Here is a 56,163-nt window from a genome sequence, read left to right as displayed (position 1 = left end):
CCGCACAAACTGAAGTCGGCGGTGTCCGGGTGCGCCCGCGAGTGCGCCGAGGCCCAGTCGAAGGACTTCGGTGTGATCGCCACGGCCAACGGCTGGAACCTGTACGTGGGAGGCAACGGCGGCGCGACGCCGCGCCACGCGGACCTGCTCGCCCAGGACCTGTCGGACGCCGAACTGGTCCGGCTGATCGACCGGTTCCTGATGTTCTACATCCGCACGGCCGACCGTCTGGAGCGCACCTCCACATGGCTGGAGCGGATCGCCGGCGGCCTCGACCACGTGCGCGACGTGGTGGTCCACGACTCCCTCGGCATCTGCGAGGAACTGGAGTCCCTGATGGCCGCGCACGTCGCCGCCTACCGCGACGAGTGGTCCGAGACGATCAACGACCCCGAGAAGCTGTCGCGCTTCGTGTCCTTCGTGAACGCGCCGGACACTCCCGACCCCGTCGTCGGGTTCGTCCCCGAGCGCGACCAGATCAAGCCCGACCTGCCGCTGCTGGCCATCGGCACGCGCCCCCGCGCCCTCGGTTCCGCCCCGATGGGCGGGACCCCCCTCCTGGAAGGAAGCGCCCAGCGATGACCATCGCACCAGAGACGACGGCCCTGAAGCTCCAACTCCGGCTCGACGACGACTGGTTCACGGTCTGCGACCCGACCGTGCTGACGCCGGGGCGCGGGGTGGCGGCCCTGCTGCCCGACGGGCGCCAGGCGGCGCTGTTCCTGGACCGCGCGGGGCGCATGTACGCGATCGACAACTGCGACCCGTTCTCCGGTGCCGCCGTGCTGTCCCGCGGGCTGACCGGCACCCACCGGGGCCGCCCGTTCGTCGCCTCGCCGCTCCTGAAGCAGCGCTTCGATCTGGAGTCCGGGCAGTGCCTGGACGACGAGACGGTGGCGGTGGCGACGTACGAGGTGCGTACGCGCTGAGGGTCAGGCGGTCCCCGCGGGACCGCGACCGGAACGCGCGGCGGGCCACCCGCCCGGGGTGGGTGCCCGGCGGGCCGCTCCTCATAGGGTGGGGGCCCACCCGACGCCGAGGGAGCCAGGGCCATGACCCGCTGGAAAGCGCACGACATCCCCGACCAGAGCGGCCGCACGGCCGTCGTCACCGGGGCGAACAGCGGGATCGGGTACGTCACAGCCCGCGAGCTGGCCCGGCGGGGCGCCCGGGTGGTGCTGGCCTGCCGCAGCGAGGCGCGCGGGACGGAGGCGGTGGCCCGGCTGACCGCCGAAGTGCCGGGCGCGGACGCCGGGTTCCGGCGGCTGGACCTCGGAGACCTGTCCTCGGTACGGGAGTTCGCTTCCGCCCAGGCGCGCGAGCACGACCGGCTGGACCTGCTCGTCAACAACGCGGGCGTGATGGCGCTGCCGCCGGGGCGGACCGCCGACGGCTTCGAGACGCAGTTCGGGGTCAACCACCTCGGGCACTTCGCCCTCACCGGACTCCTGCTGCCGGCCCTGCTCGGCACCCCCGGCGCCCGGGTCGTGAGCCTTTCGAGCGCGATGCACGCGGTGTCGAACATCGACCTCGACGACCTCGACTGCGAGCGCTCGTACGGGCGTTGGACGGCGTACGGGCGCTCGAAGACCGCGAACCTGCTCTTCGTGCACGAGCTGGCGCGCCGCCTCGCCGCGGCCGGCTCGGACGTCGTGGCGGCGGCCGCGCACCCCGGCTACGCGTCCACCAACCTCCAGGCGGCGGGTCCGCGGATGGAGGGCCGCACGGGGGCCGAGCGGCTCTTCCGGATCGGCAACCGCGTCGTCGCCCAGTCCGCCGACGCGGGCGCCCTGCCCACGCTGTACGCGGCGACCGCCCCCGGTGTGCGGCCGGACTCGTTCACCGGCCCCGCGATCCTCGGCTGGCGCGGCTCGCCGGCCCGCTCGTGGCGGGCCCGCTGGACGCTCGACGACACGGCGGGACGGCTGCTCTGGGAGGCGTCGGAGCGGTTGACGGGAGTCGCGTACGACGGCTCGCGGGCCTGACGCCCGGGCGGGCGGTCCGACCACACTAGTGGCGCGTACACGTCACCCTGCGTCCATGGCGCGTCCACCCCGCGCTTCTAGGCTCCGGCGGTGCGCGACCCCGTCGCCGACCGGCGGACGGGGCGGTCACTGCACCCCCTTGGAGCGACAGTGGAACGTCGTACCCTCCTGCGCGCGGCCGTCCTCGGCGGTTCGTCCGCCGCCTTCGGCGGAACCCTGTGGCGCGGCGCCGCGTACGCCGCGCCGGCCCAGCCCGGCAGCGGCCCGTACGGGGCGCTCGGCGCGGCCGACGCGAACGGCCTCGCGCTGCCCGGCGGCTTCACCGGCCGGGTGGTGGCCCGATCGGGCCGGGCCGTGCCCGGCACCTCGTACACCTGGCACAACGCTCCCGACGGCGGGGCCTGTTACGCGGACGGCACCGGCTGGATCTACGTCTCCAACTCGGAGGTCGACCCGTCGGGCGGCGCGAGCGCGCTGAGGTTCTCGTCGGCGGGCACGGTCACCGGCGCGTACCGCATCCTGTCCGGCACGCGGCAGAACTGCGCGGGCGGGCGGACGCCGTGGAACACCTGGCTGTCCTGCGAGGAGGTGTCCCTCGGGTACGTCTACGAGACCGACCCCTGGGGCGTCGCCGCGGCGGTGCGCCGGACCGCCATGGGCCGGTTCAAGCACGAGGCGGCGGCCGCCGATCCGGTCCGCCGGGTGGTCTACCTGACCGAGGACGAGACGAACGGCCGCTTCTACCGCTTCGTGTCGGCGGCCTGGGGCGACCTGTCCGCCGGCACCCTCCAGGTGATGGTCGCGGGCACCGCCACGTCCGGCTCGTTCACCTGGGCGGACGTCCCGGACCCTGACGGCTCCCCGACGAGCACGCGCACCCAGGTCCCGGGGTCGAAGTCCTTCAACGGCGGCGAGGGGTGCCACTACGCCGACGACAGGGTCTGGTTCACGACCAAGGGCGACAACCGGGTCTGGCAGCTGGACCTGGCGGCCGGTACGTACGAACTCGCCTACGACGACTCGCTGGTGACCTCGGGGTCGGCCCCGCTGACCGGTGTCGACAACATCACCGGGTCGTCCTCCGGAGACCTGTTCGTCGCCGAGGACGGCGGCACCATGGAGATCTGCGTGATCACGCCGGGCGGCGTGGTCGCCCCGTTCCTGCGCGTCGAGGGCCAGTCCGGCTCGGAGATCACGGGGCCCGCCTTCTCCCCCGACGGCACCCGCCTCTACTTCTCCAGCCAGCGCGGCACCAGCGGCAGTTCCTCGGGCGGCATCACGTACGAGGTCAGGGGGCCGTTCCGCGCGTAGCGGCTCCGCGGGGGCGGTGGACCGTGAGCGGAGAGCTACCGTCCGGTCACGTCACGTTCGCATCACGGGTCCGCCAATCCGCCCCCGCACCAGCCGTCCCCCCATACTTTCGTCACCTCGCATCCGACTGGTCGCACTGCGTGATCATGCGTACGGATATCGACCGAAACCTGGGGGCCCCTCCGTGAACCTGTTCAGCAAGCCCGCCGCCGTGGCCGTGACCGCACTCGCGCTGGCCGCCCTGCCGGCCGCCGCCGTGGCCCACGACGGCAGCCACCCCTTCGCGAACTGCACCGAGGCGTACGACAACGGGTACGCCAACATCCGCCTGGGCGACGCGCACTACGCCGAGCGGCTCGACCGCGACAAGGACGGCATCGGCTGCGACAAGCCGCCCGCCGACTTCGTCCCCGCACAGTCGGGCGCGGACTCGGGCGCGGACGGGGACGGGGAGGGGGCCGAGGACTCGGGCGCCGAGGACACCGCCGCGGGCACCTCGGACGGGCAGGACACGGACCTGGCGGAGACAGGCGGCAGCGACGTCACCCCGTACCTGGCGGCCGGCAGCGCGGTCGCCCTGCTCGCCGGAGGCGCCGTACTGATCACGGCCCGCCGCCGCGAGCACCGGGACACCCCCTGAGCCCACGGCGACGAGACGGCCCCGTGCGGCTCGCGAGCCGCACGGGGCCGCTCGGGGACGGCCCTCCGGGGAGGTCACCCGAATGGCGTACTCGGCAAAATCCCGAAGCGGCTACGACCTGCGCACCGAGACCCACGCGATGGGTTCGGACCACTACGACCACACCCCCACCCTCCTGCCCTGGCACCGGGAGTTCCTCCGGACCTTCGAGGCGGCCCTGCCGACCGAGCCCGGCGGGCAGACGCTCACGATTCCGTACACGGGGGCTTCGATCTCGCCGCGTGCCTCGATCACATCCTGTACGCGCAGGGCGTGCCGATCACCGGTCGGCGCCCCGAGGAGATCCTTCTGCAGTGAAGCGTGTCAGGGCAGCCCGCCCGGCCGGCGGCCCTGCTCGACGGTCGCCCGGCCACGCCGAAGGGGCGGCACCCCCGCACAGGGTGCCGCCCCTTCTTCCTCGCGCGCCGGGGCCGTTCGCCCGCCGGTGAGGGTCGGGTGGCGGGCGGGGCTCCGGGGTCGGTGGCCTACCGGTGGTCGCTGCCCTGCGAGGTGGACGCCGCGCGGCCGGCCTCGAGGCGTGCCACCGGGATCCGGAACGGGGAGCAGGACACGTAGTCGAGTCCGACCTCGTGGAAGAAGTGCACGGACTCCGGGTCGCCGCCGTGCTCGCCGCAGACTCCGAGCTTCAGGTCGGGGCGGGTCGCGCGGCCGGCCTCCACCGCGGACTTCACCAGGGAGCCGACGCCGTCCTTGTCGATGGTCTCGAAGGGGCTGACGCCGAAGATGCCCTTCTCCAGGTACGCCGTGAAGAAGGAGGCCTCCACGTCGTCGCGGCTGAAGCCCCACACCGTCTGGGTGAGGTCGTTGGTGCCGAAGGAGAAGAACTCGGCGGCCTCGGCGATCTGACCGGCCGTCAGCGCGGCGCGCGGCAGTTCGATCATCGTGCCGATCGCCAGCTTCAGGTGGACGCCGGTGGCGGCCTCGACCTCGGCGATGACCTGGTCGGCCTCCTCGCGGACGATCTCCAGCTCCTGGACCGTGCCCACGAGCGGGATCATGATCTCCGCGCGCGGGTCGCCCTTGGCGTTCCTGCGCTCGGCGGCGGCCTCCGCGATGGCCCGTACCTGCATGGTGAACAGGCCGGGGATGACCAGGCCGAGGCGGACGCCGCGCAGGCCCAGCATCGGGTTCGACTCGTGCAGCCGGTGCACCGCCTGGAGCAGGCGCAGGTCGTTCTCGTTGGCGTCCTTGCGGGACTCGGCGAGCGCGACCCGCACCGACAGCTCGGTGATGTCGGGGAGGAACTCGTGCAGCGGCGGGTCCAGGAGACGGACCGTGACCGGGAGGCCGTCCATCGCCGAGAACAGCTCGACGAAGTCCTTCTTCTGCAGCGGCAGGAGCGCCTTCAGGGACGCCTCGCGCTCGGCGTCGGTGTCCGCGAGGATCAGACGCTCGACCAGCTCGCGGCGGTCGCCGAGGAACATGTGCTCGGTGCGGCACAGGCCGATGCCCTGGGCGCCGAAACGGCGGGCGCGCAGAGCGTCCTCGGCGTTGTCGGCGTTGGCGCGTACGCGCAGGCTGCGCTTGCGGTCGGCGAAGGCCATGATCCGGTGGACGGCCTCGACCAGCTCGTCGGCGTCGTCGGCGCCGGCGTGCATCCGGCCCTCGAAGTACTCGACGACCGGGGACGGGACGACGGGGACCTCGCCCAGGTAGACCTTGCCGCTCGACCCGTCGATCGAGATGAGGTCGCCCTCCTCGACGACGTGCCCGCCGGGCACCGTCATCCGGCGGCGCTTGGTGTCGACCTCCAGCTCCTCTGCGCCGCAGACACAGGTCTTGCCCATGCCGCGCGCGACGACGGCCGCGTGGGAGGTCTTGCCGCCGCGCGAGGTCAGGATGCCCTCGGCCGCGATCATGCCGTCCAGGTCGTCGGGGTTCGTCTCGCGGCGGACCAGGATGACCTTCTCGCCGGAACGGGACCACTTCACCGCGGTGTACGAGTCGAAGACCGCCTTGCCGACCGCGGCGCCCGGCGACGCGGCGATGCCCCGGCCGACCTGCCGGACCTTCGCGTCCTCGTCGAAGCGGGGGAACATCAGCTGGGCGAGCTGGGCGCCCGTCACCCGCTGGAGCGCCTCGGCCTCGTCGATGAGCCCCTGGTCGACGAGCTGGGTCGCGATACGGAAGGCGGCACCGGCCGTGCGCTTGCCGACCCGCGTCTGGAGCATCCACAACTGTCCGCGCTCGATGGTGAACTCGATGTCGCAGAGGTCCTTGTAGTGGTTCTCCAGCGTCTCCATGATCTGCATGAGCTGGTCGTACGACTTCTTGTCGATCTGCTCCAGCTCGGCGAGCGGGACGGTGTTGCGGATACCCGCGACCACGTCCTCGCCCTGCGCGTTCTGCAGGTAGTCGCCGTACACGCCCTGGTGGCCGGAGGCCGGGTCGCGGGTGAACGCGACGCCTGTGCCCGAGTCGGGGCCGAGGTTGCCGAAGACCATGGAACAGACGTTGACGGCCGTGCCGAGGTCGTGCGGGATGCGCTCCTGGCGGCGGTAGAGCTTGGCGCGCTCGGTGTTCCAGGAGTCGAAGACCGCGTGGATTGCGAGGTCCATCTGCTCGCGCGGGTCCTGCGGGAAGTCCCGGCCGGCCTCGGTCTTGACGATCTTCTTGAACTTGGTGACGAGCCGCTTGAGGTCGGCCGCCTCCAGGTCGGTGTCGACCGTGACCTTCTTGGCGGTCTTGGCCGCCTCCAGGGCGTCCTCGAACAGTTCGCCGTCGACGCCGAGGACCGTCTTGCCGAACATCTGGATGAGGCGGCGGTACGAGTCCCACGCGAAGCGGTCGTCGCCGGCCTGCTTCGCCAGGCCCTGCACGGACCTGTCGGAGAGCCCGATGTTGAGGACGGTGTCCATCATGCCGGGCATGGAGAACTTCGCCCCGGAGCGGACCGACACGAGGAGGGGGTCGTCGGCCTGGCCGAGCCGCTTGGCCATCCTGGCCTCGAGCGCGTCGAGGTGCGCACTCACCTCGTCACGCAGTGCCGCCGGCTCCTCGCCGCTGTCGAGGTAGGTCTTGCAGGCCTCGGTGGTGATGGTGAAGCCGGGCGGGACGGGAAGGCCCAGGTTGGTCATCTCGGCGAGGTTGGCACCCTTGCCGCCGAGAAGGTCCTTGAGGTCCTTGTTGCCCTCCGTGAAGTCGTAAACGAACTTCGTTCCGCCGACACCACTGTCGCCGCTCTCGGCTACGTGGGGATCTTTGTTTTCCGACACGGGTCTCGACTCCTCGAGGACGCGGTGGCTGCCCTGACGGGCAGGAACATACCCAGATCGAAGGCACCTGGGTACGTCCACTTGTGCGTCATACGGCTGTAACCACCCGTCCGCCAGCAGATCGAAAGTCAACAATTGGTAAGCCGTCCGGGCTCAATGCGTTCACCTCTTGAACGAGTCAACGCACGTAGATCCTGCATTTCGCTCACATGAGCGATGCTTCACACGCCTGAGTTCAGGTCATAAACGATCAAGGGGTGGCACTGAGTGCCACCCCTTGGAGAAGTGCAGCCGCCCAAGATCCGCTCATCTGAGCGAAACATCTATCAGGCGTGGCGAGAATCACGCCGCGTCGGCCGACCGGATTTCAGCATCCGGACCGCCCTCCCCCGCCGGAAACACGGACGTCACACGCCCATCGCGAGCAGCCGCTCCTCGGCCCGCCCGGGCGCGTAGAGGTGCTCCACCACGAGCGCGCCCGCTCCCACCAGGGCCGCCCGCTCGCCGAGCCGTGAGGTGACCACGTCCAGTCCTGCGGTGGAACGCGGCAGCGCCCGCTGGTAGAGCAGCTCGCGCACCCCCGTGACGAACGGCGTTCCGGCCAGGTCCCCGGCGATCATCAGGACCCCGGGGTTCAGCAGGGTCACCACCGTCGCCAGCACGTCCCCGACCTGCCGTCCGGCCTCCCGGGCGAACGCGGCCGCGCCCGGATGCCCGGAGGCCAGCAGGTCGCGCACGTCCGAGCCGGACGCCGCCGGGACCCCCGTCCCGGCCAGCCTGCGCGCGACCGCGCCTCCGCTGGCGACGGCGGCGAGACAGCCGTACGAGCCGCAGCGGCACAGCGCGTCGGCGCCCTCCGGGACCCGGATGTGCCCGATGTCCCCGGCGCCCCCGTCGATGCCGCGGTAGATCGCGCCCCCGACGACGACACCCGCGCCGATACCGGTGGAGACCTTCACCAGAACGAAGGCCGAGCAGTCGGGGTGGGCCGTGCGCTGCTCCCCGTACGCCATCAGGTTGGCGTCGTTGTCGACGAGGACCGGGACGGCCGGGGCGCCCGTGTGCTCCGTGAGGGCGCGGGTGAGGCGGCCCCTGATGTCGTAGCCGTCCCAGCCCGGCATGATCGGCGGCTGCACGACCCGTCCGGTGTCGGTGTCGACGGGACCGGGCACGGCCAGTCCGATGCCGCACACCTCGTGCGCCCCGTGCCCCGCCTTCTCCAGCAGTTCGCCGAACCAGCGGCCCAGTTCGCCGAGCACGGCGTCCGGTCCGTCCTCGACGCGCAGCGGGCCCGCGTGCTCGGCCAGCAGTTCGCCCGCCAGGGACAGCACGGCCGCGCGCGCGTGGCGGGTGTCGAGGTCGGCGGCGAGGACGACCGCGTGGGCGTCGTCGAATTCCAGGCGGACCGAGGGCCGGCCGCCGAGCGGCGAGTCCACCGGGCCCGCGGCCCCCTCACGCAGCCAGCCGGCGCGGAAGAGCCGGTCGAGGCGCTGGCCGACCGTGGCCCGGGACAGCCCGGTGACCTGCTGCAGGGCGCCCCGGGTGGTGGCCCGGCCGCTGCGCACCAGCTCCAGCAGGTCGCCGGAGCTCGCCTGGCTCCCGGTCCTCCCGGTCCTTGTGGCCATTCCGCTCCTTCCGACGGTTCCGGTCGTGCGAACCCCTTGCGTTCACCAACTCTGCATTACATATTGAGTTTTGCGTGTTAAATAGACGTAACTCTACGGTAGCCACTGCCGAACCGGCCGGCCGCATGTCTTCGGGGAGACCTGAGTGGACCGCACGACGCAGCTCACCGCTCGCCGCACCGAGCGCCCGGATCCCGTACTCATCGCGTCGTCACCGCCCGCCACCCGCCGGGACGAACCCGGGCCGGCGAAGGCTGCCGTACGCGAAACGGCACGGCCCGCAGGATCGCTGCACCTCAGGGCGGCCGAGGTGCTGGAGGGCAACTGGACCGGAACGTCCACCGTGCCCTCCCGCGGCCTGTACCCCCACCAGTGGTCCTGGGACTCGGCGTTCATCGCGATCGGCCTGCGCCACCTGTCGCCCCTGCGGGCGCAGACGGAACTGGAGACGCTGCTCGGCGCGCAGTGGGGCGACGGCCGTGTCCCGCACATCGTGTTCAACCCCTCGGTGCCACTCGACGCGTACTTCCCCAGCCCGGACTTCTGGCGGTCCTCGACCGCGGGACGCTCCGCGGGCGCCCCGCGCACCGTACAGACCTCGGGCATCGTGCAGCCACCGGTGCACGCGCTCGCGGCCTGGCTGGTGCACGTCGCCGACCCGGGCCTGTCGCGCGCGCGGTCCTTCCTGCCCAGGATCTACCCCCGGCTGGCGGCCTGGCACCGCTATCTGCTGCACCGCCGGGACCTGGGCGGCGGGGGCCTCGCCTCGGTCGTCCACCCGTGGGAGCAGGGCATGGACAACGCGCCGAGCTGGGACGCGCCTCTGGCCAGGGTCGCACCCGCGCCGGCCCGCTCCTTCCGCCGCGCGGACCTGGACCACGGCGCGGCCGAGGACCGGCCCACCGACCTCGACTACGGGCGGTACGTGCGGCTCGCGGCGGACTACCGGGACGGGGGATACGCGGATCACCCGACGGGCGCGACCGGCTCCGGCGGCCGGCGGGCCGACGGGTTCGCCGTGGAGGACCCGGCGTTCAACGCCCTGCTGATCGCCTCCGAGCACGCGCTGGCGCGGATCGCCCGGGAACTGGGGGCGACGGGCACCGCCCGGCACGCCCGCGCGGAACGGCTGACGGCCGCGCTGGTGGACCGGCTGTGGGACCCGGCGGAGGGCATGTTCTTCTGCCGCGACCTGCGCGCCGACGGACTGATCCCCGAGCGCGGGGTCTCCGGACTGGTCCCGCTGCTGCTGCCGGCGCTGCCCCGCGGGACCGCGGACACGCTCGTCGCGACGCTGCACGGACCGCACTTCGGACTGGCCGGCGCGACCCGGCTCGTACCGAGCTACGACCTGGCCGGGCACGCCTTCGACCCGCACCGGTACTGGCGGGGTCCGGCCTGGTTCAACACCAACTGGCTGCTGGAACGGGGGCTCAGGGTGCACGGCGAGCACGCGCGGGCGCAGGGGCTGCGCGGCGCCCTGCTGGAGACCGCGGACACGTCCGGGTTCGCCGAGTACGTGGACCCGTACACCGGCGAGGCGTGCGGAGCGCTCGGCTTCAGCTGGACCGCGGCGCTGACGCTGGACCTGCTGCACGAGGCGCCCGACGGGGCGCGCGGCACGACGCGAGAGATCGGCGAGGGCACCGAGGGAGGGGACCTGCGATGACGGAGCGGCATCATCTGCTCGTGCACGGCGGGACGTTCGCGGCCGTGGGCGACGGCGGAGACATCAGCGGAGTGCGCGGCGGCGGTTCGCACTCCGCTCCCGACGGGCTGTTCGTGCGCGACGCCCGGCATCTGAGCCGCTGGCAGCTCACCGTCGACGGCGCCGTGCCCGAGGCGCTGTCACCGGTCGCCGACGGCGACACCGCGCGCTGCGTGCTCGTCCCGCGCGGCGGCCGGCAGGAGCCGCCCGCGTACACGCTCTTCCGTGAACAAGCCGTCACCGAGGGCGCGTTCGTCGAGTCGCTGCGCGTCACCAGCAATCGTCCGGTGGCCACCGCGGTACGCATCGCGGTGACCGCCGACGCGGACTTCACGGACCAGTTCGAACTGCGCTCCGACCACCGCACCTACACGAAGGCCGGCGCCGTCCGCTCCCGCAAGGTCCTCGACGACGGCGTGGAGTTCGGCTACCGGCGCGGGGAGTGGAGCTCCTGCACGACCGTCACGTCCGAACCGGCGCCGGACGGTGTCGAGGAGACCGGCACCGGCGCGCGGCGCCTGGTGTGGACCCTCGATCTCGCGCCGCACGGTTCGGCGGAGCTGGCCCTCCGGGTCGCGGCCCGCCCGCACGGTATGCCGCGCCCGGAGGTGCCCTCGACACCGGCCGCCGCGAACGGCCGACTGCTCGCGCTGGAGGGCGAGTTCGCGCGGGGTGTGCCCTTCCCGAAGGGCTGGCCCGAACTGGCGGCGGCCTGCGCCCGCGGCCTGTCCGACCTGGCCGTGCTCCAGGTTCCCGCGACCGGTCCCGACGGGGAGGAACTGCGCGTCCCGGCCGCCGGGGTGCCCTGGTTCCTGACGCTCCTGGGCCGGGACGCCCTCCTCACCTCGCTGTTCGCGCTGCCCTACCGCCCGCAGCTCGCCGCCGCCACCCTGCCCGCGCTCGCCGCGGCGCAGGCGACGGAGGTCGGGGTGGGAGCGGTGGCCCAGCCGGGCAAGATCGTGCACGAGGTGCGGCACGGCGAGCTGGCGCACTTCGGGCAGGTGCCCTACGGGCGCTACTACGGCTCGGTCGACGCGACTCCGCTGTTCCTCGTGCTGCTGGGCTCGTACGTCGAGCAGACGGGTGATGTCGTGCTCGCCCGCCGGCTGGAGGCCAACGCCCGCGCGGCGATCGGCTGGATGCTCGACCACGGCGGCCTGACCTCGCGCGGCTATCTCGTCTACCGCGCGGACGAGGGCGGTCTCGCCAACCAGAACTGGAAGGACTCCCCCGGCGCCATCTGCTCGGGCGACGGCAGCCGTCCCTCCGGCCCGGTGATGGCCGCGGGTGCGCAGGGGTACGCGTACGACGCGCTGCGCCGCACCGCGCACCTGGCGCGGACGGTCTGGGACGACGAGGTCTACGCGGCACTGCTCGAACAGGCCGCGGGCGACCTCCGGGACAGGTTCCAGCGGGACTTCTGGATGGCGGACCACGCGTTTCCGGCGCTCGCCCTGGACGGCGGGGGGAAGCACGTCGACGCGCTCGCGTCCGACGCCGGGCACCTGCTGTGGTCGGGGCTGCTGGACAAGGAGTACGGGGAACTGGTGGGGCGGCGGCTGCTGGAACCGGACTTCTTCTCCGGGTGGGGCGTGCGGACGGTGGCCGCCGGGCAGGCCGCCTACCATCCGCTGTCGTACCACCGGGGGTCCGTGTGGCCGCACGACAACGCGCTGATCGCGTTGGGGCTGGCGCGGTACGGGCTGCACGACGAGGCCCGTACGGTCGCCCATGCGCTGGTGGACGCGGCCACCGCGGCGGGGCATCGGTTGCCGGAGGTGCTTGCGGGGTACGCGCGTGGGGCTCATGCCGAGCCCGTGCCCTGTCCGCATGCCTGTGTGCGGGAGTCCCGGTCCGCCGCGGCTCCGTTGGCGCTGCTGACTGCCGTCGGAGGGGCGTGACGTCGTCGCCTCCGGCTGGGGTTGGGGGGTTGGGGGGTTGGGGGGTTGGGGGGCTTTCTGTGAGCCCGGGCTGTGGGTGGGTGCCGTGTCCTTGGGTGTCGCGCAGTTCCCCGCGCCCCCTGCGGGGCCCTTGGCCCGGCAGTCCTGTGCCGGTTGAGTGTGGTTGCTCGCGCAGTTCCCCGCGCCCCCTGCGGGGCCCTTGGCCCGGCAGTCCTGTGCCGGTTGAGTGTGGTTGCTCGCGCAGTTCCCCGCGCCCCTGAACCGGGCTCCCGGCCCGGTTCGTCGGGTGCCGGTCGGTCGTGGTTGCTCGCGGCGTTCCCCGCGCCCCCTGCGGGGCCTCCGGCCCAGTCGTCCGGTGCCGGTTGGGTGTGGCCCGGCGCGGCGTTCCCCGCGCCCCTGAACGGGGCGGGGGGTGGCGTCAGCCTCCTGAGGTGGCCAGTTCCGCTTCGTCGCTGATGCCGGCGCAGTCGTAGGGGTCCTTGAGCCAGCCGTCCGGCAGGACGACCCTGTTGTTCCCCGACGTCCGGCCGCGCGGGCCGTCCGCCCCCGTGGGCCACGGCTGGTCGAGGTCCAGCTCCTCCAGGCCCTCGGAGAGCTCGGCGAGCGACGAGGTGATCGCGAGGCGCTTGCGCATCTCCGAGCCGACCGCGAAGCCCTTCAGGTACCAGGCGACGTGCTTGCGGAAGTCGATGACCCCGCGGGCCTCGTCGCCGATCCACTCGCCCAGCAGGGTCGCGTGCCGCACCATGACGGACGCCACCTCGCGCAGGGTCGGACGGGCGTAGTCGTCGCGGCCCTCGAAGGCGGCGACCAGGTCGCCGAAGAGCCACGGCCTGCCCAGGCAGCCGCGGCCGACCACGACGCCGTCGCACCCGGTCTCCCGCACCATCCGCAGCGCGTCCTCCGCCGACCAGATGTCGCCGTTGCCGAGGACGGGGATCTCCGGGACGTGCTCCTTGAGCCGGGCGATGGCGTCCCAGTCGGCCGTTCCGCCGTAGTGCTGCGCGGCCGTGCGGCCGTGCAGCGCGATCGCCGTCACGCCCTCCTCGACCGCGATCCGGCCTGCGTCGAGGAAGGTGATGTGGTCGTCGTCGATGCCCTTGCGCATCTTCATCGTGACGGGGAGGTCGCCCGCCCCGGCGACCGCCTCGCGGAGGATCGCCCGCAGCAGGTTCCGCTTGTACGGCAGCGCGGACCCGCCGCCCTTGCGGGTCACCTTCGGGACGGGGCAGCCGAAGTTCAGGTCGATGTGGTCGGCGAGGCCCTCCTCCGCGATCATGCGGACGGCCTTGCCGACGGTGGCGGGGTCGACGCCGTAGAGCTGGATCGAGCGCGGGGTCTCGGACGCGTCGAAGTGGATCAGCTGCATCGTCTTCTCGTTGCGCTCGACCAGCGCCCGAGTGGTGATCATCTCGCTGACGAACAGGCCCTTGCCCCCGCTGAACTCCCGGCACAGCGTGCGGAACGGCGCGTTCGTGATCCCGGCCATGGGAGCGAGCACGACGGGCGGCCGGACGGTGTGCGGGCCGATCTGCAGAGCGGAGTTCACCGCGGACGTGGACGTGGGCATTCCCCCATTGTCGCGCACGCGCGAGGGTGCCCCGGATGGGCTACTAGTTAGTTAGGCACACTACCGAAATCGGCGTACTCTGGTGGTCATGTCCGAGCCCAGCCACCGCCGACGCATGCTCGTCCTCGCCATCTGCTGCATGAGCCTGCTGATCGTGAGCATCGACAACACCGTCCTCAATGTCGCCCTGCCCTCCATGCAGAAGGACCTGGACGCGAGCCTCGCGGGCCTCCAGTGGACGATCGACGCGTACACGCTCGTACTCGCCGGCCTGCTGATGCTCGCCGGGTCGACGGCCGACCGCATCGGCCGCCGGAAGGTGTTCATGGCGGGCCTGGTCGTCTTCACCATCGGTTCGGTGCTGTGCTCCCTCGCCCCCAGCCTCGAACTGCTCGTCGCCTTCCGGATGGTCCAGGCCGTGGGCGGCTCGATGCTCAACCCGGTGGCGATGTCGATCATCACCAACACGTTCACCGACCCGCGCGAGCGCGCCCGCGCGATCGGCGTCTGGGGCGGGGTGATCGGCATCTCGATGGCCGCGGGGCCGCTGGTCGGCGGGCTCCTGGTGGACTCGGTCGGCTGGCGGTCGATCTTCTGGATCAACCTGCCGGTGGGTCTCGCCGCGCTCCTGCTCACCTTCCGGTACGTCCCCGAGTCGCGCGCGCCCCGGGCCCGCCGCCCCGACCCGGTCGGGCAGCTGCTGGTGATCGCCCTGCTCGGCTCCCTGACGTACGCGATCATCGAGGCGCCCGACTCCGGCGCCACCGAACTCCTCGTCCTCGCGGGCATCGCGCTGGCCGCGCTGGCCGCGCTGCTCCGCTACGAGCCCCGGCGCGACGAACCCCTCATCGACCTGCGCTTCTTCCGGTCGGCCCCGTTCAGCGGGGCCACGGTGGTGGCGGTCAGCGCGTTCGCGGCGCTGGGCGGCTTCCTGTTCCTGTCCACGCTCCACCTCCAGAACGTACGGGGTCTCGACGCCCTGCACGCGGGCCTGTGGATGCTCCCCATGGCGGCCATGACCCTCGTCTGCGGACCGCTGTCGGGCCGGCTCGTCGGCAGCCGCGGTCCCCGCCTCTCCCTGCTGGTCGCCGGCACGGCGATGACCGCGAGCGGGGTGCTCTTCGCCGCGTTCGACGCGGAGAGCGCGAACACGGCCCTCGTCGTCGGCTACCTCCTCTTCGGCCTCGGCTTCGGCTTCGTGAACGCCCCCATCACCAACACGGCCGTCTCCGGGATGCCGCGCGCCCAGGCGGGCGTCGCCGCGGCCGTCGCCTCCACCAGCAGGCAGATCGGCCAGACGCTCGGGGTGGCCGTGGTCGGGGCGGTACTGGCCTCGGGCGTCGGGGCCTCGCCCTACCGTGACGCGTTCGCGTCGGCCGCCCGACCCGCCTGGTGGATCATCACCGGCTGCGGCGTCGTGGTCCTGGTCGTCGGCGCCGTCACCAGCGGACCCTGGGCGCGGCGGACCGCGGAACGCACCGCGCGGCGGCTGGAGAAGCAGGAGGCCAGGACGGCGGCGGAGGTACGGGCCTGACACCGCCCCCCCCCGGACGACGAGGACCCGCATCGCCGCGGGGCGCGGGATTCGCACACAACTCACCACACAAGTGCCACTGTTGATGTTGTTCTTGCTGCACACTCCTTAGCGCGCGCAAGCGGAGCGCGACGACCAGGAGGCGACATGCTGCAGATCAGCACCAGCAAGGTGAGCCGCTGGGACCAGCACGGCCGTGAGCACATAGTCCGCGTCCAGCGCGCGGGCATGCAGCGGACGATCAGATGCGACACGTGCGGCTGGCGCAAGAGCGCGCAGTTCCTGCCGTGGCTGAAGGCCGAGGAGCACCTCGCGGAGGCGCACCAGGCGACGGTCGACCCGACGGAGGCGCAGGGCACGGCGGGCTGACGGTCCCGGGCGGTTCCCGGGGCCGACGGGAACCGCCCGGGTGGTCCGTCCGGATCGGGTGGTCAGGCCCGCAGCCCTCGCAGCACGAGGTCCACGACCGCGCCGAACTCGCCCTCGATCCCAGGCTGTTCCCACTCGTGGGCGTAGTGCGGGTCGTGGAAGCGGCCCGTGGCGTCGAACACGGCGCGGGCCGTCGCCGCGGGGTCCACCGGGGCGAACGTGCCGCGCCGGACCCCGTCCCCGACGATCCCGGCGAGCTGGCCCGTCAGGTCGGCGATGTGGCGCTCCACGACCGCGCTGTTCTCGCCGATGAGCACCTGGTAGGTGGCGAAGAGCTGCGGGTCGTCCCCCGCCTTGTGGCGCTTGGCGGTGAACAGCGCCGTGAACCAGTCGCGCAGGCGCGCCCCGGCGTCGCGGTCCTCGGTCACCAGGCCGGCGAGCGACTGCGACGTGCGGTCCAGCCAGCGCTCGGTCACCGCCTCCCGCAGCGCGGCCTTCGTACGGAAGTGCCGGTACACCGTGCCGTGGCTGACACCGAGCGCGCGGGCCACGTCCACCACGGTGGCCTTCGCCGGGCCGTGGCGGCGCAGCACCTCCTCGGTCGCCGCGAGGATGCGCTCGGCGGTCAGGGTCTCGGTGGTCGCCATGCCGATGACGGTACCCGCAGGCGGGGTCAGCGCTCGCTGTCGAGGTGTGCCATCTGCGCGGCCGGGTAGCGGTCGCCCGCGGCGGCCCCGGCCGGGACGGCCTCCTCGATCGCGGCCAGGTCGGCGGCGTCGAGGGTGACGTCGAGCGCGCCGAGCGCCTCGGTGAGCCGGTCGCGGCGGCGCGCGCCCACCAGCGGCACGATGTCCTCGCCGCGCGACAGCACCCAGGCGATCGCGCACTGGGCCACCGTGACGCCCTTGTTCCGGGCGGTGGCGCGCAGCGCCTCGACGAGGTCGAGGTTGTGCCGGAGGTTGTCCCCCTGGAAGCGGGGGCTCATGGCGCGGAAGTCGTTCGCGGCGAGCGTGCGGTCCCGTGCGAAGTGGCCGGAGATCAGCCCGCGGGACAGTACGCCGTACGCGGTGACGCCGATGCCCAGCTCCCGCACGGCCGGCAGGATCTCGTCCTCGATGCCGCGCGAGATGAGCGAGTACTCGATCTGGAGGTCCGCGATCGGCGCGGTGGCGGCGGCCCTGCGCACGGTCTCCGCGCCGACCTCGCTGAGGCCGATGTGCCGTACGTGGCCCTTCTCGACCAGTTCGGCGATGGCGCCGACGGTCTCCTCGATCGGGACGTCCGGGTCGACCCGGGCGACGCGGTAGACGTCGATGTGGTCGACCCCGAGCCGCTGCAGCGAGTACGCCGCGAAGTTGCGCACCGCGGCGGGCCGCCCGTCGTATCCGGACCAGCTTCCGTCCGGGCCGCGCAGGGCACCGAACTTCACGCTGGTGAGGGCGCGTTCGCGGCGCGCGGCCGGGGCGCTGCGCAGCGCCTCGCCGATGAGCATCTCGTTGTGGCCCATGCCGTAGAAGTCACCGGTGTCGAGGAGCGTGACGCCCGCTTCGAGCGCGGCGTGGATCGTGGCGACGGACTCGGCCCGGTCGGCGTCGCCGTACAGCGCGGACATGCCCATGCAGCCGAGGCCGAGAGCGGAGACGCGGGGGCCTGTGGTGCCGAGGGATCGGGTCTCCATGAGAGCTCCTCCTGGGTCGCTTCGAAAGGTCGCACTCCACCCTCGCATGACAGATGACAGATTTCAATATCTGTCATCTGTCATCTGTCATGCGTCGCCACCTCGCACCTCCGGCCCACGGCGGGCTTCGACCGGACGGCACAGGTGTCGGCGGCGGAGGCCTGGACGTACGGCGACAACGTCAAGGCACTCCAGGGCGTTGAGCGACGCGGGCCGCACGGCCCGGCCGGCCCCGCGCCCGCCTACCGCGGGGTGAGCGCGAGCTTCGCGCCCAGGGCGAGGAACGACCCGGCGAAGGCCCGCCGCAGCCATGCCGTCGCACCGGGCCGTGCGGCGACTTGGCTGCGGAAGGCGCCCGCGAGGACTCCGTACAGGCTGAACACCACCAGGGTCGTCAGCATGAACACCCCGCTGAGCAGCAGCATGCGTGGCACGGACCCGGGCTCCCCGGGGGACACGAACTGCGGCAGGAACGCGAGGAAGAAGACGGTCAGCTTCGGGTTGAGGAGGTTGACCAGCACGCCCCGGACGATGTCCTGCCGCGCGGACCGCGGCGCGGAGTCCTCGTCCACCGCGAGCGCCTCCCGGTCGCGCAGCGTGGCCCGGGCCATGTACAGGAGGTAGCCGACGCCGGCGTACTTGAGGATCTGGAACGCCGTGCCGCTGGTGTGCAGCAGTGCCGCCGCGCCGGTGACGGTGGCCAGCAGGTGCGGCAGGCAGCCCAGGGTGCAGCCGACGGCCGCGACGACACCGGCCCGCCGGCCCCGGGAGAGGCCGGCGGACAGGGTGTGGACGACGCCCGTGCCGGGCGTGGCCACCACCACGAGGGTGGTCAGCAGGAACGCGATGCTCATGGGCCCACCCTGGCGACCCGGCACCCCCCGCCGACAGGTCCAATCGCCGGGCGGCATGGGGGACCAATCGCACGGGCGGCCCGCCGGCCCGGTGTAGGACCCGGCCGGTGGGCGTCCCCCGCGCGGGGTCGGGGCGGCGCGCACCCGGGGGCACTGGTCGCCGCCTCCAGGCGCGTGCCCCGGAGCACGGGCCCCCCGGAACGCGAAAACCCCGGTTCCCTCGCGTCCGTGGCGGACGCGGGGGAACCGGGGTGTGTCACCGGAGCCCGGGCGCGGACCCGGGCCCGACCTCCGGGGAGGCGGTCAGCAGCCGGTAAGGCGCGCGGCCAGGAAGCCCTCGATCTGGTCGAGGGAGACGCGCTCCTGCTTCATCGAGTCGCGCTCGCGCACGGTGACCGCGTTGTCGTCGAGCGTGTCGAAGTCCACGGTCACGCAGAACGGCGTACCGATCTCGTCCTGGCGGCGGTAGCGGCGGCCGATGGCGCCCGCGTCGTCGAACTCGATGTTCCAGTTCTGGCGCAGCGCGGCGGCGAGCCCCTTGGCCTTCGGGGACAGCTCCGGGTTGCGGGACAGCGGCAGGACCGCGACCTTCACCGGGGACAGGCGCGGGTCGAGGCGCAGCACCGTGCGCTTCTCCATCTTGCCCTTGGCGTTGGGGGCCTCGTCCTCGATGTAGGCGTCCAGGAGGAAGGCGAGCATGGCGCGGCCGACACCGGCGGCGGGCTCGATGACGTAGGGGGTCCAGCGCTCGCCGGCCTCCTGGTCGAAGTACGAGAGGTCCTGGCCGGACGCCTTGGAGTGGGCCGACAGGTCGTAGTCGGTGCGGTTGGCGACGCCCTCCAGCTCGCCCCACTCGTTGCCGCCGAACTGGAAGCGGTACTCGATGTCGGCGGTGCGCTTGGAGTAGTGGGAGAGCTTCTCGGCCGGGTGGTCGTACCAGCGCATGTTCTCCTCGCGCATGCCGAGGCCCGTGTACCAGTTCCAGCGCTCCTGCATCCAGTACTCCTGCCACTTCTCGTCCTCGCCCGGCTTGACGAAGAACTCCATCTCCATCTGCTCGAACTCGCGGGTCCGGAAGATGAAGTTGCCGGGCGTGATCTCGTTGCGGAAGGACTTGCCCATCTGCGCGATGCCGAACGGCGGCTTGCGGCGCGAGGTCTGCTGGACCTGGGCGAAGTTGGTGAAGATGCCCTGCGCGGTCTCGGGCCGCAGGTAGGCGACGGAGCCGCTGTCCTGGGTCGGGCCGAGGTGCGTCGAGAGCAGGCCGGAGAACTGCTTGGGCTCCGTGAAGGTGCCCTTGTTGCCGCAGTTGGGGCAGTTGAGGTCCGTGAGCCCGTTCTCCGGGGCGTGGCCCTTCTTCTCCTCGTACGCCTCCTCCAGGTGGTCCGCGCGGTAGCGCTTGTGGCACGAGGTGCACTCGGTGAGCGGGTCGGAGAAGGTGGCGACGTGACCGGAGGCCACCCACACCTCGGGGGCCAGGATCACGGACGAGTCGAGACCGACGACGTCCTCGCGCGCGGTGACCATGTACCGCCACCACTGGCGCTTCAGGTTCTCCTTGAGCTCGACGCCCAGCGGTCCGTAGTCCCAGGCGGCCTTCGTGCCGCCGTAGATCTCACTGCTGGGGAATACGAAGCCACGGCGCTTGCTCAGGCTGACGATGGTGTCGATCTTGTCGGCGGCCACGGTGCTCTCTTCATTACGACGACGGCGACGAAGCGATTGCTTCAGAGCGAATGCTTCAGATTACCGGCGGCCCCGCCCCCCGGATCAAATCGGTTGGGGGTCTCGGCCCGGACCCGGCTCACCTCCCCGCCCATACCGGGATGAAGCCCAGATCACAGCACCGGTTATTGACAATCGTTTCCAGCTTCATTGAAAATGACTGTCATGAACGTACGACGACGCCTCATATCCGGTACCGCCGTCACGGCGGCCACCGTGCTCGGTCTCGGCACCCTCTCCGCCTGCTCCGACTCGACAGCGGCCGACGGCGCGGGAGGCGGAAGGCTCGACGTCGTGTCGTCGTTCTACCCGATGCAGTACCTCGCCGAGCAGATAGGCGGGGACCACGTCGCCGTCCACAGCCTGACCGAGCCGGGCCAGGAGCCGCACGACCTGGAGATCAGCGCCAGGCAGACCGCGCAGCTCCAGGAGGCGGACGTCGTCCTCTACCTCAAGAACCTCCAGCCCGCGGTCGACGACGCGGTGGCGCAGTCCGGGACCAGGACCAAGATCGACGCAGCCTCGCTGACCTCCCTGGAGGAGCACGGCACCGAGGTCGGCGGCCACGCGGCAGGCCACGACGAGCACGAGGACGAGCACGACGACGGGCACGGCCACGAGGAGTCCGGCAAGGACCCGCACATCTGGCTCGACCCCGTGAAGTACGCCGAGGTCGCCGAGGGTGTGGGCAAGGCCCTGGCGAAGGCGGACCCGGACCACGCCGCCGACTACCGGAAGAACACCGCGGACCTGGTGAAGAGGCTCGGCGACCTCGACACCCGCTTCGAGGACGGGCTGCGGAACACGTCGACGAAGGTCTTCATCACCACGCACGCGGCGTTCGGCTACCTCGCCGAGCGCTACGGCCTCACCGAGGAGGCCATCAACGGCCTGGACCCGGAGAGCGAGCCGAGCGCCAAGCGCGTCAAGGACCTCGCCGGGACGGCCGAGGCCGACGGCGTCTCCACGATCTTCTACGAGACGCTCGTGAGCGACAGGACCGCGAAGACCCTCGCGAAGGACTCCGGTCTGCGGACGGACGTGCTCGACCCGATCGAGGGCATCACCGACAAGTCCCGCGGCGACGACTACATCCAGGTCATGGACGCCAATCTCAAGGCACTGCAGACGGCGCTGGGCGCCAAGTGACGAGCCCCCGGAGGACGGCGGCATGAACGACGAGCACGTCATATCCCTGCGCGGCGTGACGGCCGAGCTCGGCTCGCGCCCCGTCCTGCGCGGCATCGACCTCGGTGTGCGCCGGGGCGAGGTCGTCGCGCTGCTCGGCGCCAACGGCTCCGGCAAGTCGACGGCCGTGCGCACGATCATCGGCCAGGTGCCGGTCACGGGCGGCGAGATCGAGCTGTTCGGCACCCCGCGCCGCCGGTTCCGCGACTGGGCGCGGGTGGGCTACGTACCGCAGCGCACGACCGCCGCCGGCGGAGTGCCCGCGACGGTCACCGAGGTGGTGTCGTCCGGGCGGCTGTCCCGCACCCGGCTCGGCATGCTGCGCAGGGCCGACCGCGAGGCCGTCCGGCACGCCCTGGACCTGGTCGGCATGGGCGACCGCGCCAAGGACTCCGTGGACGCCCTCTCCGGCGGCCAGCACCAGCGGGTCCTGATCGCCCGCGCGCTCGCCTCCGCGCCCGAACTGCTGATCATGGACGAGCCGATGGCGGGCGTGGACCTGGCCAGCCAGGAAGTGCTCGCGGCGACCCTGCGGGAGCAGGTCGCCGCGGGCGTCTCCGTCCTGCTCGTCCTGCACGAACTGGGCCCGCTGGAGCCGCTGATCGACCGCGCCGTCGTCCTGCGCGACGGCTGCGTGCTGCACGACGGTCCGCCGCCCCGGGCCCTGGGCCAGCACGCGCTGCCCGGCCACGACCACGTACACCCGCACGCGGCCCACGACGCCGAACCGATCCGGACGGGACTGCTGAGCTGACCGCCATGAACCTCGAAATCCTCGACTACGCCTTCATGCAGCGGGCCCTGCTCGCCGCCGTCCTCGTCGGCATCACCGCGCCCGCGGTCGGCATCTACCTCGTGCAGCGCCGTCAGGCCCTGATGGGCGACGGCATCGGCCATGTCGCGATGACCGGTGTCGGCCTGGGCTTCCTGCTGTCCTGGTCCCCCGTGTGGATGGCCACGGCAGTCTCCGTGGCGGGCGCCGTGCTGATGGAGCTGATCCGCTGGTACGGCAGGACGCGCGGCGACATCGCGCTGGCGATGCTCTTCTACGGGGGCATGGCGGGCGGCGTGATGCTGATCAACCTCGCGCCGGGCGGCACCAACGCCAACCTCATCTCGTACCTCTTCGGCTCGCTGTCGACCGTCTCCGAGTCGGACGTCACGGCGATCTGCCTGCTGGCGGCCTTCGTCGTCGCGGTCACCCTCGGTCTGCGCAGGCAGTTGTTCGCGGTCAGCCAGGACGAGGAGTTCGCGCGGGTGACCGGACTGCCGGTACGCGCCCTGAACCTGCTCGTCGCCGTGACCGCCGCGGTCACCGTGACCGTCGCGATGCGGGTCGTGGGCCTGCTGCTGGTCTCCGCGCTGATGGTGGTCCCGGTGGCCGCCGCGCAGCAGCTCACCCGCAGCTTCGCCGCCACCTTCGCGATCGCCGTGGCCATCGGGATCGGCGTGACCATCGGCGGCACGGCGACCTCGTACTACCAGGACGTGCCTCCGGGCGCGACCATCGTCCTGCTCGCCATCGGCGCGTTCGTCCTGCTCACGGCACTCGCCACCCCGCTGGCGCGGAGAAGGGCCCGGGCTCTCGCCAGGTCCCGTGCCGGGGAGACCGGAGACCCCGCGGAGTGCGCGATTCCCGCCACCCGCGCCCCGGCCGGGAAGGCCGGCGTCTGACCGCGCCCGGCTCGGGCTGGCACAATGGCCCGGCAAGCCGCAGACGTTTTGGAGGCAACGGTGACGACCGCTGGACCGCCCGTTCGGGGCCGTTCCACCCGGCAGCGTGCCGCCGTGGCGGCGGCGCTCGACGAGGTCGACGAGTTCCGCAGTGCGCAGGACTTGCACGACATGCTCAAGCACAAGGGCGACTCCGTCGGACTGACCACGGTGTACCGCACCCTGCAGTCCCTCGCCGACGCGGGCGAGGTCGACGTCCTGCGGACGTCCGACGGGGAGTCCGTCTACCGCCGCTGTTCGAGCGGCGACCACCACCACCACCTCGTGTGCCGGGTCTGCGGCAAGGCGGTCGAGGTGGAGGGACCGGCCGTGGAGAAGTGGGCCGAGGCGATCGCGGCGGAGCACGGCTATGTGAACGTGGCCCACACCGTGGAGATCTTCGGGACCTGCGCGGAGTGCGCGGAGCGCGCGGGGAGCTAGGCCCGGCAGTTCACTCACGGGTGCGGCCCGGCGGGACTCGTTCCCGCCGGGCCGCACCCGTGAGCGCTCCGCTCAGACCCCTTCGGGGCGCCCCCGCATGCCCTCCTCCATCGCGAGGAGGTCCTCGTTCGGGACGGCGCCGCCGAAGCGGCGGTCCCTGGAGGCGTACTCGACGCAGGCGCGCCACAGGTCGCGGCGGTCGAAGTCGGGCCACAGGACGTCCTGGAAGACCATCTCGGCGTAGCTCGACTGCCAGATCAGGTAGTTCGAGGTCCGCTGCTCACCGCTGGGGCGCAGGAAGAGGTCCACGTCCGGCATGTCCGGGTAGTACAGGTACTTCTGGATCGTCTTCTCGGTGACCTTGTCCGGGTCGAGCCGGCCGGCGGCCACGTCGACGGCCATCGCCTTCGCCGCGTCGGCCAGCTCCGCCCGCCCGCCGTAGTTGACGCAGAAGTACAGGGTCATCGCGTCGTTGTCCTGCGTCTGCTCCTGTGCGACCTGGAGCTCCTGGACGACGGACTTCCACAGCTTGGGCATCCGCCCGACCCAGCGGATCCGGATGCCGAGGTCGTTCATCTCGTCGCGCCTGCGCCGGATGACGTCCTTGTTGAAGTTCATGAGGAAGCGGACCTCCTCGGGCGACCGCTTCCAGTTCTCCGTCGAGAAGGCGTACAGGGACAGGTTCTTGACACCCAGCTCCAGGCAGCCCTTGAGGACGTCCATGACGACGCCCTCGCCGACCCGGTGCCCCTCGGTGCGCGGCAGGCCGCGCTCCTTGGCCCACCGCCCGTTCCCGTCCATCACGCACGCCACGTGGTTCGGGACCAGCTCGCCCGGGAGCTTGGGTACGCGGGCACCGGACGGGTGCGGCTCCGGCGTCTTGTACTCGCGGCGCTGGCGCCCCAGGATCCCGCGTACCACCATGTGCTTCTCGTCTCCCTCTGGATCTCCGTGCGGCTTACTTCTCTACGTAACGCAGCGAGCGCAGTCCGCGCTCCAGGTGCCAGTGCAGATAGGCCGACACCAGGCCGCTGCCCTCCCTGACGTGCCGCGGTTCGCACGCGTCCGCGGTCGCCCAGTCCCCGGTCAGCAGCGCGCCGAGCAGTTCGAGGGCCTGCGCCGAGGGTACGACGCTGCCGGGCACCCGGCAGTCCACGCAGACGGAACCTCCCGCTGCGACCGAGAAGAACCGGTTCGGCCCGGGCATTCCGCACTTCGCGCAGTCGCTGAAGCTCGGCGCGTAGCCGTTCACGGCGAGTGAGCGGAGCAGGAAGGCGTCGAGGACGAGGTGCGGCTCGTGCTCGCCCCTGGCGAGCGTGCGCAGCGCGCCGACCAGCAGCAGGTACTGCTGCACGGCGGGCTCCCCCTCGTGGTCCGTGAACCGCTCGGCGGTCTCCAGCATCGCCGTGCCCGCGGTGTACCGCGTGTAGTCGGCCACGATGCCGCCACCGTACGGAGCGATGGTCTCGCTCTGTGTGCACAGCGGCAGCCCGCGCCCGACCAGTTCGCTCCCCCGCGCGAAGAACTGCACGTCCACGTGGGAGAAGGGTTCGAGCCGGGCCCCGAACTTGGACTTGGTCCGCCGGACCCCGCGGGCCACCGCGCGCACGCGTCCGTGGTTGCGGGTGAGCAGGGTGATGATGCGGTCGGCCTCACCGAGTTTCTGCGTCCGCAGGACGACGCCGTCGTCACGGAACAGGCTCATCGCCCGCCACCCGGCTTCCGGGTGCGCGGGACGACGCCGTCGTCACGGAACAGGCTCATGGCACCCATTCTCGCCTACGCCCCCGGGGCTCCGTGCGGCTGTGCCGCTTCCCGCCCGCCGCCGCCCGCGCGGCCTGCTTCAAGGGACCTCGCCGCGACTGCGCGCGTTCGCGTACGCCGTCGCGGCGCTGAGGCGCTCCGCCGGGGTGGCCGCGCGGACGGCGTCCGGCTCGCAGTCCCACTCCCGCCCGCCACCGAACGGCCTGAGCTGTACGTACGGCCCCTCGTGCCCCATCACCACGCCGATCCTCTCCGTCCTCGTGTCCACGGCACAGGTGCCGACCGTCGGCCTCATCCGGTCACCGCGGCCGCGCGGGCGGCCGTCTCCGCGGCATGCGGGCCGGAGCCGGGACGGGGACACGGCCCGCTCGTCGCCGGGACCGCCGGAGCGACCGGGACCGCCCGCCTCGTACGCGATGCCGGCAACGAAATTCCGGTGTTCGCCGACACCTCGCGCAATTCCTTCACGGTTTTCCTCCGCTTGTTCGACTTGTACGCCCCGGCCACCGGCGTTCCGGACCGGCGGCCGGACTTCACCACATTCCCCTTTCCCTTTGGATTTCACTCTTCCGCTCTCCACGATGCCGCCCTCCGCTTAGACTCCGGAAGACCTCTACGCCCAACAACGGTGATGCAGTACGGGGGGATCGACCATGGTCAGCGGTGCGCGGCAGGCGGCTTGGGAGTTCTTCGGAACGGAGCTGAAGAGGCGGCGCGAGGAAGCCGGATTCACGCAGGCGGAGCTGGGTTCTCGCGTTTTCGTGTCGGGCGGCTATATTGGGCAATTCGAACAGGCCATTCGGAAACCGCAGTTGGATGCGGCACGCAGGATCGACGGGACACTGCAAACCGATGGCTTTTTCGAGCGCACGTGGAGAAAGCTGATTGACGACCGGCGGTACGCCGGATATTTCGCGGAGGTCGTCGAGCTGGAGCGGACGGCGACGAAGATCTCCGCGTTCGCCCCCACGCTCGTGCCCGGCCTGCTGCAGACGGCTCCCTACACCCGTGCAGTGATGCTCGCGGGCAACCCCTTCATCAGCGACGACTACGTCGAGGAGAAGACCGCAGCGCGCCGGGAGCGGGCCCGGATCCTGGACGGCACCGGGCGGCCCGTGTACTGGGCGATCCTGCACGAGCACGTGCTGAGGATCCCGGTCGGCACCGCACAGGCGATGGCCGAGCAGCTCGACCACATCGTGCGGCTGGTCGGGCAGCGGCGGGTGCTGGCACAGGTGCTGCCGTACTCGGTGGGCGCCTATCCGCTCATGGGCCGGATGGTGCAGCTCATGGAGTTCGCGGACGCCCCGCCAACTGCCTATACAGAAGCCGTGTATTCGGGAAACCTGCTGGACGATCCCGCCCTGGTCAAGCGGGTACAGGACACCTACGATCTGCTCAGGGCCGCCGCGTTGGCTCCGGAGGCGTCCCTGGCACTGATCGAGTCGGCGGCGGAGGACCACAGACGATGCGGGAGCACGACCTGAGCGCCGCCCGTTGGCGCAGGAGCAGTTACAGCGACGACAACGGCGGCGAGTGCGTCGAGATCGCCGACGGAGTCCCCGGTGTCCTCCCCGTCAGGGACAGCAAGTGCCCCGACGGCCCCGTGCTCGTGCTGGGCGAACGGGCCTGGTCCGAGTTCGTCGGGGGCCTGTGAAACGGACCTGTTACGCTCGCGGAGCGTCCCTCGGGGGAAGTCCGGTGAGAGTCCGGCGCTGACCCGCAACGGTAAGCACGGCAGGCCCCGTCGGCCCGCCGCGTGAGCCCGATCACCCGTGGGGTGCTGTGACCCGATGACGCTCGCCGTGGACTGCGAGAGGGAATCCCAGGACCGTGCGGTTCGGCCGTGCGGGCTGCCTCCCCGATTGCTGTGCGCCAGGCGGCCCGAGCCCTAGGACCCGCCGATCGTGCGCCGAATACCCGTCGTGCCGCTGGCCGTGGCGCTGGTGCTGCTGCTGTGCCTCTCCCTGCTGTGCGGAGTGGGGCTCGGCGCGTCCGGAATCGGCCCGGGGCAGGTGGTCCGGTTCCTGTGGGACGGGGTCACCGGGGGCACGATCCCCGCCGGGGACGTCGCCGCGTACACCATCGTCTGGGAGATCCGGCTGCCGCGCGTCGTGCTGGCCGCCGTGGTCGGGGGCGGGCTCGCCGCGGTCGGGGTGGCCGTGCAGGCGATGGTCCGCAACGCGCTGGCCGATCCGTTCGTCCTCGGCATCTCGTCCGGGGCGGCCGTCGGCGCCAACGCCGTCATCCTGCTCGGCGCCTTCGCCGGACTCGGCGTGTGGGCGCTGTCCGTCTCCGCCTTCGTGTCCGCGCTCGCGGCGATGGCGCTCGTGTACGCCGTGGCCAGGTCGTCCCACGGGCTCACCCCGCTGCGGCTCGTCCTGACCGGGACCGCGCTGGCGTACGGCTTCGAGGCGCTCACCACCGTCATGGTGTTCGGGGCGGCCCGGGGCGAGGCGGCGCGCTCCGCGATGATGTGGCTGCTGGGGAGTCTGGGCGGCGCGACCTGGGCGCAGGTGCCCCTGGCCGCCGTGGTGGTCCTGGCGGGCTGGGTGTGGCTGGCCCGGCGCGCGGAGGCGCTGGACGCGCTCGCCATGGGGGACGAGACGTCCGCGGCGCTCGGGGTGCGGCCGGAGCGGCTGCGCCGCGAGCTGTTCCTCGTGACGGCCGCCGTGACCGGGACCGTGGTCGCGGTGAGCGGTGCCATCGGGTTCGTCGGGCTCATGGTGCCGCACGTCGTACGGATGCTCGTCGGGGCCGGCCACCGGCGGGTGCTCGCGGTGGCGCCGCTCGCCGGGGCCGTGCTCCTCGTGTGGGCGGACGTCCTGTCGCGGCTGATGCCGGCGCCGGCCGAGCTGCCGGTCGGGGTGATCACCGCCGTGCTCGGGGTGCCCGCGTTCCTGGTGCTGATGCGCCGCGGCGGCTACGCCTTCGGGGGGCGCTGATGCGGCTCGACGTGGACGGGGTGACGGTCGACGCCGGCGCCGTGCGGCTGGTCGAGGACATCCGGCTCACCGTGGACTCCGGGACGGTCGTCGGCCTGGTCGGGCCCAACGGCAGCGGCAAGTCGACCCTCCTGCGCTGTGTGTACCGGGCGCTGCGTCCGGCGGGCGGGGTGGTACGGCTCGACGGGCAGGACGTACGCGCCATGGACGCGAGGACCGCCGCGCGGGCGGTCGCGGCGCTGCCGCAGGAGTCGTCGTCGGAGTTCGACTTCACCGTCGCCGAGGTCGTCGGGATGGGGCGGCTGCCGCACCTGGACCGCACCGCCGCGGGCGACCGCGCGGTCTGCGCCGCGGCCATGGAGCGCACGGGTGTCGCGCATCTCGCCGGACGGGGCTTCCTCGCGCTGTCCGGCGGTGAACGGCAGCGCGTCCTGATCGCCCGGGCGCTGGCCCAGCAGCCGCGTGTCCTCGTACTCGACGAGCCGACCAACCACCTCGACATCGCGCACCAGTTGGACGTGCTGTCGCTGGTCCGCGACAGCGGCCTGACCGTGCTGACGGCCCTGCACGACCTCAACCTGGCCGCCGCGCACTGCGACCGGCTGCATGTGATCGCGGAGGGCCGGGTGGTCGCCTCCGGGCCGCCGCACGAGGTGCTCCGCCCCGATCTGCTGGCCGAGGTGTTCGGCGTCCGCGCCCATCCCGTGCGGCATCCGGAGACCGGTGCCGTGCAGCTGCTGTTCGACCTTCTTCCGCCCGCCCCCTAGCGCACCCGAGGAACTCCGCCCATGCGCAAGCCCGTTGCCGCCGCCCTGCTGTGCCTCGCCGTGCTCGCCGCGGGCTGCGGCGCCGAGGTCGAGCCGTCGAGCGGCCCCGAGGCGGCCGCCGGCCGCACACTCGCCAACTGCGGCCGTGAAGTGACGTACGACAAGGTCCCGGAGCGCGTCGTGACGAACGACGTGGGGATCACCGAGCTGATGTTCGCGCTCGGGCTGGAGGACCGGATGGCCGGGTTCGCCATGCCCGACGACAAGGGCGATCTGACGGACGTCCCGTGGAAGGACGGCTACGACAAGGTGCCGTGGCTGTCCAAGCAGCAGCTCACCAGGGAGAACGTGCTCGACGCCCGCGCCGACCTGGTCATCGCCGGCTGGAACTACGGCTTCCGCGAGGACAGCGGCTTCACCCCGGCCGAGTTGGAGAAGCTCGGCATCCCCTCGTACGTCCTGACCGAGTCGTGCCGCAACGGCCGTACGAAGACCTCGCGCGGCATCATGCCGCCGCTGGACGCCCTGTACGCCGACCTCACCAATCTGGGCGAGCTGTTCGGCGTCGAGGAGCGGGCGGCCTCGCTGATCGCCCGGTTCCGGAAGGAGGTCGCGGCCGTCGAGGCCCGGGCGCCCGAGAAGAGGCCCAAGGTCTTCCTCTACGACAGCGGCCAGGACCAGCCCTTCACCTCCGGCCGCTTCGCCGCGCCCGAGGAGATCATCACCAGGGCGGGCGGGGTGAACGTCATGCACGACCTCGCGGACTCCTGGACGACGGTCGGCTGGGAGACCGTGGTGGAACGCGACCCGGACGTCATCGTGATCTGCGACTACGGCGATGTGGGCGCCGAGGAGAAGCGCGAGTTCCTGCTGTCCTACGGCCCGCTGAGGAACGTCTCGGCGATCCGCGACAAGCGCGTCTTCGTCCTCGACTACGCCGACCTGGTCGAGAGCCCCCGCAACCCCTCGGCGATCGCCCGCCTGGGCGCGTATCTGCGCTCGGGCAAGGAGAACTGACACCGGGCCCTTCGTCGGAGGCGCCCTCAGGCACCCCGTCGGCGGGCCGTCCGGGGCGGGCCGTCCGGGGCGGGCCGTCCGGGGCGGGCCGCGCGCGTCACGCGCGCCCCGGACGGCGGCGGATCACCCCGGGAACCGGCTGACGTAGCGCCGCTGCCAGGGCGTCTCCACCGCGTGGCGGTCGTAGCCCTCCCGTACGAACCGGACGGCCTCGTCGGGCCGCACCCCGTCCAGCACGGCGAGGCACGCGAGCGCCGTGCCCGTCCGCCCCCGGCCGCCCAGGCAGGCGACCTCGACGCGCTCGGCCGGGTCGCCCGCCCGCTCCCACACCTCCGCCAGGACGCGCCGCGCCCGCGCCCGGTCGCGGGGCAGCCGGAAGTCCGGCCACGCCAGCCACTCCGTCTCCCAGGAGGCCTCGGGCGGCGGGGCGCCCAGCAGGTACACGCCGTACGTCGGCAGGGGCGCCGACGGGTCGAGCGCGTGCCTCAGCCCCCGCCCCCGCACCGCCCGCCCGGACGGCAGCAGCAGGACGCCCGGCGTGCCCGCGGGCCAGGTGCCCGCGCGCCCGCCCGCCTGGTCCGCCCCCGCCGTCCCGTCGTCCCGGGTCCCGTTCATCCGGCTCCTCTCCCACTCCCGTTCCGGCTCCCGGCCCCCGGGTGCCGTCCTGCGGCTCGCGGCACGCGTTCCGCGCGACCCGACGCCGCCGGACGCGTCACAGCAGCGCCGTTGCAGTGCGTCATTCCGCCAGTCCTGGTGTCACGAGCCCCGACTCGTACGCCACGACGACCAGTTGGGCCCGGTCCCGTGCGCCCAGTTTGCCCATGATCCGGCTGACGTGGGTCTTGGCGGTCAGCGGACTGAGCCCCAACGCCTCCGCGATCTCCGTGTTGTTGAGTCCGCGCGCGACCAGGGCGAGCACCTGCCGCTCCCGTTCCGACAGCCCGCCGGGGCCGGCGTCCGGCGACGCGACGGCACGCGGCGCGCGCAGGAACCTGGCGATGAGCCGTGAGGTCGGACCGGGCGACAGCAGGGACTCCCCCGCGGCCACCGTCCTGATGGCGTCGAGGAGTTCGGCGGGCCGGGTGTCCTTCACCAGGAACCCCGAGGCTCCCGCGCGCAGCGCGTCGACGATGTGCTCGTCGGTGTCGTACGTCGTCAGGACGAGGACGCGCACCCCGGCGAGGTCCTCGTCGGCGGCGATCAGCCTCGTCGCCTCGATCCCGTCGAGGTCGGGCATCCGGATGTCCATCACGACGAGGTCTGCCCGGGTGGACCGGGCGAGTTCCACGGCCCGGCGACCGGTGCCGGCCTCCCCGACGACCTCCATGTCCCCGGCCGACGCCACCAGCATCGCGAACGCGGCCCGCACGAGGGTCTGGTCGTCGGCGAGCAGGACGCGGATCGTCATCGGGCCTCCCCTGGCAGCGGCAGCGCGGCGGTCACCGCGAAGCCCGCCCCGGCGCCCGGCCCGGCGTCCAGGGTGCCGCCCACGCTGCGGGCCCGCTCCCGCATGCCGAGGAGCCCGAACCCCGGCTCGGCGGCCGGCTCGCCCGACCCGTCGTCCGTGACGCTCACGCGCAGCGCCCCGCCCTCGGTCCACAGGCCCACCCTGACGGTGAGGTCGTCCCGGCCGCCGTGGCGCACGGCGTTGGTGAGCGCCTCCTGCACGATGCGGTAGGCGGCGGCGCCCACCGAGGGCGGCACGTCGTCCGTGCCGACGGACAGCTCGACCTCGGCCCCGGCGGCGCGGGCCGCCTCGGCGAGGGCGGGCAGTCCGTCGAGTCCGGGCAGCGGGCCGCGGCTGTCGTGGGGCCGGACGCCCGGCGGTCCCGGCTCCGCCCCCGGGCCGTCCTCCCGCAGCACCTCCAGTGTCGTGCGCAGCTCGCCGCGCGCCGTCCGGCAGGTGCCCGCGATGTCGTCCAGCGCCTTGGCGACGGCCGCGCGGTCCAGCCGCCCGGGGTCGGCCTCGAGGACGTGGGCCGCCACGGACGTCTGCACCCCGATGAGCGTGATGCTGTGCGCGAGCAGGTCGTGCAGGTCCCGTGCGATGCGCAGGCGTTCCTCGGCGACGCGGCGCCGCGCCTCCTCCTCGCGGGTGCGTTCGGCACGCTCGGCCCGTTCGACGATCGAGGCGACGTACTGGCGGTAGAAGCGGATGTCGACGCCGAGGAAGAGCACGGCGACGACCCAGCCGGAGATCTCCAGCAGTTGCAGCGCCTCCTTCGCGCTGACGGTGAGCATCACGCCCACGGACACGGCGAGGACGCCGACGCCGACGAGCACGGTCCGCAGCGGCCGTCCGGTGGCGGCGACGGTGTAGAGGGCGCAGTACGCGACGGGGGTCGGCGCCGCGTGGTTGAAGTCGAGGCCGTGGTACGGCGCGACGAACGCGACCACGAGCGCCATGACGAGGACCGGCCGCGAGCGCCGCCACACCAGGGGAACGTGCGCGCCGAGGAGCAGCGCCCAGCCGAGCGGGTCGAGCGGGCGTCCGTCGTCGACGAGCAGGCCGAGGCCTACGGCGAGCAGGGCCGCGCCGAGGGCCACGAACGCGTCGTTGCGGGTGCGGTGCGGCGCGGTCAGCGGGTCGCGGTTGACGGCGGCCATGACGCGCTCGGCGGCGCGGGGCCGGCCTGCTCCGGCCCGTCCCGCGCGCACCGCCGTGGTCGTCGTTCCCCGTTCCCGCACGGGTCCATCCTGCGCCACCGGGGCGCCCCTCCGGCAGGAGGGGCGCCCGGAACGGTCCGCCGGTTCAGGGAGCACCGACGGCTTCCGGCCGACGGGGCGGTTCGCTGGACTCGCCCGTCCCTGCGGGTCCGGCGGGCCGGGACAGGACGCCCGGCCACCACACCCTCCGGCCGAGCGCGACGCTCGCGCTGGTCACCAGGTAGGTCCGCACGAGGAAGGTGTCGAGCAGCACCCCGAGGGCGATCACGAAGCCGAGTTCGACCAGGGGCACCAGGCCCATGTTCGTGAGCACGGCGAACGTCGCGGCGAGGACGAGTCCGGCCGAGGCGATGACGCCGCCGGTGGTGCGCAGGGCGGTGAGCGCGGCGGCCGACGGCTCGGCGCCCGCGAGGGACTCCTCGCGCATCCGGTGCATGAGGAAGATGCCGTAGTCGACGCCGAGCGCGACGAGGAACACGAAGGACAGCAGCGGGAGTCCGGGGTCGGTGCCCTCGAAGCCGAGGAGGGGTTCGAAGACCAGTCCGCCGATGCCGAGGGCGGCGCCCCATACGGCGACCACGGCGGCCACCAGGATCAGCGGGGCGACCAGGCTGCGCAGCAGCGCGACCAGGATGATCAGCACCGAGACGAGGACGAGCGGCACGACGATTCCCGTGTCACGGCGGCTGGTGTCCTCCAGGTCGATCTGCTGTGCGCTGGCCCCGCCGACGTAGGAGCCGTCCAGCGCTTCGCGCAGGGACTCGATGGTGGCGGTCTCCGCGGCGGACTGGGGCGCGTCCTGCGCCATGACGGTGATCTCGGTCCAGCCGCCGCCGGTACGGCCCCGCTCGGCGCCGGCGACCCCCGGGGCGGCCCGTACGGCGGCGAGGGTCTCGTCCGCGCGGTCCCGCGGGGTGAGCACGTCGATGGGCTGTGTGCCCTGCTCGGGGTAGGCCTGGGCCAGGGTCCGCATGGCGGTGACGGCCTGCGGGGTGTCGACGAACGAGTCCTCCTGCTTGAGGGCTCCCGGCAGTCCGAGCGTGCCGAGGGAGAGCGCTCCGAGCAGCACGGCGCCGGTCGCGAGGACGGTCAGCGGACGCCGGCCGGCCGATGTGCCCATGGCCGCGAACAGACCGCGCCGTTGTACGGGTTCGCTGCCGAACGCGGGCACCAGCGGCCAGAACACCCTTCGGCCCAGCAGGACGAGGAGGGCCGGCAGCAGGGTGAGCATCGCGACGAGCGCGCAGAGCACTCCGACGGTGCCCAGCGGTCCCATCCCCCGGCTGCTGTTGAGGTCGGCGGCGAGCAGGCACAGCAGTCCGGCGGCGACCGTGCCGGAGGAGGCGAGCACGGCCGGTCCGCAGCCGCGCAGGGCGGCGCGCATGGCCTCGTACGGGCGCTCGAAGCGCCGCAGCTCCTCCCGGTAGCGGGCCACGATCAGCAGCGCGTAGTCGGTCCCCGCGCCGAACACGAGGATCGTCATCACGCCCGAACTCTGCCCGGAGACGGTGGTCCCGAAGGCCTGGTTGAGCCCGTAGGCGACGCCCATCGACAGGAAGTCCGCGACCCCGGCGACGACGAGCGGCACGAGCCACAGCACCGGGCTCCGGTAGATCAGGACGAGCAGTACGGCGACGACGGCGACGGTGGTGTAGAGCAGGGGGCCGCCGAGCGAGTCGTAGACCTTGCCCGCGTCGGTGGCGAGCGCTCCGGTGCCGCCGACCTCGACGCTCAGTCCGCCGCCGCCCGCGGCCCTCTCGCGGACGTCCTCGACGAGCGCGTCCCGCAGGGCCTCGTCGGTGCCCGGTTCGTTGGTGGCGACCGGGTACATCAGGGTCGTGCCGTCCTCGGAGGGGATGCCCCGCGGGGCGCCGCCGATCAGCTCGTGCGCGCCCGCGATGTCCGACAGCTGGCCGGCGGCGGTCCTCCGGTCGGCGGCGGTGAGCCCGCCGTCGCGGTGGTAGACGAGCACCAGCTCGGTGCTCTCCCCGCCGGGCAGCCGCTCCTGGATCTCGGCCGCCCGGGTCGAGTCCGCGCTCGCCGGCAGGTAGTCGGTGACGCGGTCGTGCTGCACGTCCGCGAGCTTCGCGGCGAACGGCCCCACCAGCGCGAGCACGGCCACCCACAGCCCGAGCAGCGCCCAGGGGACGGCCCGTGCCCTGCTCGTTCCCGACATGGTCGTCCTTCCGGCCCCCATGAACCTTCTCCTCCCGACGGCGCCAGTTCCGGTCCCCAGACTTCCGCCGGAGGGCCGGGCTTTCGTCGGACGAGGGGGCGAGGTCGGGCGTACTGCCACGGGTGGCCGCGGGGCCGGACTACTCCCCCGGGAGTACGGATCGCCCGCCGCCGGGCCCCGGCGGAGCCTCCGGGGGCGTGCCAGGACGCCTCAGAACGCTTCAGGAGGGCCGCTGGACCGCTCGGGCGGCCGGGGCGACTTCGGGGTGCGGCGGGGCGGCAGGACGCCGACCGAGGGGCCTCGGCGGGCGTACGGGAGACGGGCGGCCGGGCGGCGTGCCGGGCGCGGGCGGCGACGGGGCGACGCTCAGGACGGTGTGCGGGCCGCCGTCAGCAGGCGGGTCACGTCGTCCGTGCGGATCGTCAGGGCCGCTCCCACGGTCGCGAGGGTCTCGCGTTCGGCGGGGGTGTAGGGCCCGTCGGCGAGGGCGATGCGGGCGCCCTGGAGGAGTACGGCCTCACGGCCCGCGGGAGCGAGGTGGGGAGCCAGCGGGTCCAGCGCCTCGTGGAGCTCTATGGCGAGACCGGGCCCGCAGGGTTCGCCGAAGAGGCGGCCCGTGTCGGCGGCGAGCGCCTCGACGAGCGCGGCGAGCTGGTCCTCGGTGCAGTCGTCGAACCCGGCCGAGCGGACGGCCGAGGCAGCGGTCTCCAGCGCCGTACGGGCACCGGTGCCGCCCGCGGCCAGCACGGCCAGGGCGACGGTGTGGACGGCGTCCCGGAGCATCGCCGAGAAGCGGGTGGTGGTCGGGTGGTCGAGGACGTCGGCAGCGTAGTGGCGGCCGCAGGCGGCGCATTCGACGACGGGCCCGGTCTCGCCGCGCGGGACGACCGGGACGCCGAGGCAGGTGAAGCGCCGACGGCCGGTGAGGCGCTGGTAGTTCCGGTCGCCTCCGCAGCCGGGGCAGAAGAACTCCCCGTCGCCGACTGTGGTCCACGCCGTACGGGTCCCGAGGATGCGCGAGACGCCCAAGGCGCCGAGACGGGCAAACCGGTCGTTTCGTCCCCATCCTGGCAGCACGTCGCACCTCCGTAACCCCACGGCAACATCGCCGCGTTGGCGTGATGTTAGCCACATTGTTGATGCGGAGTCAGTACCTCGGGCGAGACCACTCTGTGACATGGCCTGATAGAGATCGCGGTCCCGCCCGCCTGTGCGGCGGACGGGACCGGAGAAACGCAGGTGAACGGCCCTAGCGGGTAGCGCGGTTGACGGCGGAGACCACGGCCTTCAGGGAGGCGCGTGTCGTGTTCGCGTCGATGCCGATGCCCCACAGCACCTTGTCGCCGATCGCGACCTCGATGTACGAGGCGGCCTGTGCGGAGGCGCCCTCGCTCATCGTGTGCTCCTGGTAGTCCAGCAGGCGCGCGTCGACCCCGATGCCCTGGAGGGCGTGGAAGAACGCGGAGATCGGGCCGTTGCCCGAGCCGACCAGGACGGTCTCGGCGCCGTCCACCTCGGCCTCGACGGTCAGCGTGTCGACGCCGTCGCGGTCGGTGGTGGACTGGCCGTTGCGCACCTGGACGCGGCCCCATGGGTTGCCGGGGTTCGGCAGGTACTCGTCCTGGAACACCGACCAGATGTCCTTCGGCGTGACCTCGCCGCCCTCGGCGTCCGTCTTCGCCTGGATGATCTTCGAGAACTCGATCTGCATCCGGCGCGGCAGGTCCAGCTTGTGGTCGTTCTTGAGGACGTACGCGATACCGCCCTTGCCGGACTGCGAGTTGACGCGGATGACGGCCTCGTACGAGCGGCCGACGTCCTTCGGGTCGATGGGCAGGTACGGCACGGCCCACTCGATGTCGTCGACCGAGACGCCCCGGGCGGCCGCGTCGGCCTCCATCGCGTCGAAGCCCTTCTTGATGGCGTCCTGGTGGGAGCCGGAGAAGGAGGTGTAGACGAGGTCGCCGACGTACGGGTGGCGCGCGTGGACGGCCATCTGGTTGCAGTACTCGGCGGTGCGCCGGACCTCGTCGATGTTCGAGAAGTCGATCTGCGGGTCGACACCCTGCGAGAACAGGTTCATGCCCAGGGTCACCAGGTCGACGTTGCCGGTGCGCTCGCCCTGCCCGAACAGGCAGCCCTCGATGCGGTCGGCGCCGGCCATCAGGGCCAGCTCGGCCGCCGCGACGGCCGTGCCGCGGTCGTTGTGCGGGTGGACGGACAGGCAGACGTGCTCGCGGCGCGACAGGTTGCGCGACATCCACTCGAAGCGGTCCGCGTGCGTGGACGGCGTCGAACGCTCCACGGTGGCGGGCAGGTTCAGGATGATCTCGCGGTCCGGGCCGGGCTGCCAGACGTCCATGACGGCCTCGCAGACCTCCAGGGCGAAGTCCAGCTCGGTGTCGGTGAAGATCTCGGGGCTGTACTGGTAGCCGAAGACCGTGCGCTCGTCGAGCAGCTTCTCGGCGTACTCCATGACCAGCCGGGTGCCGTCGACGGCGATGTGCTTGATCTCGTCCTTCGAGCCGCGGAAGACGACCCGGCGGAAGACCGGCGCGGTCGCGTTGTACAGGTGCACGGTGGCCCGCTTGGCGCCGACCAGGGACTCCACGGTCCGCTCGATCAGGTCCTCGCGGGCCTGGGTCAGTACGGAGATGGTGACGTCGTCGGGGATCGCGTCCTCGTCCTCGACGATCGAGCGCACGAAGTCGAAGTCGGTCTGGCCGGAGGCCGGGAAGCCGACCTCGATCTCCTTGTAGCCCATCCTGACCAGCAGGTCGAACATCTCGCGCTTGCGCGCGGGCGACATGGGGTCGATCAGTGCCTGGTTGCCGTCACGCAGATCGGTGGAGAGCCAGCGGGGAGCGGCGGTGATCCGGTTCTGCGGCCACGTGCGGTCGGGGATGGCGACCTGCTCGTACGGGCGGTACTTGTGGATCGGCATGGAGGTGGGCTGCTGGCGGTTCGCCATGATGCGAGGGGCTCCTCTTGGTCCGCTTGATCCTCGGAAGGGTCCGAGGGACGGCCGACGGCGCAACGCCGAACTCCGCGGGGAGGGGGTCGGCCTCGACTACAGGCCCTCGCCGCGGCAGCTAAGGAGAAGCAGCCCGAAACGCATGATGCAGGGCAGCCTATCCGAGCATCGCTCCGCGTGAGGGGTCGTATCAGTATGCGGGATGTCGGGACCACAAGGGGCGAAAGGTGCACAGCGTCACACAGTCCCCCGCCCGCGCGTCACCACGGACGGCGCGGGGCGGGCCGCCGAGCGGCCGGACCGCCACGGAACGCCACCCTCCGTAACACGCGGCGCCGCTCCCCCGGTGCCCGTATCCGCGCATTTCACCAATCATGGTGGCACCTGGTGACAGTCGCGTCACCCAGTGCAAGGGTGCCGGACATGACGACCAACGGGGGCTTCGAGCCCGTCTTCTGCACGATCGTCCCGCCCCACGTCCTCGACACGCTCGCCCGTGCCGAGGACCCCGCGCTCGCCGGACCCGCCCGCCGCACCCTGGAGCGGGACGCCCTGGAGCGCACCCGCCGCCGGCTGACCACGGTCATCGGCGCGCCCGCCCTGGCAGCGCCCGCCGGCGCGCCGGCCGACCGGCCCGAGCGGACCATCCACGACGCCCGGCACAAGCAGGAACTGCCCGGCCGGAAGGTGCGCGGCGAGGGCGCCAAGCCCGGCAGGGACGCCACGGTCAACCGCGCGTACGCGGGCCTCGGCGCCACCTTCGACCTCTTCCTCAAGGCGTACGGGCGCAACTCGATCAACGGCGAGGGCCTGCCGCTGAAGGCCACCGTGCACTTCGGCGAGGACTACAACAACGCCTTCTGGAACGGCGAGCAGATGGTGTTCGGCGACGGGGACGGGGAGATCTTCCTCGACTTCACCATCCCGGTGGACGTCATCGGCCACGAACTCGCGCACGGCGTCACGCAGTACACCGCGAACCTCACGTACTTCGGGCAGTCGGGCGCGCTGAACGAGCACTTCTCCGACGTGTTCGGCGCGCTCATCAAGCAGTACACGCTCGGCCAGACCGCCGCCGAGGCGGACTGGCTGATCGGAGCGGGACTGCTCGCCCCGCGGGTCACCGGTACGGCGCTGCGCTCGATGAAGGAGCCGGGCAGCGCGTACGACGACGACGTGCTCGGCAAGGACCCGCAGCCCGCGACGATGGACGACTACGTCCGCACGGGCCGCGACAACGGCGGTGTGCACATCAACTCCGGCATCCCCAACCACGCCTTCTACCTGGCCGCGAACGCGCTCGGCGGGCACGCGTGGGAGCGGGCCGGGCGGATCTGGTTCGACGTGCTGACCGGCGGCGAACTGGGCTCCGAGGCCGGCTTCACGGACTTCGCGACGCTGACCGTGGCGAACGCCCGCGCCTCGTTCGGCGACGGCGACGAGCTCCAGGCCGTGACGAAGGCGTGGGAGCAGGTCGGGGTGCGGACCGTGTGACCGTGGCCCGTCGCGTCGATTCGTACTAGACAGGGGCCATGCGGATTCGAGTGGCGCGCACGGGCGGCTTCGCCGGTATCGAGCGGAGTGCGGAGGTGGACACCTCGGGGCGCCCCGACGCACCGGAGTGGCACGCCCTGGCCGAGCGGGCGGTGGCGGCCGGCCGGGGCACACCGCCCGCCGGGGTGCCGGACGGGTTCGCCTACCGGATCACGGTGGACGGCCGGACGGTCCACTGCGCGGACCCGCACCTCACGGAGGACCAGCGCAGGCTGGTCTCCGCGGTCCTGAAGGAGGGCGCGTGACCCCGGGCGACCCCCGCGCCCTCCGCCGTCCGGCGGCCCCGCCGGGCCCCGGCGCGTCGGCCCGGGGCCCGCAGGCACCCGGCCGCCCGGGTCCCGGCCGCCCGGTGCCCCGTACAGGGCGGCGTACGGCAGCCCGCCCGGTGACGCGGCCGGGGGCGGGGCGGCTGCACCCTGCCCACCCGCCCCGGCCCGGGCGTCGGCGTCCGTCCGACCGCCCCGTCCCCGGCAGGCAGTCCGGTGGGGCGGGGCGCGGCAGCCCGCCCGGTGACGCGGGCGCTGCGGGGTGGCTGAATCCTGCCCATCCGCCCGGGCCCGGGCGCAGGCGCCCGCCAGGTCCGGGACGGGCCGCCCGGAGGGCCCGCCGTCGGGTGCGGGCCCTCCGGGGCCGGGGCCGGGACGGCCCGTTCACGCCGCACCGTTGACTCCGTCGGCGCCGGTCCCGATGATCGCCCGCATGGCGACGAACCCGATACCCCGGTTCCCGGCAGGCTTCCTCTGGGGCGTGTCCACCTCGGCCCACCAGATCGAGGGCGCGGCGGACGAGCGCGGCCCCTCGGTGTGGGACGCGTTCGCGGCCGAACCGGGGCGGATCAAGGACAGTTCGACCGCGGCGGTGGCCTGCGACCACTACCACCGCTACCCCGAGGACGTGGCGCTCCTGCGCGACCTGGGCGTGGACGCGTACCGCTTCTCGGTCTCCTGGCCGCGCGTCGGCTCCCCGGGCGGACTGGACTTCTACGACCGGCTGGTCGACGAGCTGTGCGCGGCGGGCGTCCGCCCCGTGCCGACCCTCTTCCACTGGGACCTGCCGCTCGAGCTCGACTGGCTCGACCGGGACACCGCGGAACGCTTCGCCGACCACACGGCCCTGGTGGCGGCCCGGCTCGGTGACCGGGTCACCAAGTGGATCACCCTCAACGAGCCCGCCGAGCACACCCTGTTGGGCCACGCCCTCGGCGCCCACGCGCCCGGCCGGCGGCTCCTCTTCGACGCGCTGCCGGTGGCCCACCACCAGTTGCTCGCCCACGGCCTGGCCGTACGCGCCCTGCGGGCGGCCGGCGCCTCGGACATCGGCATCGCCAACTCGCACGGCCCGACCTGGCCCGCGTCCGGGGAACCGGCCGACGTGGAGGCGGCCGGCTTCTACGACCTGCTGCTCAACCGGCTGTTCGCCGACCCGGTGCTGCTGGGCCGGTACCCGGACGGCATCGCCGAGTTGATGCCCGGCAGCCCCGAGGACGTGGCCGCGGACCTGAAGGTCATCGGGGAGCCGCTGGACTGGTACGGGATCAACTACTACGCGCCGACGCGGGTGGGGGCGCCGCAGGGGGCCGAGATCGAGTTCGGCGGTCTGACGATGCCCGCCGAACTCCCCTTCTCGGTAAGGGAGATCGACGGCCACCCGGTCACCGACTTCGGCTGGCCGGTGGTCCCCGCGGCACTCACCGAACTGCTGCTGGACTTCCGCGGCCGGTACGGCGACCGGCTCCCGCCCGTGGTCATCACGGAGAACGGCTGCTCTTACGAGGGGCTCGACGACCAGGAGCGGATCACGTTCCTCGACGGCCATCTGCGGGCCCTGCACCGCGCGGTGGAGGCCGGCGTCGACGTACGCGGGTACTTCGTGTGGTCGCTGCTCGACAACTTCGAGTGGGCGGAGGGGTACGCCCGCCGCTTCGGCCTCGTCCACGTCGACTTCGGGACGCAGGAGCGGACCCCGAAGGCGTCCTACGGCTGGCTGCGCGAGGTGCTGCGGGCGCAGCGCTGACGGACCGCGGCGGGGCCCCGGCCGGGCCGCTCCCCGGCCGTCCCGTCCCCCGAGGGGGCGGGCGCGGACGGCCGGGCGGGAGCGGGACCGGTCAGAAGCCCAGCTTGCGGAGCTGGCGCGGGTCCCGCTGCCAGTCCTTGGCGACCTTCACATGGAGGTCCAGGAACACCGGCGTGCCGAGCAGCGCCTCGATCTGCTTGCGCGACTTGATGCCGACCTCCTTCAGGCGCTTGCCCTTGGGCCCGATGACGATGCCCTTCTGGCTGGGCCGCTCGATGTAGACGAAGGCGTGGATGTCCAGGAGCGGCTTGTCGGCGGGCCGGTCCTCGCGGGGCAGCATCTCCTCGACGACGACGGCGATGGAGTGCGGCAGCTCGTCGCGCACCCCTTCCAGCGCGGCCTCGCGGATCAGCTCCGCGACCATGACCTGCTCCGGCTCGTCCGTCAGGTCGCCCTCGGGGTAGAGCGCGGGGCCCTCCGGCAGCAGGGGCACGATCAGATCGGCCAGCAGGCCCACCTGCTCGTCGCCGACCGCCGACACCGGCACGATCTCGGCCCACTCGAATCCCAGCTCGGCGCCGAGCTGGTCGATGGCGATGAGCTGCTCGGCGAGGGTCTTGCCGTCCACGAGGTCGGTCTTGGTGACGATCGCGATCTTCGGCGTCTTCTTGATCGACGCCAGCTCCTTCGCGATGAAGCGGTCGCCCGGGCCCAGCTTCTCGTTCGCGGGCAGGCAGAAGCCGATGACGTCGACCTCGGCCCAGGTGGTGCGCACGATGTCGTTGAGCCGTTCGCCCAGCAGGGTGCGCGGCTTGTGCAGGCCGGGGGTGTCCACCAGGATCAGCTGGGCGTCCGGCCGGTGCACGATGCCGCGCACCGTGTGCCGCGTCGTCTGCGGCTGGTTCGCCGTGATCGCCACCTTCTGGCCGACCAGAGCGTTCGTGAGGGTGGACTTGCCCGCGTTGGGCCGGCCCACGAAGCAGGCGAAGCCGGCGCGGTGGGGTGCCCCCGAGGATTCCGGCGGCTCGGATGACTGGGTACGAACGCTCATGGCGCCCATTGTCCCTGATCATCGGAGCCCTGCCGCACCCCGAGCCGCCCCGGGCCGCGCGCCGGACTCCCGAGGGCGTCGCCCTGTCATGAATCGTCCGGGAAAGACCCGTCGTGGCCGGCGGCACGATCGGCGTACCCAGGACCGCGTGCCGACCCGGGCTGGCCCGACACGCGCGGACGATCCGGCCTCCGGCCGACTCACGACCGGACGACGACCGACGACCGACGACCGACGACGACAGAGCTACCGAGCGACCGGCGGCGGGGCGACGGCCGACCGGCGCCACGACGGCCCGGGCGGCGCCCGGCGGGAGGACGTAGGGACCGGCCGGGAGCGCCCTCGCGCGGGCCTTACGGCGCGGGTCCCGAACGCCTACGATCACGGGGCTCGGGACCGGCGCCCCGGTCTCCCCGTCCCCGCCGCGCAGAAGGTCGAGCCCCAGGCATGAGACTCATCACCGCGATCGTCAAGCCGCACCGGTTCGACGAGGTCAAGGCCGTTCTCCAGGAGATGGGCGTGAACGGGCTGACCGCCACCGAGGCGGGCGGGTACGGGCGGCAGCACGGCCACACCGAGGTGTACCGGGGTGCCGAGTACCGGGTCGACCTCGTGCCCAAGATCCGTGTCGAGGTCGTGGTGGAGGACGCGGACGCGGAGTCCGTCATCGAGGCGGTCGTGCGGGCCGCCCGCACGGGGAAGATCGGCGACGGCAAGGTGTGGGCCGTGCCGGTGGAGACGGTGGTGCGGGTGCGGACGGGAGAACGCGGCCCCGACGCGCTCTGACCGCCCCGCGGGCGCCGCGGCGCCCGCGGGGCGGTCAGACGGGAGCGCGTGGCGCCCAGGCCGCGGGGCCTGCCGGGACCCCGGGCCGCGATTGGCTACTCGAACACGAACGGGCCGGGCGCCTGCGGCCCGGCGGCCGTACAGGTCACCGTCAGCCCGAAGATCACCATCTCCAGGGAGCCGCCGAAGGCCTCCAGGCTGTCGCCGGGGGCGACGGTGCCGCTCAGCGGGCCGACCGTGACGGCGTCGCCGGTGGCCATGGGCGGGTTCTCGGTGCCCGTGAAGGCGGTCGTGCCGCCGCCCGCCGCCACCAGGGTGAGCGTGGAGGTGATCGAGTCCTCCGCGAGGGCGAGCGGGGCGGTGATCGAGGAGGTCACGGTGACGGTGGCGGCCGAGCCGTCCTGGGTGGCCGTGAGCGTGGCGGTACCGCCGCCGTAGACGCCGCAATCGGCGGTGATCGTGGCGGTCACGGGCACCACGGCCGCGGCGCCGGGGGCGAGGGCCAGCCCGGCGGCGAGGGTGCCGGCGGCCAGCGCCGCGCCGATGCCGAATCGCTTGCTTCTCATGGGATTCCCTTTCCTTGCGCGGGAATTGCCTGATGGGGACGGCCGACGGGCCCATGGTCGTCCTGGCACGCGGACCTGCCGCCGGGGCACTCGGCCGCCGGCGACGGTGCGGGGATGCGCGCGGGCCGCCGCGGCACACCGCGGACGGTGTGCGGCGCGCCGCGGGGCAACGGATCTGACGGTCCGTCGGAAGAACTGCCGTCCATTGACGCGCGGGCGGCCGGTGATTGCAAGAGAAGCGGTAGGGGTACTTCCGCTCGGTGGCGGATGTGGCCGAAGTCGTTCGGTGGGGCGCCAGGGTCCCGGGGCGGGCCGTTCAGCCGGTGGTGACCGTCCGCCCGACCACGCCGTCGGGGCCCGCGACCAGCACGGGGGTGCCCGGACCGCCGAGGTCGCGCACGGCCGCGAGGTCGTCCTCGGAGACGGCCGACTCCCCGGTCACCACGGCCGCCGCCTCCAGCGACTTCGCGCCGGAGGCCACGGCCATGGCCACGGCGGTCCGCAGCGCGCTGAGCCGCAGGGACGGCAGCTCCACGGTGCCGGCGACATAGGTGCGGCCGGTCTCGTCGCGTACGGCGGCGCCCTCGGGCACACCGTTGCGGGCCCGTGCGGAACGGGCCAGGGTGACGATCTTGCGGTCCTCGGGGTCGAGCGCGCTGCTGTCGGTCATGCCCAGAGCATACGAAGCCCCGCCGCCGGTCCGCCCGGCGGTCCGCGGCGGTCCCGGAACCCGGGCTCCGGGACCGCCGGCGAGGGACAGGACCGCTGGTGAGGGACGGCCCGGAAGCGGAGGGGCGGGCCCGGAGGCGCAGGGGACGGCACCCGGCCGGGGTCAGGGCCGGTCGAGCCTCAGCCGCTCGGCCCTCGGGAGCCCGGCCACCACCAGGTCGTACGAGTCCTCGACCAGCTCCCGGACCAGGCCGTCCGGCAGCCCGCCGTCCACCGTCACCGTGTTCCAGTGCCGCTTGTTCATGTGGTAGCCGGGGATGACCAGGCCCTCGTACTCGCCCCGCAGCCGCACGGCGTCCTCGGGGTCGCACTTCAGGTTGGCCGTGAGCGGGCGGGCGTCCAGGTCGGCCAGCGCGAACATCCTGCCGAGCACCTTGAAGACCGAGGTCCGCGGTGTGAAGGGGAACTCCTCGACGGCCGCGTTGAAGGACAGGCACAGCGCGCGCAGTTCCCGCGGGGTCATTCCGGCTTCTCCTCCTCGGGAGGCCCGGCCGGACCCACGGGCTCCACCAGCACCGTGACGATCTTGTTCCGGCGGCCCGCGGCCGCCTCGGCCGTCAGCCGCAGCTCACGGCGGTCGGGCAGCTCGACGACCGACGACGCCCCCGCGATCGGTACCCTCCCGAGCGCCTTCGCGAGCAGCCCGCCCACGGTCTCCACGTCCTCGTCGTCGTACGCCTCGAAGCCGTACAGCTCGCCGAGGTCGCCGATGTCCAGGCGCGCGGTCACCCGGTAGCGGTCGTCGCCGAGGTCCTCGACGGGCGGCAGCTCGCGGTCGTACTCGTCGGTGATCTCGCCGACGATCTCCTCCAGGATGTCCTCGATGGTGACGATCCCGGCCGTGCCGCCGTACTCGTCGATGACGACGGCCACGTGGTTGCGGTCCTGCTGCATCTCGCGCAGCAGGTCGCCGGCGTTCTTCGTGTCGGGGACGAAGGCCGCCGGGCGCATCGCCGTCGACACCAGCTCGCTCTCGGCGTCCCGGCTGATGTGCGTCTTGCGGGCGAGGTCCTTCAGGTACACGATCCCGACGATGTCGTCCTCGTTCTCCCCGGTGACCGGGACGCGCGAGAAGCCCGACCGCAGGGCGAGGGTCAGCGCCTGGCGGATGGTCTTGTACCGCTCGATGACGACGAGGTCCGTCCTCGGGACCATGACCTCGCGCACGAGGGTGTCGCCCAGCTCGAAGACGGAGTGCACCATGCGGCGCTCCTCGTCCTCGATCAGGGACTCCTTCTCGGCCAGGTCGACCATGGCCCGCAGCTCGGCCTCGGAGGCGAACGGGCCGCGCCGGAAGCCCTTGCCGGGCGTCAGGGCGTTGCCGATGAGGATCAGCAGCGGCGGGATCGGGCCCATCACCCGGGCCAGCGGGAGCAGCACGTACGCGGCGGCGGTGGCCGTGTTCAGGGGGTGCTGACGGCCGATGGTGCGCGGGGACACCCCGACGGCGACGTACGAGACGAGCACCATGACGCCGAGGGCGACGGCGAGCGCCTCCCACGTCTCGGTGAACTCCTGGAGGCAGGCGTAGGTGACCAGCGCCGCGGACGCCATCTCGCAGGTGATCCGGACCAGCAGCGCCACGTTCAGGTAGCGGGTCGGGTCGGCGGCGACCTGGGCGAGCTTGGCGCTGCCGCGCCGGCCGGACCGTACGGCCTCCTCGGCCCGGAAGCTGGAGACACGCGCCAGCCCGGCCTCCGCGCACGCGGCGAGCCAGGCGACGACGACCAGGGCGACCGCGCCCGTGACGAGTTGGGGGCTCATGAGACGGTCGGGGCCGGGGACGGGCCGGTATGGCCCTTCTCCGTGCGCCAGCCGTCCACGATGGCCGCCTGGAGGCCGAACATCTCGGCCTTCTCGTCGGGCTCCTCGTGGTCGTAGCCCAGCAGGTGCAGCACCCCGTGGACGGTGAGGAGCTGGAGCTCCTCGTCCATGGAGTGCTGCGTCGGGGCCTCCCGGCCCTGCCGCTCGGCGACCTCCGGGCACAGCACGATGTCGCCGAGCAGCCCCTGCGGCGGCTCCTCGTCGTCCTTCGACGGGGGCCGCAGCTCGTCCATCGGGAACGACATGACATCGGTCGGACCCGGCAGGTCCATCCACTGGATGTGCAGCTGCTCCATGGCGTCGGCGTCCACGACGATCACCGAGAGCTCGGAGAGCGGGTGGATGCGCATCCTCGCGAGGGCGTAGCGGGCGATGTCGAGGATCGCCTGCTCGTCGACCTCGGTTCCGGACTCGTTGTTGACGTCGATCGACATGGTCGCGCTGGTCTACTTCCGCTTGTTACGGGCGCCCGTGTGGGCGCCGTTCTCCGTACCGTTCAGGCTGTCGTACTTCTCGTACGCGTCGACGATACGGCCGACCAGCTTGTGCCGGACGACATCCTGGGACGTCAGCCGGGAGAAGTGGACGTCGTCGAGGCCCTCCAGGATGTCCTGGACCTGCCTCAGCCCGGACTTGGTGCCGCTCGGCAGGTCGACCTGCGTCACGTCGCCCGTGATCACGATCTTCGAGTCGAAGCCGAGCCGGGTGAGGAACATCTTCATCTGCTCGGGGCTCGTGTTCTGGGCCTCGTCCAGGATGATGAAGGCGTCGTTGAGCGTCCGGCCGCGCATGTAGGCCAGGGGCGCCACCTCGATGGTCCCCGCCGCCATCAGCCGGGGGATCGAGTCGGGGTCGAGCATGTCGTGCAGCGCGTCGTACAGCGGGCGCAGATAGGGGTCGATCTTCTCGTAGAGCGTGCCGGGCAGGAAGCCCAGGCGCTCGCCGGCCTCGACCGCGGGGCGGGTCAGGATGATGCGGTTGACCTGCTTGGACTGCAGCGCCTGCACGGCCTTGGCCATGGCGAGGTACGTCTTGCCGGTGCCGGCGGGGCCGATGCCGAACACCACGGTGTGCTTGTCGATGGCGTCGACGTAGCGCTTCTGGTTGAGCGTCTTGGGGCGGATCGTGCGGCCCCGCGAGGACAGGATGTTCTGCGTGAGCACCTCGGCCGGGGTCTCCTGGCCGTCGCCCGTCCCGTTCTCGCTCGCCCTGAGCATGGCGATCGAGCGTTCCACTGCGTCCTCCGTCATCGGCTGCCCGGTGCGGAGCACCAGCATCATCTCGTCGAACAGCCGCTGGACGAGGGCCACCTCACCGGCGTCGCCCACCGCGCTGATCTCATTGCCCCGGACGTGGATGTCGGCCGCCGGGAAGGCCTTCTCGATCACGCGCAGGAGGGAGTCCCCGGAACCCAGCACGGTCACCATGGGGTGTTTGGCCGGGACGGTGAAGTGCGCTCGGGACTGCCCCTGCGCGGGGGTGTGAGCTGTGGGTGTCTGCGTCATGGGCCGGCTCTGAAGGCCTGCTCATCCTCCTCGGTGAGGCACGCTTGCCAGTACGGCGGCGCTGTGCATACAAGAGTACGACGGGGGACCGACAACGCCGAGGGAGTTTTCCGGGGCACCTCTCGCCTCACGCGGAACGCCGGAAGCCGATCGTGGGCACCGCGCGCCGCAGGGGCCACGCCCGGGTCGTGCGCGGCAGCAGGCCGTCCAGGAAGGCGTACCGGCCGAGCGCCGCCGGGTCCTGGTCGTCGTAGGACTGCACGCGCCGCCACCACGCGGCGATCTCCGACCATCCGGGGGCCGACAGGGAGCCGCCGAAGTCCTGGACGGACAGCGCGGCCGTGAGGCCGCCGAAGGCCAGCCGGTCGGCGAGCGGCCAGCCGGCCAGGGTGCCGGTGACGAATCCGGCGACGAAGACGTCACCCGCGCCGGTCGGGTCCAGGGCCTCGACCTCGATGGCCGGAACCTCGGCGGTCTCGCCGGTCCGGCCGTCGACGGCGTACGCGCCCTCGGCACCGAGCGTGACGACGGCGAGCGGCACGTGGTCCGTGAGCGCGTGGGCCGCCGCCCTGGGGCACGAGGCCCCGGTGTACCGCATGGCCTCCTGCGCGTTCGGCAGGAACGCCTCGCAGTGCGCCAGGTCGGGCAGTCCCGCGAGGTCCCAGCGGCCGGTGTCGTCCCAGCCGACGTCGGCGAAGATCCGGGTCCCCCGGCCGGCGGCCTCGGCGATCCACGGCGCCCGGACGCCGGGGGTCAGCGAGGCGACGGCGGCCCGGGCGCCGGGCGGGCAGTCGGGCGCCGTCCCCTCGGGCGGCGGCTCGTGCCCGTGGCTGACCATCGTGCGCTCCCCCTCGTACGCCATCGAGACGGTGACCGGGGAGTGCCAGCCGGGCACGGTGCGCGAGGTCGAGAGGTCGATGTGCTCGCCCTGCTCCAGGGCGTCCCAGCAGTACTCCCCGTAGTGGTCGTCCCCGAAGGCGGCGGCGAGCGAGGTCCTCAGCCCCAGCCGGGCCAGGGCGGTGGCCATGTTGGCGACGCCGCCGGGGCTCGACCCCATGCCCCGGGCCCAGGACTCGGTGCCGCGCACGGGCGCGGAGTCCAGGCCGGTGAAGATGATGTCCAGGAAGACCGTGCCGGTCAGGTAGACGTCCCAGGGCGGGTCGCCGGGGCCGCGCAGCGCGGCGAGCGGGTCGAACCGGGCCTGTCGCCCCGGCCCCTCTCCGTCGGACGCGGTCACGGTGCGCTCCCCTGCGGTGGTGCGGATTCAGGCCAGTGTGCACCAAACACTCCGCGGGACGGGGAGCGTCACGCCGGGCCCTCCCCGACACGTACGCCCCACGGGGGCGCGGCGCCCGCCGCTCGGCCGCCCCGCGTCCTTGCCGGGGCCCGTGGCGCGCCGCGGCCGTCCCGGGGCGCCCCCGCGTCCGCCGGGAGCCGCCGCGCCCCCACCGGCGGGCGGCCCCGCCCACGCTCCCACCAGCGGAAAGACCGTGGTTACCCCCAGCCGTCCCGCGCAAACAAAACGTGCCCGGGATCACACCCTGCGCCTCTCACGCCGTGCCCGGCCGCTTGATACAAATTGCCCGCGCGTCCCTGTCCGTCGACGGCCGCACCAACTCCCTCCCCCGAGCCGCCCTGTCCGTCCGCACGCCCTGGGAACGCCCGTGTCCGCCCGCACCACCGCCCCGCCCTGGCCCCTCGTCGCCCTTTTCACGGCGGGATACCTGGCCCCGTACCTGCTGCCCACCACCGTCGGCAGGCTCGACGCGGCCCTGCCGATCTCCGCCACCCAGGCCGGCGTCGTCGGCAGCGCCCTGCTCCTCTGTTCGGCCGCGGCGGGCTTCGCCCTCGCCTCCCGGGTGCAGCGACTGGGCCCCCGCCGACTGGCCCGCGCGGGGCTGCTCCTCGCCGTGGCGGGCTACGGGGCCGCCGCGCTGTCGACCAGCGTGCCCGTCGTCGTCGCCTGCGCCCTCGTCGGCGGTCTCGGCTCCGGCACGTCGACCGCGGTCGCCGCGGCGGGCATCGCCTCCCACCGCGATCCGCACCGCGTCTCCACCCTGGGCCTGCTCGGTGTCTCCGCCCTGGCGGGAGCCGTCTACCTCACGGTTCCGCACCTGGGTCCGGGCCACGGCCTCCCCCTCGGCGCGACCGCCCTGACCGCCGCGCTGGTGTGGCCCGCGACGACCCGGCTGGCGGGCCCCGGCAGCCCCGCGGCGAGCACCCCGGACGACGGCGCCCCCGCCGCCCGGGCGCGCCTCCCGCACCGCCGGGCCGGGCTGGTCCTGGCCGCCGCGATGCTCTGCTGGTCCCTGGCCCAGAACTCGCTGTGGGGCGTCAGCAGCCACATAGGCACCCGGCAGGCCGGTCTCACCGAGGCGACGGTCGGCATGGTCTTCGCGGCGGCCCTCGGCGCGGGCCTGCTGGGCGTCCTCGGCGCGGGCGCTCTCGGCTCCAGGCTCGGCGGGGCGCTCCCCATCGGTGCCGGCACCGCCCTGATCGCGGGCTGCATCGCGGCGAGCGCGAGCGCCGACGGCCTGGCGTCCTTCGCGGCGGGCGAGATCGCCTGGAACGCCCTCTACCCGGTGGTCCTGTCGTACCTCATCGGCCTCGCCGCGTCCCTGGACCCGCGCGGCCGCTGGGCGGTCCTGGTGGGCTCGGCGTCCTCGCTCGGCACGGCCTGCGGCCCGCTGACCGGCAGTCTGCTCTCCGCGGCGGCCGGCTACCCGGCGATGGGCCTGGTCCTCGGCGGCGCCCTGCTCCTGCTGGCCCCGGCCCTCGCGGCGGTCGCCCTGCGCACCGCCGGGCGACCGCCGCGTCCGAGCACGGTGCTGCGCGCGGGCGGCGCCGGGCAGCCGGTCGTGGAGATCACGGTCGACCACGCGCTCCCCGCCCGCCGGGAGTTCGGCGCGGCCGGTCCGGTGCACGCGGCCGCCGCGCCGGCCGCGCCGCCCCTCTGAGACCACCTCTCCCTAGACCGCCCCGACCGCCCCACCGGTACCGGCCCCCGAGACCGCCCACTCGGCCGGCGCCCCGGAACGGACGGCGCCGTACGGACCCGCCCGGGGCCCGCGACCGGTGCCCCTACTCGAACTCGTAGGCCTCCACCTCGGCGATGTACCGGGCCCGCCGCTCCTCGTCGTGCTCCAGGAAGGAGGCGACGAAGGAGTTCCGGGCCAGGTCCCGCAGGCGCTCGGGGGAGAGTCCGAGCGCCTGGCGCACGGCACGGAAGTTGTCCCCCGCGTACCCGCCGAAGTACGCGGGGTCGTCGGAGTTGACCGTGCACAGCAGCCCGGCGTCGAGCATCGCGGGCAGCGGATGCTCCTCCAGCGCGTCGACGGCACGCAGCCGCACGTTGGACAGGGGGCACAGCGTCAGCGGCACGCGGTCCCGGACGAGCCGCGCCACCAGTTCGGGGTCCTCCATGCACCGGAGTCCGTGGTCGACGCGCTCGACGCCGAGCACGTCCAGCGCCTCGGTGATGTACTCGGGCGGCCCCTCCTCGCCCGCGTGGGCGACCCTGCGCAGTCCGAGGGCGGCGGCGGCCTCGTACACCTCGCGGAACCCGGCCGGCGGGTTCCCGACCTCGGCGGAGTCCAGGCCGACGCCCACGATCCGGTCGAGGTACGGCCTCGCCGCCTCCAGCGTGCTCATCGCGGACTCGGCGGACTCGTCGCGCAGGAAGCACATGATCAGCCCGGTGGAGATCCCGTGCGCGGACTCGCTGCGGTCGAGCGCCCGGCCGAGCCCCTCGACGACCGTCCCGATCCCGACGCCGCGCGCAAGGTGCGCCTGCGGATCGAAGAAGATCTCCGCGTGCCGCACGCCCTGCGCGGCGGCCCGAGCGAGATAGGCCTCGGCGAGGTCCTCGAAGTCCTCCTCCGTGCGCAGCACGGCCATCAGCCCGTAGTACAGGTCCAGGAACGACTGGAGGTCCTCGAAGAGGTACGCCGCGCGCAGTTCCCCGGTGTCCGCGTAGGGCAGCGCGACACCGTTGCGCGCGGCCAGCTCGAAGGCCAGCTCGGGCTCCAGGGTGCCTTCGATGTGGAGGTGCAGTTCAGCTTTCGGGATGGACATCGAAGCATCGTACGACCGTTCACCCCAAGTATCGAAAAGGGTGCGGACGGCAGACCTGTCGTCACCGTCGTCGCCGTCGTCGCCGTCGTCGCCGTCGTCGCCGTCGACACCTTCCGCCCCCTCGGGACCGGTGGCCCTCACCGCCGCCCCGGGCCGCCCCGGGCCGCCGCGGGCCGCCGCGGTCACCGCCGCTTCGGCAGCGGCACCCTCAGCAGGTCGTGCGCCACCGTCAGCTCGCCCTCGAAACCGGCGGCCCGCGCCTGCCGCTCGAACTCGTCGGGTTCCGAGTACCGCTGGCTGAAGTGCGTGAGCACGAGATGCCGTACGCCCGCGTCCCGCGCCACCGCCCCGGCCTGGCCCGCCGTGAGGTGGCCGTGGTCGGCGGCGAGCCTCACGTCCTCGTCCAGGAAGGTCGACTCGACGACGAGCATGTCGCACCCGTCGGCCAGCGCGTACACCCCGTCGCACAGCCGCGTGTCCATGACGAACGCGAACCTCTGCCCGCGCCGCACCTCGCTGACGTCGGCGAGCGCGACGTCCCCCAGCGCGCCCTCACGCTGGATCAGGCCCACGTCCGCGCCCGTGATCCCGTGCGCGGCGAGCCGCTCCGGCAGCATCCTCAGCCCGTCGGGCTCGACCAGCCGGTAGCCGTACGACTCGACGGGGTGGGAGAGCTTGCGGGCTTCGAGCACGTACGCCTTCGTGGTCGCGAGGACGCCGTCGGCGCTGACCGGGGCCTCGGTGAGCGGGACCGTCTCGCGGTAGGCGGTCGCGTACCGCAGCCGGTCGAAGAACTGCCGTCCCGATTCCGGGTAGTGCGCGGTGATCTCGTGCGGCACCCGGTCGAGGTTGATCCGCTGGATCACGCCCGCGAGGCCGAGCGAGTGGTCGCCGTGGAAGTGCGTGACGCAGATCCGGTGCAGGTCGTGCGCCGCGACCCCGGCGCGCAGCATCTGCCGCTGGGTCCCCTCGCCGGGGTCGAAGAGGATGCCCTCGCCGTCCCAGCGCAGCAGATAGCCGTTGTGGTTGCGGTGCCTGGTCGGCACCTGGCTGGCCGTGCCGAGCACCACCAGTTCGCGTACGGACACGTCGGTCTACCCGTGTTCCTTCCCCGGCCGCCGGGCTATCCGGGCGGCCACTGCATACCGCGTCCGCCGAGCACGTGGGCGTGCGCGTGGAAGACGGTCTGGCCCGCGCCGCTGCCGGTGTTGAAGACGACGCGGTAGCTGTCGAGCTGCTCGTCGGAGGCGACCTCGCCGGTCTCGCGCACCACGTCGGCGAGGATCGCCGGTTCGGCGGCAGCCAGGGAGGCCGCGTCCGGGTGGTGGACCTTCGGGATCACCAGGACGTGGCTCGGCGCCTGCGGGTTGATGTCCCGGAACGCGACGGTCGTCGCGGTCTCGCGGACGACGGTCGCCGGAATCCTCCCGCCGACGATCTTGCAGAACAGACAGTCGTCCTGCGGTTCCCCTGCCATGCGCGGCCTCCTCACACTGGATGATCGGTGCGTCGGCATCGTATCGACCAAGGGTCGTTCCCGGCCCGTGGTGGCGCGCGTCCCCGGAAGCCGGCGGCCCCCGGATGCCGCGGCCCCGGAACGCGGTCCGTCCCGGGGCTCGTGCCGTCACCCGGTGCCGGTGCCCCGTCCGCCCCGGGTCACTCCTCGTCCCCGCCGGGCCGCTCCTCACGGGGTTCGGGTCCCGGCAGGGCGGGGGCCGTCTTCGCCGGGGTCTCGCGCAGCGCCTCCAGCGCGATGCGGATCGCCTCGTCGAGCTGTACGTCGCGGCCGGCCGCGTGGTCGTGCGGGGCCTGGACCACCTCCACGTCCGGGTCGACGCCGTGGTTCTCCACGCCCCACTCGTAACCCTCGAGCCAGAACGCGTACTTGGGCTGGGTGACGAGGGTTCCGTCGACGAGCCGGTAGCGGCTGTCGATGCCGATGACGCCGCCCCAGGTGCGGGTGCCGACCACGGGTCCGATGCCGAGCGCCTTGATCGCCGCGTTGACGATGTCGCCGTCGGAGCCGGAGAACTCGTTGGCGACGGCGACGACGGGCCCGCGCGGCGCGTCCTCCGGATAGCTGGTGGGCCGCATGCCGCGGGCCAGGTCCCAGCCGACGATGCGGCGGGCGAGCTTCTCGACGACGAGCTGGGAGGTGTGGCCGCCGCGGTTCTCGCGGACGTCCACGACAAGGCCCTCGCGGGCGACCTCGACACGCAGGTCGCGGTGGATCTGGGCCCAGCCGGGCGCCTGCATGTCGGGCACGTGGAGGTAGCCGAGCCTGCCCCCGGACTTCTCGTGGACGTAGGCACGCCGGTCGGCGACCCACGCGTGGTAGCGCAGCGGCTCCTCGTCGGCCACCGGCACCACGACGGCGTGCCGCGGGTCACCGCCGCCGGCCGGGGAGACCGTCAGCTCGACGGGCTTGCCGGCCGTGCCGACGAGCAGCGGGCCGGGCCCGGCCAGCGCGTCGACGGGGTGCCCGGAGACGGCCACGATGGCGTCCCCGGCACGCACCGCGACACCGGGCGCGGCGAGCGGCGACTGCGCCTCCGGGTCGGAGGTCTCCGAGGGCAGGACGCGGTCGATGCGCCAACTGCCGTCCTCGTGACGGGAGATGTCGGCGCCGAGCAGGCCCTGGCGTTCACCTCCGCCGTATCCGCCGCGCGGCATGACGTACGCGTGCGAGGTGCCCAGCTCGCCCTGCACCTCCCACAGCAGGTCGACGAGGTCGTCGTGGGTCGCGACGCGGGCGAGGACGGGCCGGTACCGGTCGAGGACACCGTCCCAGTCGACCCCGGCCAGGTCGGGCCGCCAGAAGTTGTCGCGCATCAGGCGGCCGGTCTCGTCGTACATCTGCCGCCATTCGGCGGCCGGGTCGACGCTCTGGCGCACACGCGACAGGTCGACGGTGATGTTGCTGTCGCTCTCGTCGTCGTTCGACGCGCGCCGGTCGCTCGGTACGACCTTGAGCTTGCCGTCGGTCCACAGCAGGATCCGCCTGCCGTCGCCGGTGACCCTGAAGCCGTCCGCGTCGGAGGCGAGGTGCTCGACGCGCCGCTGGGCGAGGTCGTAGCGCTCCAGGTCGGTCTTGGGGTCCGGGTCGTCGGGGGTGGCGCGGGAGGCGCCGAGCACGCCGCGCACCGGGTGCCGCAGCCACAGGAGCCCGTCCTTGGCGGCCTTCAGACCCGAGTACCGGGCGGCCTCGACGGGGAAGGGCACGATGCGGTCGGCGAGTCCCTCGAGGTCGATCCGGGTGGCGGGCGAGCCCTCGCTGTCGGGTGTCTCGTCCTTGTCCGGCGCCTCGAAGGGGCGGCCGTGCCGCTGCGGCCCGAAGGGCGAGGGCGTCGTGGCGGCGAGGGTGATGAGGTGCGGCCGCGAGCCCCCGACGAAGGCGAGGTCGAACACGTGCTCGTCGTAGACCGGGTCGAAGGCCCGGGCCGACAGGAACGCCAGGTGCTTGCCGTCGAGCGTGAACGCGGGCGCGTAGTCCCTGAAGCGCAGCGGGGTGGCCTCGGTGACCGACAGGTCGGCGGTGTTGGCGAGCTTGAGCTGGCGCAGCGGCCGCGGACCGGGGTGCGACCAGGCGAGCCAGGCCGAGTCGGGCGAGAAGACGAGCCCGGAGATCTCTCCGTCGTCGCTGCTGTCCACCTCCCGCACCTCTCCGGTCTCGCGCTCGACGAGCAGCACCCGTCCGTCGTGCGTGGCGACCGCCGCGCGGCTGCCGTCGGGGGCCATGGCGAGCCCGAGCACGCGGCCGAGCCGGCCCGCGGCGAGCCTTCGCGGGGTCGCGCCCGGGGCGGCGCCGGTGGCCGGGGCGAACTCCAGGGCGTCGTCGCCCTCGGCGTCCGTCACCCACACCACGTGCTCCTCGCCCTCGGCGCGGAACGTACGCGGAAGCCGCGCCCGTACACCCGGTTCGGCGGCGAGCGCGCGGGCGGGGCCCGAGCGGTGGGTGACCCAGTGGACGGCTCCCCGCACGGCGACGGCGCTGCCGCGTCCGGTGTGGTCGGGCGCGGCGGCGCCGAACCAGCGGGACGCGTTGACGGGGTGCGGCTGGAGGTCGACGCGCTGCCCGCCGAGGCGGATGTCGAGCCTGCGCGGCTCGGCGCCGTCGAGGTCGTCGAGAATCCACAGTTCACCGGCGGAGGCATGGACGACACGGGTGCCGTCGGTGGACGCGTGCCGGGCGTAGAAGCCGTCGACCGCGGTGTGCCGGCGCAGGTCCGAGCCG

At 73.0% G+C, this 56,163-nt stretch carries 51 protein-coding genes, 1 pseudogene and 1 riboswitch (2 of these 53 running past the window's edge); of the genes and pseudogenes, 24 read left to right on the top strand and 28 right to left on the bottom strand.

All coding sequences use genetic code 11. The annotated features are described in order from the left end of the window. The 6 genes and pseudogenes from nirB to IE265_RS39270 all read left to right on the top strand — a co-directional run. Positions 1–582: the 3' portion of a nitrite reductase large subunit NirB gene (gene nirB, locus IE265_RS11775; RefSeq protein ID WP_190035410.1), read on the top strand. The gene continues 2,055 nt to the left of window position 1, outside the view; the window shows 582 of its 2,637 coding nt (coding positions 2,056–2,637); its start codon lies beyond the left edge, outside the window; it ends in the stop codon at positions 580–582. Beyond that, the gene (gene nirD, locus IE265_RS11770; RefSeq protein ID WP_190035409.1) at positions 579–929 is read left to right on the top strand and encodes a nitrite reductase small subunit NirD; all 351 of its coding nucleotides are present in this window, start codon (positions 579–581) and stop codon (positions 927–929) included. Before nirB ends, nirD begins: the two co-directional genes overlap by 4 nt. 123 nt (positions 930–1,052) lie before the next feature. After that, positions 1,053–1,985: an oxidoreductase gene (locus IE265_RS11765; protein WP_190035408.1), complete on the top strand. Its 933-nt coding sequence runs from the start codon at positions 1,053–1,055 to the stop codon at positions 1,983–1,985. Positions 1,986–2,135: 150 nt separating this feature from the next. Further along, positions 2,136–3,296 carry an alkaline phosphatase PhoX gene (locus IE265_RS11760; protein ID WP_190035407.1) on the top strand — a complete coding sequence of 387 codons (1,161 nt, stop codon included), beginning with the start codon at positions 2,136–2,138 and terminating at the stop codon, positions 3,294–3,296. 184 nt (positions 3,297–3,480) lie between these two features. Further along, a complete protein-coding gene (locus IE265_RS11755) occupies positions 3,481–3,936 on the top strand; it encodes an excalibur calcium-binding domain-containing protein (RefSeq protein ID WP_190035406.1) in 456 nt (151 codons plus the stop codon). A gap of 82 nt (positions 3,937–4,018) precedes the next feature. Further along, a pseudogene (locus IE265_RS39270) lies at positions 4,019–4,135 on the top strand (hypothetical protein); the annotation flags it as partial. A 325-nt stretch (positions 4,136–4,460) separates the two neighbouring features. On the opposite strand, the gene ppdK reads toward IE265_RS39270, so the two are convergent. Together ppdK and IE265_RS11745 are read right to left on the bottom strand one after the other, a co-directional pair. Further along, positions 4,461–7,211, bottom strand: a complete 2,751-nt coding sequence (gene ppdK / locus IE265_RS11750) for a pyruvate, phosphate dikinase (RefSeq protein ID WP_190035405.1) — start codon at positions 7,209–7,211, stop codon at positions 4,461–4,463. Positions 7,212–7,618: 407 nt separating this feature from the next. Further along, a complete protein-coding gene (locus IE265_RS11745; RefSeq protein WP_190035404.1) occupies positions 7,619–8,836 on the bottom strand; it encodes an ROK family transcriptional regulator in 1,218 nt (405 codons plus the stop codon). Between the two features lie 145 nt (positions 8,837–8,981). Between IE265_RS11745 and IE265_RS11740 the strand changes: the two genes are divergently transcribed. Together IE265_RS11740 and IE265_RS11735 are read left to right on the top strand one after the other, a co-directional pair. After that, positions 8,982–10,505 (top strand): MGH1-like glycoside hydrolase domain-containing protein, encoded by a 1,524-nt coding sequence (locus IE265_RS11740; protein ID WP_190035403.1) that lies wholly within the window; start codon positions 8,982–8,984, stop codon positions 10,503–10,505. Continuing rightward, positions 10,502–12,445, top strand: a complete 1,944-nt coding sequence (locus tag IE265_RS11735) for an amylo-alpha-1,6-glucosidase (protein ID WP_190035402.1) — start codon at positions 10,502–10,504, stop codon at positions 12,443–12,445. Before IE265_RS11740 ends, IE265_RS11735 begins: the two co-directional genes overlap by 4 nt. Before the next feature lie 418 nt (positions 12,446–12,863). Here IE265_RS11735 and dusB read toward each other — a convergent pair whose 3' ends face one another. After that, positions 12,864–14,015 (bottom strand): tRNA dihydrouridine synthase DusB, encoded by a 1,152-nt coding sequence (dusB, locus tag IE265_RS11730; RefSeq protein WP_190035401.1) that lies wholly within the window; start codon positions 14,013–14,015, stop codon positions 12,864–12,866. 88 nt (positions 14,016–14,103) lie between these two features. Between dusB and IE265_RS11725 the strand changes: the two genes are divergently transcribed. After that, positions 14,104–15,549 carry an MFS transporter gene (locus IE265_RS11725; RefSeq protein WP_190035400.1) on the top strand — a complete coding sequence of 482 codons (1,446 nt, stop codon included), beginning with the start codon at positions 14,104–14,106 and terminating at the stop codon, positions 15,547–15,549. Positions 15,550–15,696: 147 nt separating this feature from the next. Next, the gene (locus tag IE265_RS11720; RefSeq protein ID WP_190035399.1) at positions 15,697–15,918 is read left to right on the top strand and encodes a hypothetical protein; all 222 of its coding nucleotides are present in this window, start codon (positions 15,697–15,699) and stop codon (positions 15,916–15,918) included. Positions 15,919–15,980: 62 nt separating this feature from the next. On the opposite strand, the gene IE265_RS11715 is transcribed toward IE265_RS11720, so the two are convergent. The 4 genes from IE265_RS11715 to IE265_RS11700 all read right to left on the bottom strand — a co-directional run bounded on the left by IE265_RS11715 (position 15,981) and on the right by IE265_RS11700 (position 20,136). After that, a complete protein-coding gene (locus IE265_RS11715) occupies positions 15,981–16,565 on the bottom strand; it encodes a TetR/AcrR family transcriptional regulator (protein WP_190035398.1) in 585 nt (194 codons plus the stop codon). 26 nt (positions 16,566–16,591) lie between these two features. Next, entirely contained in the window at positions 16,592–17,596 is a 1,005-nt protein-coding gene (locus tag IE265_RS11710; RefSeq protein ID WP_190035397.1) for an aldo/keto reductase, read from the bottom strand. Positions 17,597–17,838: 242 nt separating this feature from the next. Then, complete coding sequence (locus tag IE265_RS11705; protein WP_190035396.1) at positions 17,839–18,450, bottom strand: LysE family translocator; 612 nt, start codon at positions 18,448–18,450, stop codon at positions 17,839–17,841. Positions 18,451–18,753: 303 nt separating this feature from the next. Continuing rightward, positions 18,754–20,136 (bottom strand): glycine--tRNA ligase, encoded by a 1,383-nt coding sequence (locus IE265_RS11700; protein ID WP_190035395.1) that lies wholly within the window; start codon positions 20,134–20,136, stop codon positions 18,754–18,756. Between the two features lie 204 nt (positions 20,137–20,340). Here IE265_RS11700 and IE265_RS11695 point away from each other — a divergent pair, with 204 nt between their 5' ends. From IE265_RS11695 to IE265_RS11680, 4 genes are read left to right on the top strand one after another with little or no spacing between them, the layout of a single operon-like run. Further along, positions 20,341–21,324, top strand: coding sequence for a metal ABC transporter substrate-binding protein (locus IE265_RS11695; protein ID WP_190035394.1), 984 nt, complete (start codon positions 20,341–20,343; stop codon positions 21,322–21,324). A 22-nt stretch (positions 21,325–21,346) separates the two neighbouring features. Further along, positions 21,347–22,117 (top strand): metal ABC transporter ATP-binding protein, encoded by a 771-nt coding sequence (locus tag IE265_RS11690; RefSeq protein ID WP_190035393.1) that lies wholly within the window; start codon positions 21,347–21,349, stop codon positions 22,115–22,117. A 5-nt stretch (positions 22,118–22,122) separates the two neighbouring features. Beyond that, positions 22,123–23,037 (top strand): metal ABC transporter permease, encoded by a 915-nt coding sequence (locus IE265_RS11685; protein WP_190035392.1) that lies wholly within the window; start codon positions 22,123–22,125, stop codon positions 23,035–23,037. Positions 23,038–23,097: 60 nt separating this feature from the next. Beyond that, entirely contained in the window at positions 23,098–23,517 is a 420-nt protein-coding gene (locus tag IE265_RS11680) for a Fur family transcriptional regulator (protein WP_190035391.1), read from the top strand. 72 nt (positions 23,518–23,589) lie between these two features. Here the strand turns inward: IE265_RS11680 and IE265_RS11675 are convergent, their stop codons facing one another. The 3 genes from IE265_RS11675 to IE265_RS11665 form a co-directional block, all read right to left on the bottom strand. Continuing rightward, positions 23,590–24,441 (bottom strand): isoprenyl transferase, encoded by an 852-nt coding sequence (locus IE265_RS11675; RefSeq protein WP_190035390.1) that lies wholly within the window; start codon positions 24,439–24,441, stop codon positions 23,590–23,592. Between the two features lie 34 nt (positions 24,442–24,475). Then, complete coding sequence (gene recO / locus IE265_RS11670; RefSeq protein WP_190035389.1) at positions 24,476–25,222, bottom strand: DNA repair protein RecO; 747 nt, start codon at positions 25,220–25,222, stop codon at positions 24,476–24,478. 138 nt (positions 25,223–25,360) lie between these two features. Further along, positions 25,361–25,576: a hypothetical protein gene (locus tag IE265_RS11665; RefSeq protein WP_190035388.1), complete on the bottom strand. Its 216-nt coding sequence runs from the start codon at positions 25,574–25,576 to the stop codon at positions 25,361–25,363. A gap of 358 nt (positions 25,577–25,934) precedes the next feature. Here IE265_RS11665 and IE265_RS11660 point away from each other — a divergent pair, with 358 nt between their 5' ends. The 5 genes from IE265_RS11660 to IE265_RS11640 all read left to right on the top strand — a co-directional run bounded on the left by IE265_RS11660 (position 25,935) and on the right by IE265_RS11640 (position 30,010). Beyond that, the gene (locus IE265_RS11660) at positions 25,935–26,768 is read left to right on the top strand and encodes a helix-turn-helix domain-containing protein (protein WP_190035387.1); all 834 of its coding nucleotides are present in this window, start codon (positions 25,935–25,937) and stop codon (positions 26,766–26,768) included. Next, positions 26,750–26,938 carry a DUF397 domain-containing protein gene (locus IE265_RS11655; RefSeq protein ID WP_190035386.1) on the top strand — a complete coding sequence of 63 codons (189 nt, stop codon included), beginning with the start codon at positions 26,750–26,752 and terminating at the stop codon, positions 26,936–26,938. Before IE265_RS11660 ends, IE265_RS11655 begins: the two co-directional genes overlap by 19 nt. After that, positions 26,929–27,076: riboswitch (cobalamin riboswitch) on the top strand. (Overlaps the previous gene by 10 nt.) Before the next feature lie 112 nt (positions 27,077–27,188). After that, positions 27,189–28,226, top strand: a complete 1,038-nt coding sequence (locus IE265_RS11650) for a FecCD family ABC transporter permease (protein WP_190035385.1) — start codon at positions 27,189–27,191, stop codon at positions 28,224–28,226. Then, on the top strand, positions 28,226–28,993 hold the full coding sequence (locus IE265_RS11645) for an ABC transporter ATP-binding protein (protein ID WP_190035384.1): 768 nt from the start codon (positions 28,226–28,228) through the stop codon (positions 28,991–28,993). Before IE265_RS11650 ends, IE265_RS11645 begins: the two co-directional genes overlap by 1 nt. Positions 28,994–29,014: 21 nt before the next feature. Next, positions 29,015–30,010, top strand: coding sequence for an ABC transporter substrate-binding protein (locus IE265_RS11640; protein ID WP_190035383.1), 996 nt, complete (start codon positions 29,015–29,017; stop codon positions 30,008–30,010). Between the two features lie 123 nt (positions 30,011–30,133). Here IE265_RS11640 and IE265_RS11635 read toward each other — a convergent pair whose 3' ends face one another. The 6 genes from IE265_RS11635 to leuA form a co-directional block, all read right to left on the bottom strand. Further along, positions 30,134–30,625, bottom strand: a complete 492-nt coding sequence (locus tag IE265_RS11635) for a protein-tyrosine phosphatase family protein (RefSeq protein ID WP_190035382.1) — start codon at positions 30,623–30,625, stop codon at positions 30,134–30,136. Positions 30,626–30,746: 121 nt separating this feature from the next. After that, positions 30,747–31,418, bottom strand: coding sequence for a response regulator (locus IE265_RS11630; RefSeq protein ID WP_190035381.1), 672 nt, complete (start codon positions 31,416–31,418; stop codon positions 30,747–30,749). Further along, on the bottom strand, positions 31,415–32,617 hold the full coding sequence (locus tag IE265_RS11625; protein WP_190035428.1) for a sensor histidine kinase: 1,203 nt from the start codon (positions 32,615–32,617) through the stop codon (positions 31,415–31,417). The genes IE265_RS11630 and IE265_RS11625 overlap by 4 nt, the downstream gene beginning before the upstream one ends. A gap of 145 nt (positions 32,618–32,762) precedes the next feature. Then, the gene (locus tag IE265_RS11620) at positions 32,763–34,874 is read right to left on the bottom strand and encodes an MMPL family transporter (RefSeq protein ID WP_190035380.1); all 2,112 of its coding nucleotides are present in this window, start codon (positions 34,872–34,874) and stop codon (positions 32,763–32,765) included. A gap of 345 nt (positions 34,875–35,219) precedes the next feature. Further along, positions 35,220–35,930, bottom strand: coding sequence for a TerB family tellurite resistance protein (locus IE265_RS11615; RefSeq protein ID WP_190035379.1), 711 nt, complete (start codon positions 35,928–35,930; stop codon positions 35,220–35,222). A 172-nt stretch (positions 35,931–36,102) separates the two neighbouring features. Continuing rightward, a complete protein-coding gene (gene leuA / locus IE265_RS11610) occupies positions 36,103–37,824 on the bottom strand; it encodes a 2-isopropylmalate synthase (protein ID WP_190035378.1) in 1,722 nt (573 codons plus the stop codon). Between the two features lie 426 nt (positions 37,825–38,250). Between leuA and IE265_RS11605 the strand changes: the two genes are divergently transcribed. The 3 genes from IE265_RS11605 to IE265_RS11595 all read left to right on the top strand — a co-directional run bounded on the left by IE265_RS11605 (position 38,251) and on the right by IE265_RS11595 (position 41,394). Then, a complete protein-coding gene (locus IE265_RS11605) occupies positions 38,251–39,321 on the top strand; it encodes a M4 family metallopeptidase (RefSeq protein ID WP_190035377.1) in 1,071 nt (356 codons plus the stop codon). Between the two features lie 38 nt (positions 39,322–39,359). Then, the gene (locus tag IE265_RS11600; protein WP_190035376.1) at positions 39,360–39,626 is read left to right on the top strand and encodes a protealysin inhibitor emfourin; all 267 of its coding nucleotides are present in this window, start codon (positions 39,360–39,362) and stop codon (positions 39,624–39,626) included. 442 nt (positions 39,627–40,068) lie between these two features. Next, entirely contained in the window at positions 40,069–41,394 is a 1,326-nt protein-coding gene (locus tag IE265_RS11595) for a GH1 family beta-glucosidase (RefSeq protein WP_373302933.1), read from the top strand. A 91-nt stretch (positions 41,395–41,485) separates the two neighbouring features. Here IE265_RS11595 and era read toward each other — a convergent pair whose 3' ends face one another. After that, a complete protein-coding gene (era, locus tag IE265_RS11590; RefSeq protein ID WP_190035374.1) occupies positions 41,486–42,454 on the bottom strand; it encodes a GTPase Era in 969 nt (322 codons plus the stop codon). 438 nt (positions 42,455–42,892) lie between these two features. Here era and IE265_RS11585 point away from each other — a divergent pair, with 438 nt between their 5' ends. Further along, positions 42,893–43,231, top strand: coding sequence for a P-II family nitrogen regulator (locus IE265_RS11585; RefSeq protein ID WP_190035373.1), 339 nt, complete (start codon positions 42,893–42,895; stop codon positions 43,229–43,231). Positions 43,232–43,326: 95 nt separating this feature from the next. Here IE265_RS11585 and IE265_RS11580 read toward each other — a convergent pair whose 3' ends face one another. From IE265_RS11580 to IE265_RS11550, 7 genes are all read right to left on the bottom strand, one after another. Beyond that, the gene (locus tag IE265_RS11580; protein ID WP_190035372.1) at positions 43,327–43,797 is read right to left on the bottom strand and encodes a hypothetical protein; all 471 of its coding nucleotides are present in this window, start codon (positions 43,795–43,797) and stop codon (positions 43,327–43,329) included. A gap of 316 nt (positions 43,798–44,113) precedes the next feature. Next, the gene (locus tag IE265_RS11575; protein WP_190035371.1) at positions 44,114–44,467 is read right to left on the bottom strand and encodes a cytidine deaminase-like protein; all 354 of its coding nucleotides are present in this window, start codon (positions 44,465–44,467) and stop codon (positions 44,114–44,116) included. Positions 44,468–44,629: 162 nt separating this feature from the next. Beyond that, the gene (locus tag IE265_RS11570; RefSeq protein ID WP_190035370.1) at positions 44,630–44,989 is read right to left on the bottom strand and encodes an MmcQ/YjbR family DNA-binding protein; all 360 of its coding nucleotides are present in this window, start codon (positions 44,987–44,989) and stop codon (positions 44,630–44,632) included. Then, on the bottom strand, positions 44,986–46,290 hold the full coding sequence (locus tag IE265_RS11565) for a hemolysin family protein (protein ID WP_190035369.1): 1,305 nt from the start codon (positions 46,288–46,290) through the stop codon (positions 44,986–44,988). Before IE265_RS11565 ends, IE265_RS11570 begins: the two co-directional genes overlap by 4 nt. Next, the gene (gene ybeY, locus IE265_RS11560) at positions 46,287–46,784 is read right to left on the bottom strand and encodes an rRNA maturation RNase YbeY (RefSeq protein WP_190035368.1); all 498 of its coding nucleotides are present in this window, start codon (positions 46,782–46,784) and stop codon (positions 46,287–46,289) included. The genes IE265_RS11565 and ybeY overlap by 4 nt, the downstream gene beginning before the upstream one ends. Before the next feature lie 12 nt (positions 46,785–46,796). Next, positions 46,797–47,855, bottom strand: coding sequence for a PhoH family protein (locus IE265_RS11555; protein ID WP_190035367.1), 1,059 nt, complete (start codon positions 47,853–47,855; stop codon positions 46,797–46,799). Between the two features lie 127 nt (positions 47,856–47,982). Next, on the bottom strand, positions 47,983–49,092 hold the full coding sequence (locus IE265_RS11550) for a carbohydrate kinase family protein (RefSeq protein ID WP_190035366.1): 1,110 nt from the start codon (positions 49,090–49,092) through the stop codon (positions 47,983–47,985). Positions 49,093–49,519: 427 nt separating this feature from the next. Between IE265_RS11550 and IE265_RS11545 the strand changes: the two genes are divergently transcribed. Beyond that, the gene (locus tag IE265_RS11545) at positions 49,520–50,812 is read left to right on the top strand and encodes an MFS transporter (protein WP_190035365.1); all 1,293 of its coding nucleotides are present in this window, start codon (positions 49,520–49,522) and stop codon (positions 50,810–50,812) included. A 124-nt stretch (positions 50,813–50,936) separates the two neighbouring features. Here the strand turns inward: IE265_RS11545 and IE265_RS11540 are convergent, their stop codons facing one another. The 4 genes from IE265_RS11540 to IE265_RS11525 form a co-directional block, all read right to left on the bottom strand. After that, positions 50,937–51,929 (bottom strand): adenosine deaminase, encoded by a 993-nt coding sequence (locus IE265_RS11540; protein ID WP_190035364.1) that lies wholly within the window; start codon positions 51,927–51,929, stop codon positions 50,937–50,939. A gap of 182 nt (positions 51,930–52,111) precedes the next feature. Continuing rightward, positions 52,112–53,017 carry a ribonuclease Z gene (locus IE265_RS11535; RefSeq protein WP_190035363.1) on the bottom strand — a complete coding sequence of 302 codons (906 nt, stop codon included), beginning with the start codon at positions 53,015–53,017 and terminating at the stop codon, positions 52,112–52,114. Between the two features lie 35 nt (positions 53,018–53,052). Next, positions 53,053–53,406 carry a histidine triad nucleotide-binding protein gene (locus IE265_RS11530; RefSeq protein WP_190035362.1) on the bottom strand — a complete coding sequence of 118 codons (354 nt, stop codon included), beginning with the start codon at positions 53,404–53,406 and terminating at the stop codon, positions 53,053–53,055. Between the two features lie 179 nt (positions 53,407–53,585). Beyond that, a protein-coding gene (locus IE265_RS11525) for a S41 family peptidase (RefSeq protein ID WP_190035361.1) crosses the window boundary here: on the bottom strand, positions 53,586–56,163 show its 3' portion. It continues 668 nt past the right edge of the window; the window shows 2,578 of its 3,246 coding nt (coding positions 669–3,246); its start codon lies beyond the right edge, outside the window — the gene reads right to left on this strand; the stop codon is at positions 53,586–53,588.

The organism is Streptomyces fructofermentans, assembly GCF_014651055.1.
In the GTDB taxonomy this organism is placed as follows: domain Bacteria; phylum Actinomycetota; class Actinomycetes; order Streptomycetales; family Streptomycetaceae; genus Streptomyces; species Streptomyces fructofermentans.
The sequence above is the reverse complement of the archived record's forward strand: the minus strand, read 5'-3'. Positions and strand labels throughout refer to the sequence as shown.

What these genes read in the sequence shown, in the direction of transcription:
- IE265_RS11685 (WP_190035392.1), top strand. Translation starts at nt 22,123, where the DNA reads ATGAACCTCGAAATCCTCGACTACGCCTTCATGCAGCGGGCCCTGCTC.
- IE265_RS11660 (WP_190035387.1), top strand. Translation starts at nt 25,935, where the DNA reads ATGGTCAGCGGTGCGCGGCAGGCGGCTTGGGAGTTCTTCGGAACGGAG.
- recO (WP_190035389.1), bottom strand. Translation starts at nt 25,222, where the DNA reads ATGAGCCTGTTCCGTGACGACGGCGTCGTCCTGCGGACGCAGAAACTC.
- IE265_RS11585 (WP_190035373.1), top strand. Translation starts at nt 42,893, where the DNA reads ATGAGACTCATCACCGCGATCGTCAAGCCGCACCGGTTCGACGAGGTC.
- IE265_RS11640 (WP_190035383.1), top strand. Translation starts at nt 29,015, where the DNA reads ATGCGCAAGCCCGTTGCCGCCGCCCTGCTGTGCCTCGCCGTGCTCGCC.
- leuA (WP_190035378.1), bottom strand. Translation starts at nt 37,824, where the DNA reads ATGGCGAACCGCCAGCAGCCCACCTCCATGCCGATCCACAAGTACCGC.
- era (WP_190035374.1), bottom strand. Translation starts at nt 42,454, where the DNA reads ATGGGCGCCATGAGCGTTCGTACCCAGTCATCCGAGCCGCCGGAATCC.
- IE265_RS11705 (WP_190035396.1), bottom strand. Translation starts at nt 18,450, where the DNA reads ATGAGCATCGCGTTCCTGCTGACCACCCTCGTGGTGGTGGCCACGCCC.
- IE265_RS11655 (WP_190035386.1), top strand. Translation starts at nt 26,750, where the DNA reads ATGCGGGAGCACGACCTGAGCGCCGCCCGTTGGCGCAGGAGCAGTTAC.
- IE265_RS11645 (WP_190035384.1), top strand. Translation starts at nt 28,226, where the DNA reads ATGCGGCTCGACGTGGACGGGGTGACGGTCGACGCCGGCGCCGTGCGG.
- IE265_RS11725 (WP_190035400.1), top strand. Translation starts at nt 14,104, where the DNA reads ATGTCCGAGCCCAGCCACCGCCGACGCATGCTCGTCCTCGCCATCTGC.
- dusB (WP_190035401.1), bottom strand. Translation starts at nt 14,015, where the DNA reads ATGCCCACGTCCACGTCCGCGGTGAACTCCGCTCTGCAGATCGGCCCG.
- IE265_RS11605 (WP_190035377.1), top strand. Translation starts at nt 38,251, where the DNA reads ATGACGACCAACGGGGGCTTCGAGCCCGTCTTCTGCACGATCGTCCCG.
- IE265_RS11745 (WP_190035404.1), bottom strand. Translation starts at nt 8,836, where the DNA reads ATGGCCACAAGGACCGGGAGGACCGGGAGCCAGGCGAGCTCCGGCGAC.
- ybeY (WP_190035368.1), bottom strand. Translation starts at nt 46,784, where the DNA reads ATGTCGATCGACGTCAACAACGAGTCCGGAACCGAGGTCGACGAGCAG.
- IE265_RS11715 (WP_190035398.1), bottom strand. Translation starts at nt 16,565, where the DNA reads ATGGCGACCACCGAGACCCTGACCGCCGAGCGCATCCTCGCGGCGACC.
- IE265_RS11620 (WP_190035380.1), bottom strand. Translation starts at nt 34,874, where the DNA reads ATGGGGGCCGGAAGGACGACCATGTCGGGAACGAGCAGGGCACGGGCC.
- IE265_RS11735 (WP_190035402.1), top strand. Translation starts at nt 10,502, where the DNA reads ATGACGGAGCGGCATCATCTGCTCGTGCACGGCGGGACGTTCGCGGCC.
- IE265_RS11575 (WP_190035371.1), bottom strand. Translation starts at nt 44,467, where the DNA reads ATGACCGACAGCAGCGCGCTCGACCCCGAGGACCGCAAGATCGTCACC.
- IE265_RS11720 (WP_190035399.1), top strand. Translation starts at nt 15,697, where the DNA reads ATGCTGCAGATCAGCACCAGCAAGGTGAGCCGCTGGGACCAGCACGGC.
- IE265_RS11675 (WP_190035390.1), bottom strand. Translation starts at nt 24,441, where the DNA reads ATGGTGGTACGCGGGATCCTGGGGCGCCAGCGCCGCGAGTACAAGACG.
- IE265_RS11530 (WP_190035362.1), bottom strand. Translation starts at nt 53,406, where the DNA reads ATGGCAGGGGAACCGCAGGACGACTGTCTGTTCTGCAAGATCGTCGGC.
- IE265_RS11635 (WP_190035382.1), bottom strand. Translation starts at nt 30,625, where the DNA reads ATGAACGGGACCCGGGACGACGGGACGGCGGGGGCGGACCAGGCGGGC.
- IE265_RS11630 (WP_190035381.1), bottom strand. Translation starts at nt 31,418, where the DNA reads ATGACGATCCGCGTCCTGCTCGCCGACGACCAGACCCTCGTGCGGGCC.
- nirD (WP_190035409.1), top strand. Translation starts at nt 579, where the DNA reads ATGACCATCGCACCAGAGACGACGGCCCTGAAGCTCCAACTCCGGCTC.
- IE265_RS11765 (WP_190035408.1), top strand. Translation starts at nt 1,053, where the DNA reads ATGACCCGCTGGAAAGCGCACGACATCCCCGACCAGAGCGGCCGCACG.
- IE265_RS11595 (WP_373302933.1), top strand. Translation starts at nt 40,069, where the DNA reads ATGATCGCCCGCATGGCGACGAACCCGATACCCCGGTTCCCGGCAGGC.
- IE265_RS11555 (WP_190035367.1), bottom strand. Translation starts at nt 47,855, where the DNA reads ATGACGCAGACACCCACAGCTCACACCCCCGCGCAGGGGCAGTCCCGA.
- IE265_RS11580 (WP_190035372.1), bottom strand. Translation starts at nt 43,797, where the DNA reads ATGAGAAGCAAGCGATTCGGCATCGGCGCGGCGCTGGCCGCCGGCACC.
- IE265_RS11625 (WP_190035428.1), bottom strand. Translation starts at nt 32,617, where the DNA reads ATGGCCGCCGTCAACCGCGACCCGCTGACCGCGCCGCACCGCACCCGC.
- IE265_RS11565 (WP_190035369.1), bottom strand. Translation starts at nt 46,290, where the DNA reads ATGAGCCCCCAACTCGTCACGGGCGCGGTCGCCCTGGTCGTCGTCGCC.
- IE265_RS11665 (WP_190035388.1), bottom strand. Translation starts at nt 25,576, where the DNA reads ATGAGGCCGACGGTCGGCACCTGTGCCGTGGACACGAGGACGGAGAGG.
- IE265_RS11695 (WP_190035394.1), top strand. Translation starts at nt 20,341, where the DNA reads ATGAACGTACGACGACGCCTCATATCCGGTACCGCCGTCACGGCGGCC.
- IE265_RS11540 (WP_190035364.1), bottom strand. Translation starts at nt 51,929, where the DNA reads ATGTCCATCCCGAAAGCTGAACTGCACCTCCACATCGAAGGCACCCTG.
- IE265_RS11570 (WP_190035370.1), bottom strand. Translation starts at nt 44,989, where the DNA reads ATGACCCCGCGGGAACTGCGCGCGCTGTGCCTGTCCTTCAACGCGGCC.
- IE265_RS11690 (WP_190035393.1), top strand. Translation starts at nt 21,347, where the DNA reads ATGAACGACGAGCACGTCATATCCCTGCGCGGCGTGACGGCCGAGCTC.
- IE265_RS11600 (WP_190035376.1), top strand. Translation starts at nt 39,360, where the DNA reads ATGCGGATTCGAGTGGCGCGCACGGGCGGCTTCGCCGGTATCGAGCGG.
- IE265_RS11710 (WP_190035397.1), bottom strand. Translation starts at nt 17,596, where the DNA reads ATGGAGACCCGATCCCTCGGCACCACAGGCCCCCGCGTCTCCGCTCTC.